At 72.8% G+C, this 55569-nt stretch carries 55 protein-coding genes and 1 pseudogene (2 of these 56 cut by a window edge); 29 read left to right on the forward strand and 27 right to left on the reverse strand.

All coding sequences use genetic code 11. The features are described from left to right. Window positions 1–891, reverse strand: partial view of an AfsR/SARP family transcriptional regulator gene (locus QSK10_RS23445; RefSeq protein WP_285665090.1) — the 5' end (the start) only. It extends 2202 nt beyond the left edge of the window; 891 of the gene's 3093 nt are visible here — the first part of the coding sequence; its start codon is at window positions 889–891; its stop codon lies off the left edge, out of view. A 173-nt stretch (window positions 892–1064) separates the two neighbouring features. Between QSK10_RS23445 and QSK10_RS23450 the strand changes: the two genes are divergently transcribed. The 4 genes from QSK10_RS23450 (at window position 1065) to QSK10_RS23465 (ending at window position 7914) form a co-directional block, all read left to right on the forward strand. Next, entirely contained in the window at window positions 1065–2246 is a 1182-nt protein-coding gene (locus tag QSK10_RS23450) for an MFS transporter (protein ID WP_285665091.1), read from the forward strand. A gap of 22 nt (window positions 2247–2268) precedes the next feature. Further along, entirely contained in the window at window positions 2269–2703 is a 435-nt protein-coding gene (locus QSK10_RS23455) for a nuclear transport factor 2 family protein (protein ID WP_285665092.1), read from the forward strand. A 442-nt stretch (window positions 2704–3145) separates the two neighbouring features. Then, window positions 3146–7435 (forward strand): SpaA isopeptide-forming pilin-related protein, encoded by a 4290-nt coding sequence (locus tag QSK10_RS23460; RefSeq protein WP_285665093.1) that lies wholly within the window; start codon window positions 3146–3148, stop codon window positions 7433–7435. Beyond that, window positions 7387–7914 carry a SpaA isopeptide-forming pilin-related protein gene (locus QSK10_RS23465; RefSeq protein ID WP_285665094.1) on the forward strand — a complete coding sequence of 176 codons (528 nt, stop codon included), beginning with the start codon at window positions 7387–7389 and terminating at the stop codon, window positions 7912–7914. The genes QSK10_RS23460 and QSK10_RS23465 overlap by 49 nt, the downstream gene beginning before the upstream one ends. A 51-nt stretch (window positions 7915–7965) precedes the next feature. Here QSK10_RS23465 and QSK10_RS23470 read toward each other — a convergent pair whose 3' ends face one another. Both QSK10_RS23470 and QSK10_RS23475 read right to left on the reverse strand, forming a co-directional pair. After that, complete coding sequence (locus QSK10_RS23470) at window positions 7966–8649, reverse strand: hypothetical protein (protein WP_285665095.1); 684 nt, start codon at window positions 8647–8649, stop codon at window positions 7966–7968. After that, a complete protein-coding gene (locus tag QSK10_RS23475; RefSeq protein WP_285665096.1) occupies window positions 8646–9830 on the reverse strand; it encodes a right-handed parallel beta-helix repeat-containing protein in 1185 nt (394 codons plus the stop codon). The genes QSK10_RS23470 and QSK10_RS23475 overlap by 4 nt, the downstream gene beginning before the upstream one ends. A 43-nt stretch (window positions 9831–9873) precedes the next feature. Here QSK10_RS23475 and QSK10_RS23480 point away from each other — a divergent pair, with 43 nt between their 5' ends. From QSK10_RS23480 to QSK10_RS23490, 3 genes are all read left to right on the forward strand, one after another. Beyond that, window positions 9874–10782, forward strand: a complete 909-nt coding sequence (locus tag QSK10_RS23480; protein WP_285665097.1) for a Dyp-type peroxidase — start codon at window positions 9874–9876, stop codon at window positions 10780–10782. 120 nt (window positions 10783–10902) lie between these two features. Then, the gene (locus tag QSK10_RS23485; protein ID WP_285665098.1) at window positions 10903–11331 is read left to right on the forward strand and encodes an iron chaperone; all 429 of its coding nucleotides are present in this window, start codon (window positions 10903–10905) and stop codon (window positions 11329–11331) included. Window positions 11332–11452: 121 nt separating this feature from the next. Next, a complete protein-coding gene (locus tag QSK10_RS23490) occupies window positions 11453–12739 on the forward strand; it encodes a hypothetical protein (RefSeq protein WP_285665099.1) in 1287 nt (428 codons plus the stop codon). Window positions 12740–12742: 3 nt separating this feature from the next. Here the strand turns inward: QSK10_RS23490 and QSK10_RS23495 are convergent, their stop codons facing one another. From QSK10_RS23495 to QSK10_RS23505, 3 genes are read right to left on the reverse strand one after another with little or no spacing between them, the layout of a single operon-like run. After that, window positions 12743–13225: an NUDIX domain-containing protein gene (locus QSK10_RS23495; protein WP_285665100.1), complete on the reverse strand. Its 483-nt coding sequence runs from the start codon at window positions 13223–13225 to the stop codon at window positions 12743–12745. 26 nt (window positions 13226–13251) lie between these two features. Further along, the gene (locus tag QSK10_RS23500; RefSeq protein ID WP_285665101.1) at window positions 13252–14124 is read right to left on the reverse strand and encodes an ABC transporter permease; all 873 of its coding nucleotides are present in this window, start codon (window positions 14122–14124) and stop codon (window positions 13252–13254) included. Then, complete coding sequence (locus QSK10_RS23505; protein ID WP_285665102.1) at window positions 14121–15029, reverse strand: ABC transporter ATP-binding protein; 909 nt, start codon at window positions 15027–15029, stop codon at window positions 14121–14123. The genes QSK10_RS23500 and QSK10_RS23505 overlap by 4 nt, the downstream gene beginning before the upstream one ends. A gap of 123 nt (window positions 15030–15152) precedes the next feature. Here QSK10_RS23505 and QSK10_RS23510 point away from each other — a divergent pair, with 123 nt between their 5' ends. The 4 genes from QSK10_RS23510 to QSK10_RS23525 all read left to right on the forward strand — a co-directional run bounded on the left by QSK10_RS23510 (window position 15153) and on the right by QSK10_RS23525 (window position 18129). Continuing rightward, window positions 15153–16253, forward strand: a complete 1101-nt coding sequence (locus QSK10_RS23510) for a sensor histidine kinase (RefSeq protein WP_285665103.1) — start codon at window positions 15153–15155, stop codon at window positions 16251–16253. 7 nt (window positions 16254–16260) lie between these two features. Further along, on the forward strand, window positions 16261–16905 hold the full coding sequence (locus QSK10_RS23515) for a response regulator (RefSeq protein ID WP_285665104.1): 645 nt from the start codon (window positions 16261–16263) through the stop codon (window positions 16903–16905). Between the two features lie 76 nt (window positions 16906–16981). Next, window positions 16982–17524 carry an EF-hand domain-containing protein gene (locus QSK10_RS23520; protein ID WP_285665105.1) on the forward strand — a complete coding sequence of 181 codons (543 nt, stop codon included), beginning with the start codon at window positions 16982–16984 and terminating at the stop codon, window positions 17522–17524. Window positions 17525–17601: 77 nt separating this feature from the next. Next, a complete protein-coding gene (locus QSK10_RS23525; protein ID WP_285665106.1) occupies window positions 17602–18129 on the forward strand; it encodes an EF-hand domain-containing protein in 528 nt (175 codons plus the stop codon). On the opposite strand, the gene QSK10_RS23530 is transcribed toward QSK10_RS23525, so the two are convergent. Then, entirely contained in the window at window positions 18111–19946 is a 1836-nt protein-coding gene (locus tag QSK10_RS23530) for an ABC transporter ATP-binding protein (RefSeq protein ID WP_285665107.1), read from the reverse strand. The two genes, QSK10_RS23525 and QSK10_RS23530, sit on opposite strands and share 19 nt — an antisense overlap. Window positions 19947–20119: 173 nt before the next feature. Between QSK10_RS23530 and QSK10_RS23535 the strand changes: the two genes are divergently transcribed. Both QSK10_RS23535 and QSK10_RS23540 read left to right on the forward strand, forming a co-directional pair. After that, a complete protein-coding gene (locus tag QSK10_RS23535) occupies window positions 20120–20920 on the forward strand; it encodes an AAA family ATPase (protein ID WP_285665108.1) in 801 nt (266 codons plus the stop codon). Window positions 20921–20930: 10 nt separating this feature from the next. Further along, complete coding sequence (locus tag QSK10_RS23540) at window positions 20931–21986, forward strand: hypothetical protein (protein ID WP_285665109.1); 1056 nt, start codon at window positions 20931–20933, stop codon at window positions 21984–21986. A 14-nt stretch (window positions 21987–22000) separates the two neighbouring features. On the opposite strand, the gene QSK10_RS23545 is transcribed toward QSK10_RS23540, so the two are convergent. Genes QSK10_RS23545 through QSK10_RS23565 form a run of 5 tightly spaced genes read right to left on the reverse strand, consistent with a single transcriptional unit; the run spans window position 22001 to window position 25478 of the window. Next, the gene (locus tag QSK10_RS23545) at window positions 22001–22465 is read right to left on the reverse strand and encodes a hypothetical protein (protein WP_285665110.1); all 465 of its coding nucleotides are present in this window, start codon (window positions 22463–22465) and stop codon (window positions 22001–22003) included. 37 nt (window positions 22466–22502) lie between these two features. Then, window positions 22503–23534, reverse strand: a complete 1032-nt coding sequence (locus QSK10_RS23550) for an ABC transporter ATP-binding protein (RefSeq protein WP_285665111.1) — start codon at window positions 23532–23534, stop codon at window positions 22503–22505. After that, window positions 23531–24292 carry an ABC transporter permease gene (locus tag QSK10_RS23555; RefSeq protein WP_285665112.1) on the reverse strand — a complete coding sequence of 254 codons (762 nt, stop codon included), beginning with the start codon at window positions 24290–24292 and terminating at the stop codon, window positions 23531–23533. The genes QSK10_RS23550 and QSK10_RS23555 overlap by 4 nt, the downstream gene beginning before the upstream one ends. Window positions 24293–24312: 20 nt before the next feature. Beyond that, window positions 24313–25065, reverse strand: coding sequence for a molybdate ABC transporter substrate-binding protein (modA, locus tag QSK10_RS23560; RefSeq protein WP_285665414.1), 753 nt, complete (start codon window positions 25063–25065; stop codon window positions 24313–24315). 17 nt (window positions 25066–25082) lie between these two features. Further along, the gene (locus QSK10_RS23565) at window positions 25083–25478 is read right to left on the reverse strand and encodes a TOBE domain-containing protein (RefSeq protein WP_285665113.1); all 396 of its coding nucleotides are present in this window, start codon (window positions 25476–25478) and stop codon (window positions 25083–25085) included. Between the two features lie 482 nt (window positions 25479–25960). Here QSK10_RS23565 and QSK10_RS23570 point away from each other — a divergent pair, with 482 nt between their 5' ends. The 4 genes from QSK10_RS23570 (at window position 25961) to QSK10_RS23585 (ending at window position 29204) form a co-directional block, all read left to right on the forward strand. Beyond that, window positions 25961–27298 carry a bifunctional transcriptional activator/DNA repair enzyme AdaA gene (locus QSK10_RS23570; protein WP_432705365.1) on the forward strand — a complete coding sequence of 446 codons (1338 nt, stop codon included), beginning with the start codon at window positions 25961–25963 and terminating at the stop codon, window positions 27296–27298. Window positions 27299–27360: 62 nt separating this feature from the next. Then, a complete protein-coding gene (locus QSK10_RS23575) occupies window positions 27361–27849 on the forward strand; it encodes a methylated-DNA--[protein]-cysteine S-methyltransferase (RefSeq protein WP_285665115.1) in 489 nt (162 codons plus the stop codon). Window positions 27850–27861: 12 nt separating this feature from the next. Beyond that, on the forward strand, window positions 27862–28542 hold the full coding sequence (locus QSK10_RS23580) for a 2OG-Fe(II) oxygenase (RefSeq protein ID WP_285665116.1): 681 nt from the start codon (window positions 27862–27864) through the stop codon (window positions 28540–28542). After that, window positions 28539–29204 carry an Ada metal-binding domain-containing protein gene (locus tag QSK10_RS23585; RefSeq protein WP_285665117.1) on the forward strand — a complete coding sequence of 222 codons (666 nt, stop codon included), beginning with the start codon at window positions 28539–28541 and terminating at the stop codon, window positions 29202–29204. Before QSK10_RS23580 ends, QSK10_RS23585 begins: the two co-directional genes overlap by 4 nt. Before the next feature lie 4 nt (window positions 29205–29208). Here QSK10_RS23585 and QSK10_RS23590 read toward each other — a convergent pair whose 3' ends face one another. From QSK10_RS23590 to QSK10_RS23605, 4 genes are all read right to left on the reverse strand, one after another. Further along, window positions 29209–30360 carry an alpha/beta hydrolase gene (locus QSK10_RS23590; RefSeq protein ID WP_285665118.1) on the reverse strand — a complete coding sequence of 384 codons (1152 nt, stop codon included), beginning with the start codon at window positions 30358–30360 and terminating at the stop codon, window positions 29209–29211. Window positions 30361–30422: 62 nt separating this feature from the next. Further along, window positions 30423–31916 (reverse strand): alpha/beta fold hydrolase, encoded by a 1494-nt coding sequence (locus tag QSK10_RS23595; protein WP_285665119.1) that lies wholly within the window; start codon window positions 31914–31916, stop codon window positions 30423–30425. A gap of 124 nt (window positions 31917–32040) precedes the next feature. Continuing rightward, window positions 32041–33543 carry an alpha/beta fold hydrolase gene (locus QSK10_RS23600; RefSeq protein WP_285665120.1) on the reverse strand — a complete coding sequence of 501 codons (1503 nt, stop codon included), beginning with the start codon at window positions 33541–33543 and terminating at the stop codon, window positions 32041–32043. Window positions 33544–33666: 123 nt separating this feature from the next. Continuing rightward, window positions 33667–35346 carry an alpha/beta fold hydrolase gene (locus QSK10_RS23605; protein ID WP_285665121.1) on the reverse strand — a complete coding sequence of 560 codons (1680 nt, stop codon included), beginning with the start codon at window positions 35344–35346 and terminating at the stop codon, window positions 33667–33669. A gap of 146 nt (window positions 35347–35492) precedes the next feature. Here QSK10_RS23605 and QSK10_RS23610 point away from each other — a divergent pair, with 146 nt between their 5' ends. The 3 genes from QSK10_RS23610 (at window position 35493) to QSK10_RS23620 (ending at window position 38036) form a co-directional block, all read left to right on the forward strand. Continuing rightward, complete coding sequence (locus QSK10_RS23610) at window positions 35493–36806, forward strand: sensor histidine kinase (protein WP_285665122.1); 1314 nt, start codon at window positions 35493–35495, stop codon at window positions 36804–36806. Continuing rightward, complete coding sequence (locus tag QSK10_RS23615) at window positions 36803–37447, forward strand: response regulator (RefSeq protein WP_285665123.1); 645 nt, start codon at window positions 36803–36805, stop codon at window positions 37445–37447. Before QSK10_RS23610 ends, QSK10_RS23615 begins: the two co-directional genes overlap by 4 nt. 136 nt (window positions 37448–37583) lie before the next feature. Continuing rightward, window positions 37584–38036 (forward strand): P-loop nucleotide/nucleoside kinase family protein, encoded by a 453-nt coding sequence (locus tag QSK10_RS23620; protein ID WP_285665124.1) that lies wholly within the window; start codon window positions 37584–37586, stop codon window positions 38034–38036. Window positions 38037–38043: 7 nt separating this feature from the next. On the opposite strand, the gene QSK10_RS23625 is transcribed toward QSK10_RS23620, so the two are convergent. Further along, entirely contained in the window at window positions 38044–38688 is a 645-nt protein-coding gene (locus QSK10_RS23625; protein WP_285665125.1) for a response regulator, read from the reverse strand. After that, a complete protein-coding gene (locus QSK10_RS23630; protein WP_285665126.1) occupies window positions 38685–39827 on the reverse strand; it encodes a sensor histidine kinase in 1143 nt (380 codons plus the stop codon). Before QSK10_RS23630 ends, QSK10_RS23625 begins: the two co-directional genes overlap by 4 nt. A 129-nt stretch (window positions 39828–39956) precedes the next feature. Here QSK10_RS23630 and QSK10_RS23635 point away from each other — a divergent pair, with 129 nt between their 5' ends. After that, entirely contained in the window at window positions 39957–41084 is a 1128-nt protein-coding gene (locus QSK10_RS23635; RefSeq protein ID WP_285665127.1) for a hypothetical protein, read from the forward strand. Window positions 41085–42109: 1025 nt separating this feature from the next. After that, window positions 42110–42268, forward strand: a complete 159-nt coding sequence (locus tag QSK10_RS23640; RefSeq protein ID WP_285665128.1) for a hypothetical protein — start codon at window positions 42110–42112, stop codon at window positions 42266–42268. A 552-nt stretch (window positions 42269–42820) separates the two neighbouring features. On the opposite strand, the gene QSK10_RS23645 is transcribed toward QSK10_RS23640, so the two are convergent. From QSK10_RS23645 to QSK10_RS23655, 4 genes and pseudogenes are all read right to left on the reverse strand, one after another. Then, entirely contained in the window at window positions 42821–43165 is a 345-nt protein-coding gene (locus QSK10_RS23645; protein ID WP_285665129.1) for a fluoride efflux transporter FluC, read from the reverse strand. Next, window positions 43162–43554, reverse strand: a complete 393-nt coding sequence (locus tag QSK10_RS23650; RefSeq protein WP_285665130.1) for a fluoride efflux transporter FluC — start codon at window positions 43552–43554, stop codon at window positions 43162–43164. The genes QSK10_RS23645 and QSK10_RS23650 overlap by 4 nt, the downstream gene beginning before the upstream one ends. 163 nt (window positions 43555–43717) lie before the next feature. Next, window positions 43718–44158 (reverse strand): annotated as a pseudogene (locus QSK10_RS34210) (GNAT family N-acetyltransferase); the annotation flags it as partial. Window positions 44159–44190: 32 nt separating this feature from the next. Continuing rightward, the gene (locus QSK10_RS23655) at window positions 44191–44793 is read right to left on the reverse strand and encodes a TetR/AcrR family transcriptional regulator (RefSeq protein WP_285665131.1); all 603 of its coding nucleotides are present in this window, start codon (window positions 44791–44793) and stop codon (window positions 44191–44193) included. Between the two features lie 29 nt (window positions 44794–44822). On the opposite strand from QSK10_RS23655, the gene QSK10_RS23660 reads away from it, so the two are divergent. From QSK10_RS23660 to QSK10_RS23670, 3 genes are all read left to right on the forward strand, one after another. Then, a complete protein-coding gene (locus QSK10_RS23660) occupies window positions 44823–45146 on the forward strand; it encodes a rhodanese-like domain-containing protein (RefSeq protein WP_285665132.1) in 324 nt (107 codons plus the stop codon). A 136-nt stretch (window positions 45147–45282) separates the two neighbouring features. Further along, the gene (locus QSK10_RS23665; protein WP_285665133.1) at window positions 45283–45864 is read left to right on the forward strand and encodes a TetR/AcrR family transcriptional regulator; all 582 of its coding nucleotides are present in this window, start codon (window positions 45283–45285) and stop codon (window positions 45862–45864) included. Then, window positions 45861–46664, forward strand: a complete 804-nt coding sequence (locus QSK10_RS23670) for an alpha/beta fold hydrolase (protein ID WP_285665134.1) — start codon at window positions 45861–45863, stop codon at window positions 46662–46664. Before QSK10_RS23665 ends, QSK10_RS23670 begins: the two co-directional genes overlap by 4 nt. Here QSK10_RS23670 and QSK10_RS23675 read toward each other — a convergent pair. After that, window positions 46654–47448, reverse strand: a complete 795-nt coding sequence (locus QSK10_RS23675) for a polyprenol monophosphomannose synthase (protein WP_285665135.1) — start codon at window positions 47446–47448, stop codon at window positions 46654–46656. The two genes, QSK10_RS23670 and QSK10_RS23675, sit on opposite strands and share 11 nt — an antisense overlap. A 101-nt stretch (window positions 47449–47549) precedes the next feature. Further along, window positions 47550–48635, reverse strand: a complete 1086-nt coding sequence (locus tag QSK10_RS23680) for a WG repeat-containing protein (RefSeq protein ID WP_285665136.1) — start codon at window positions 48633–48635, stop codon at window positions 47550–47552. Between the two features lie 234 nt (window positions 48636–48869). On the opposite strand from QSK10_RS23680, the gene QSK10_RS23685 reads away from it, so the two are divergent. From QSK10_RS23685 to QSK10_RS23700, 4 genes are all read left to right on the forward strand, one after another. Next, window positions 48870–49682: an ABC transporter permease gene (locus QSK10_RS23685; protein ID WP_285665137.1), complete on the forward strand. Its 813-nt coding sequence runs from the start codon at window positions 48870–48872 to the stop codon at window positions 49680–49682. Beyond that, window positions 49675–50493 carry an ABC transporter permease gene (locus tag QSK10_RS23690; RefSeq protein WP_285665138.1) on the forward strand — a complete coding sequence of 273 codons (819 nt, stop codon included), beginning with the start codon at window positions 49675–49677 and terminating at the stop codon, window positions 50491–50493. Before QSK10_RS23685 ends, QSK10_RS23690 begins: the two co-directional genes overlap by 8 nt. Beyond that, window positions 50490–51443 (forward strand): ABC transporter ATP-binding protein, encoded by a 954-nt coding sequence (locus QSK10_RS23695; RefSeq protein ID WP_285665139.1) that lies wholly within the window; start codon window positions 50490–50492, stop codon window positions 51441–51443. The genes QSK10_RS23690 and QSK10_RS23695 overlap by 4 nt, the downstream gene beginning before the upstream one ends. Before the next feature lie 90 nt (window positions 51444–51533). Continuing rightward, window positions 51534–52490: a helix-turn-helix transcriptional regulator gene (locus QSK10_RS23700; protein WP_285665140.1), complete on the forward strand. Its 957-nt coding sequence runs from the start codon at window positions 51534–51536 to the stop codon at window positions 52488–52490. Here the strand turns inward: QSK10_RS23700 and QSK10_RS23705 are convergent. From QSK10_RS23705 to nadA, 3 genes are all read right to left on the reverse strand, one after another. Beyond that, entirely contained in the window at window positions 52468–53115 is a 648-nt protein-coding gene (locus QSK10_RS23705; protein WP_285665141.1) for a DUF3043 domain-containing protein, read from the reverse strand. The genes QSK10_RS23700 and QSK10_RS23705 overlap by 23 nt on opposite strands. Window positions 53116–53320: 205 nt before the next feature. Then, on the reverse strand, window positions 53321–54652 hold the full coding sequence (murA, locus tag QSK10_RS23710) for a UDP-N-acetylglucosamine 1-carboxyvinyltransferase (RefSeq protein WP_285665142.1): 1332 nt from the start codon (window positions 54650–54652) through the stop codon (window positions 53321–53323). A 68-nt stretch (window positions 54653–54720) separates the two neighbouring features. Further along, window positions 54721–55569, reverse strand: the 3' portion of a protein-coding gene (nadA, locus tag QSK10_RS23715; protein WP_285665143.1) for a quinolinate synthase NadA. Its footprint extends 321 nt past the window's final position; only the last 849 of its 1170 coding nucleotides appear in the window; the start codon falls outside the window, past its right edge; the stop codon is at window positions 54721–54723.

The following is a 55569-nucleotide window of genomic DNA, read 5'->3' on the forward strand; positions in this document are numbered from 1 at the left end:
CTCCGCCTCCTCGGCGGAGCGGGCCACGGCGTGCGCGACCCGGCTCTTGCCGATGCCGCCGGGACCGGTGACGGTCACCACCCGCGAGGCCCGCAGCGCCGCCAGCACGCCCGCGACGTCCTTGTCGCGGCCCAGCAACGGGCTCGCCTCGTGCGGGACGCCGTGCCGGACGGCGGGCTCACCGGACCGCAGCAGCCGCCGGTGCGCCTCGCGCGCGGCCGGTCCCGGGTCGGCGCCGAGCCGCTCGCGCAGGTCCCGGCGGTGGGCGTCGTAGCGGACCAGGGCCGCTTCGAGGCCGGAGGTGGCGGCCTCGGCGCGCATCAGCTCGGCCAGTACTTCCTCGTCGCCGGGCCGCTCGGCCCAGATCGCGGCGAGGGGAGCGGCGGCCTCGGCCAGGCGGCCCAGCCGCGCCAGCGACAGCGCCCGCAGCTTCCGGGCCTTCTCGAAGGACGGGCGCCGCGACACCCGCAGCTCGGTGACCGGTCCCTCGCCGTCGCCCACCGTGCCGTTCCACAGCGACAGCGCCGCCTCGGCCCGCTCCAGCGCGGCCGCGTGGTCCCCGGCCAGGGCGTGCCGCCCGGCCGCGGCGGCGCGCTCCTCCAGCGCCCAGGCGTCGACGCGCTCGGGCGGCAGCGTCAGCCGGTACCCGCCGGGTGTGCTCACGATCAGCCCCGGCGCCGTCTCGGCGCGGGTCCGCGAGATGAGCACCTGGAGCGCCTTGCCCGGGTTCTCCGGCGGATCCTCCGGCCACAGCTCGCCGATGAGGCGTCCCGTGCCCACCGCCGCGCCGGGATCGCTTGCCAGCAACGCGAGCAGCGACCGGCGCCGCGGCCCGGCGATCTCCCTCCCGCCCAGAGCCACGGTCGGCAGCAAGATCAGCTCGACGCTCATTGCCAACACCGTAGCCGTGAAAGCCGGTGAAACCGGGGTGAGGGTCGGGCGCAAGCCAAGATCATTAGGCTCTCGCGGGACATCGAACACGGCGGATACGGCCGTCGGCCGAGGTGCCCACCGCCCCCCGCCCAAGGCGTCGGGCCCGTACAACCCCTCGAAAGGCACCACCCATGACCACCCACGTCTCGGCACCGCCCGCGCCCACCGTCCCGGCGCGCAGGTGGCTCGCCCTCATCGCCGTCGCCGTCGGCACCTTCACCATGGTCACCGTCGAGCAGCTACCGATGGGCCTGCTCACCGGTATCGGCGGTTCGCTGAACGTGACCACCGGAGCCGCCGGGCTCATGGTCACCGTCCCCGGCATCGTGGCGTGCCTGGCGGCCCCCCTGCTGCCGGTCGCCATCGGCCGCGTCGACCGGCGGATCGTGCTGATCGCGCTGCTGGCCCTCATGGTCGGCGCGAACGTGCTCACCTCGGTCGCGCCGAACTTCACCGTGATGCTGGTCTCGCGCTTCCTCGTCGGCATCGGCATCGGCGGCTTCTGGGCCCTGGCCGCCGGTCTCGCCGTGCGCATGGTGCCCCCGGCGTTCGTGGGGCAGGCCAGCGCGATCACCTTCGGCGGCGCCACCGCGGCCAACGTCCTGGGCGTCCCGGTGGGCACCATGATCGGCGAGTTCACCAGCTGGCGGACCGCCTTCGCGGTCCTGGGCGGCCTCGCCGTCCTGGTCATCGTCGCCCTCGTCACGCTGCTCCCGGCGCTGCCCGCCGACGAGCCGGTCCGGCTCTCCGCGCTGGCCGGGCAGTTCCGCAAACCGTCGATGCGGGTCGGCGTCTCGATCACGTTCTTCCTGATCACCGCCCACTACGCGACCTTCACCTTCGTCAGCCCCCTGCTGACCGAGGTGGCCGGGATCTCGCAGGACCTCGTCGGCCCGCTGCTGCTGGCCTTCGGCGTCGCCGGGCTCATCGGCAACTTCACCGCCGGACGCCTCGTCGGCCGCGACGTGCGCAAGTTCATCATCGCCGTCGGCGTCCTGCTCGCCGCCGTGCTGGCGCTGTTCCCCATGATCGGCGCCACCCCCGTCACCGGCATCGCGCTGCTGATCGCGTGGGGCCTGGTCTTCGGCTCGGTCCCGGTGAGCGTGCAGACCTGGATCTTCAAGGCCGCCGGCGATCAGACGGAGGCCGCCACCGCCCTGAACTCCTCGGTGTTCAACCTCGCCATCGCCCTCGGGGCGGCCGTCGGCGGCGTCATGGTCAACGCCGTGTCGATCGACGGCGCCCTCTGGGTGGGCGGCGCGGTGGCCGTCCTCACCTCCCTCGTGGTGTGGCGCTCGTCCGCACCCCGCTGAAAAACCACCGAAAGGAACCGTCATGACCACCCCACCGACCGCGCTCCCGGACACCGCCGAGGTCATCGCCCGCTTCAACGCCGTCTTCACCGAGCACGACGCCTCGGGCCTGAACGCGCTGATCGGCGAGGACTGCGTGATGGAGACCGTGGAGCCCGCCCCCGAGGGCGTGCGCTACATCGGCCGCGCCGCCTGCGTCGCCTTCTGGCGCGCCCTCGCCGAGGACCGCGCGGTCGCCTTCCGGCCCGAGCAGGTCATCGTGGCCGGCGAGTGGGCCACCGTCCGCTGGCGCTTCCGCTTCGGCGAGGGCCCCTCCGACTACGTGACCGGCGTGAACGTCACCCGGGTCCGCGACGGGCTCATCGTCGAGTCCGTCGGCTACAGCAAGACCGCCACGGCCGGATCGGACGCCCTCACCGAACTCATCGACGAGGGCAGCGTCGCCTGGAACGCCTGAGCGGCACGGATGGAAAGACGCGCCCGCCCGCCACTGCACACCGCGGCGGCCCACCGGCGCGGGGAGTGGCCCGCGCGTGAGCGGCGATGACGGCCCTCCTCGATCGGAGGGCCGTCTCGCGTTCCCCGCGCGAAAGCCTTCTCACGTCACCGATCCCGCCGGAAACCGTTTGCCGGTCCCGGCGGCGCGCCGGACCCGGGCTCCACTGTCGATCATGCCCTCGCCGCACTCCACAGTGAACTACTGTGTGCATCGTCTCGATTACTCTTAGTTTCCCTCCTGTCGGTTCCTGAGCCTGCTCCGCCCGCGCGTCCTCACCGCCGGGGTGACCTGCCCCGGATCCACGGCGGGTGGAGAAGGACGATCAATGGTGGGTGGGTCTTCCCGATGGCGGCCGTTCGCCGTCGCCGCGGCCGTCGCGCTGGTCGTGGGGGGTGCGCCGATGGTCACATCGGACCCCGCGGTCGCCGCGGCCGGGGACGGCACGGTGACGGTCCGGGTCGTGCGCGAGGTCAACGCGAACGGGTCATGGGACCAGGTGCTGGAGCCGGGCATGTCCGGCGTCACGGTGAACCTGACCGATGACGCGGGCACGACGATCAGCGGCGTCACCGGCTCCGACGGGCGCGTGACGCTCAGTCCGGCCGGCAGCGCGCTGACCGGCGGCAAATACCGGGTGCAGGTCATCAACCCCAAACCGGGTGTCCTGTACTCCGCCTTCGCCGCGCGCGAGGGCCTGACGCAGGCGCCCAACCGCCTGAGCAGCACCGAGGAGTTCGTCGACGTGTCCGGCGGCAAGACCGTCGCCTACACCACCGCTTTGTGGAACCCGGCCGACTACTGCCAGAAGAACGCCACACTGGTCACCGCCTGCATCCGCGGCGACGTCTCCCCGGCCGAACCGGGCACCGCCCGCACGCTGGTGTCGTTCCCGTACAACGCGCGGGGCGTGGACAACCAGACCACCAACATGGCGACCAAGGCCCAGACGGGCGCGCTGTACGGCATCGGGTACTCCAAGCAGAAGAAATGGATCTTCTCCGGCGCCCACGCGCACCGGGCCTCGGGCTACGGTCCCGGCGGCGCGGGCGCGATCTACCTGAGCCAGGGCACGCCCACGAAGCCGCCGGTCTTCGGGCCGCCCGCCCTCTTCACGACCGTCCCGAACGTCGGCATCACGGCGCACAACTTCACCTCGGACATGGACCTGCCCTTCGCCCCGGCGGTCGGCAAGGAGTCCCTGGGCGACGTCGAGGTCTCCGAGGACGGCAAGGACCTCTACGCGGTCAACCTCTTCGACCGCAGGCTCTACCGCTACGACGCCACCCAGGCCGTGGCGGCCGCGCCCAAGGCGTCCTACGACATCCCGCAGCCCGACACCGCCTGCGCCGCCGATGACGACTGGCGGCCCTACGGCCTGGGCGTGCAGGACGGCGTGGTCTACGTCGGCGGGGTGTGCTCGGCCGAGTCCACCCAGGACGCCGCCGACCTGCGCGCCATCGTGCGCACCTTCGACCCGGCCGCCGGGACGTTCGGCGCGGTGATCATGGACGAGCGGCTCGACTTCCCGCGCCCGATCAGCTTCGAGAGCGCCTCGGTGTGCAAGGGCGCGGGCTGGTACCCGTGGTCCGACACCATCCCGAACTCGCTGAACGGGAAGAACTGCCCGGCCGGTTACTACGCCTACCCCGAGCCGGAGCTCGCCGACATCATCGTCGACACCGACGGCGCGCTGATCCTCGGCTTCCGCGACCGGCTCACCGACCAGGTCGGCCAGCTCCAGCGCATCCGGCCCGGCGGCGGGCTCTACCAGCCCGCGTCCGGTGGTGGCGTGGCGCGCGCCTGCGCGTCCGGTGCGGTGTTCGTGATGGCGGAGAACGGCGGCTGCGGCAAGACCGGTCGCGGCAACCAGTACTACTACAACCGCACGTACTGGGAGCACGCCAACGGCATGTTCGCCGGTCAGGCGCTGTCCAAGGTCGAGGACACCATCGCCAGCTCCGCCCTCGACCCGATCGGCGAGATCTTCTCCGGCGGCACCGCCTTCGTCAACCGGGACGGCTCGGAGTCGCCCCGAAACTCCAGCCACGGCAACCGGCTCACCACGGCCTTCGGCAAGGGCGGCTCGATGGCCGACCTGGAGGTCCTCTGCGACGAGGCGCCACTCCAGATCGGCAACCGGGTCTGGTACGACGTGGACAAGGACGGCATCCAGGATCCCGGCGAGAAGCCGGTCGTGGGCGCCACCGTGCGGCTCTACGACCAGGCCGGGACCGTGGTCGGCACGATGCTGACGACCTCGCGCGGCGAGTACTACTTCGACGACTCGAACGTGACCGGCGGCCTCCAGCCGAACACGACCTACACCATCAAGATCGACAATCCGGCCGACTACGCCTCCGGCGGCCCGCTCTACCAGTGGGTGGTCACCCAGGACAACGCCGGGGACAACGACTTCATCGACAGCGACGGCAAGGTCCCGCCGGGCGGCACCTATCCCGAGCACACCATCACCACCGGCGGACCGGGCCAGGACAACCACACCTACGACTTCGGCTACAACCAGCCCACCGGCGAGGTGAAGGTCGTCAAGCAGGACTCCTCCGGCAAACCGCTGGCGGGCGCGGTCTTCCAGCTGTGGAACGAGACCAACGGCACCGCCGGTCTCCAGACCGACGGGGCCACTCCCGACACGAAGGTCGGTGCCACCTGCACCACCGACGCGGCCGGAGTGTGCAAGAGCACCGTCCCGCTCGGCACGTACTACTGGCAGGAGACACAGGCCCCGGACGGCTACCTTCTGCCGAGCCCGGCGGTCTTCGGGCCGCTCACCATCACCCTGGCCAACTACTCCAGCGGCGCCTCCACCACCGCGACCAACGAGCTGGCCACCGGCGAGGTGCGGGTCCTGAAGACCGACCAGGACGGCAAGCCGCTGGCCGGGGCGGTCTTCCAGCTGTGGAAGGAGACCAACGGCACGAGCGGGCTCCAGACCACCGGCGCCACGCCCGACACGGTGACCGGTTCGCCGTGCACGACCCCGGCGTCCGGCAAGTGCGCCCAGACCGTCCCGCTGGGCACCTACTACTGGCAGGAGACCAGGGCCCCGGACGGCTACCTGCTCCCGGACCCGGCGGTCTTCGGGCCGCTCACGCTGACGATGGACAACCGCACCGCCGGTACCGAGGTCAGCGCCACCAACGAGCTGGCCACCGGTGAGGTCCGGCTGCTCAAGAGGGACGACAAGGGCGCGATCCTGAAGGACGCCGAGTTCCAGCTCTGGCGCGAGACCAACGGCGTCGACGGGCTCCAGGTGGACGGCGCCACGCCCGACACGAAGGTCGGCGGCCGCTGCACGACGCCCGCCTCGGGCAAGTGCGCGACCACCGTCCCGCTGGGCACCTACTACTGGGAGGAGACGAAGGCCCCGGACGGCCACCTGCTCCCGGACCCGGCGGTCTTCGGCCCGCTGACCCTGACCATGGACAACCGCACCGCCGGTACCGAGATCACCGCCACCAACGCGATCGCGATGGGCGAGGTCCGGGTGATCAAGCACGACGAGGACGGCAAGGCCCTGGCCGGGGCGGTCTTCCAGCTGTGGCGCGAGACCAACGGCACCTCTGGCCTCCAGACCGGTGAGGACACCGCCGAGGGCAACCCGTGCACGACCCCGGCGTCCGGCGTCTGCGAGGCGACCGTCCCGCTGGGCACGTACTACTGGCAGGAGACCTCGGCCCCCGACGGTTACCTCCTGCCGAGCCCGGCGGTCTTCGGGCCGCTCACGCTGACCATGGCCAACCGCACCGACGGCGTCGAGGTCACCGCGGTCAACGTGCCGGCCACCGGTGAGGTCCGGGTCGTCAAGCAGGACCCGGACGGCAACCCGCTGGCCGGGGCCGAGTTCCAGCTGTGGCGCGAGACGAACGGCACCGACGGGCTCCAGACCGCCTCCGACACGAAGGTCGGCGACGTCTGCACCACCCCGGCCTCCGGTAGGTGCGCCCAGACCGTGCCGCTCGGCACCTACTACTGGCAGGAGACCAAGGCCCCGGACGGCTACCAGCTGCCGAGCCCGGCGGTCTTCGGGCCGCTCACGCTGACCATGGCCAACCGCACCGCCGGTGTGGACGTCACGGCGGTGAACACGCCGAGCCCGGGCGAGGTCCGGATCCGCAAGACCGACCCCTTCGACCGGCCGCTGGCCGGTGCGGTGTTCCAGCTGTGGCGTGAGACCAATGGCGTCGACGGGCTCCAGACGGACGCCGACACCAAGGCCGGCGCCACCTGCACCACCGGCGCCGACGGCTTCTGCCGGAGCACGGTCGCCCTCGGCACGTACTACTGGGAGGAGACGAAGGCTCCGCAGGGCTTCGAGATGCCCAGCCCGGCGGTCTTCGGGCCGCTCGTGCTCACCCGCGACAACTACGCGGCGGGTGTGGAGGTCACCGCGGTCAACAGGCCCAAGCCGGTGTCGCTGCCCATGCGCATCCAGATCCGCAAGGTCGACGAGGGCGGCAAGCCACTGGCGGGCGCGGTGTTCCAGCTGTGGCGCGAGACCAACGGCACCGACGGGCTCCAGACCGCCTCCGACACGAAGGTCGGCGACCCGTCACCACTCCGGCCGACGGGCTGTGCTTCGCCAGGGTCCCGCGCGGGACGTACTACTGGCAGGAGGTGTCCGTGCCCAAGGGCTACGTCCTGCCCGACCCGGCCGTCTTCGGTCCGGTGACGGTGGAGCCCGGAGCCACCTCCGACGACCTGTCGTTGACGGCGACGAACAAGCTGAAGCCCGGTGTCGTGCGGCTGCTCAAGAAGAGCACCGACGGGAAGGTCCTGGCGGGCGCGGTCTTCCGGCTGTGGCGCGAGACCAACGGCCGCTCCGGGCTCCAGATGGACGCCGACACCCCCGTCGGCGAGGAATGCGTCACCGACGCCCAGGGCCGCTGCGACTTCGGTTCGGTGTCGGCCGGGACGTACTACCTGGAAGAGGTCGCCGCGCCGGACGGGTACCTGACACCCGACCCGGGGGTCAGCGGGCCCTACGAGGTCGGCGGCGTCCACGGCGACGTCGAGGTCACCCGCACCAACCAGCGCAGGCCGGAGCTGCCGCCGACCGGGCCGGGGATGCCGGTCCTCTCGCTGCTGGCGATCGGGCTGACCCTCGTCGGCGGAGGCCTCGTCCTGCGCCGGGCCAGGCGCCGGTCCTAGCGAACAGCCGCTGTTAGAGAACGAGAGAGGGGGCCGCGAGGCCCCCTCTCTTCATGCCCAGGGCGTGTCCGGCGGCGACCAGGACGCCGTCTCGTCCAGCCCGACGGTGAGCGTCCCCCCGTCCGGCAGGCGCATCGTGGCCCGCCGCATCCGCCCGTCGGCGTCGACCCAGTAGGCGAGGGGCGATTCGCCGCCCCGGCGGCCCGTGCGGGGACGCGGGCCGGAGAACACGTCGCACTCGCGCCCGCCGACGGCCTCCCGGCGCAGCCACCGCGCCTCCTGCCCCGCCAGGACCTGCGCGTTGTCCGGCCGGTCCTGGCCCAGCAGCACCGACAGCCGCAGCGCGGTGTCGAGCGGATCGTCGGTGTAGGCGCGCGGCGACCAGTCCGGAGTGGACGCCACCGACTCCGGCAGGCCGCCGCCCCGGCCGGGCGCCACCCGCAGGCCCTCGGCGTCCCACGCGATCAGTCCCGAACCCAGCGGCGCGCGGTACTCCCCGACGGCGTGATGCGAGCGGTAGTCGATGACGCCGTCGACCACGACCGTCCCCTCGGCCATCGGCGCCTCCACGCGCACCCGCAGCGGGCTGGCGGTGAAGGCGGTGTACCGGCTCAGCGCCAGCCGCCCGGCCTCGTCGATGGTGATGGGACGCGGCCCGCCGGACGGCCACAGCGCGAAGGCCGCCACGCCCGCCGCGACGGCACCGCCGCCCAGCAGGAACCAGCGGCGGTTCACGCCGACGGCAGGGGGTAGGCGCCGGCGTCCACGTCGCCGGGCAGGCCGGTCGCCGGACGCGCGGGCGCGCCGCCGGGGTCGGCCATGCCCGGCTGCCGGGGCGGCGCGGGCAGCGTCCGGAAGTCCACCCCGGCCGGGACGGCGACGTGCGCGGCGGAGGCCACCGTCACCACCGGCAGCGCGTTGCTGCCCGCGATCGCGCTCACCACGTCGGCGCCGTTACCGCCGACCGCGTTGCCGGTGACGTCGTTGCCCGTGGCGTGGTAGCCCTCGGCGTCGGCGACCACGATCCCGGCGGCGGCGTTGTCGCGCACCAGGTTGCGGGTCACGGTGTTGTCGCTGCCGCCGCCGATGCCCAGGCCCACCCCGAAGCCCCCGTCGGCCTGGGCGGGGCTGCGCGCGTCGTTGTTGCCGCTGATCGTGTTGCCCGCGATGACCGCCGAGCGCTGCGGCGCCAGGGCCTCGAAGTCGTTGGAGCTGACGGTGAGCCCGACCCGGTTCTCCGTCACCCGGTTGCCCAGGATCCACAGGTTCCGCGAGGCGTTGGTGACCTCGATCCCGACCGCGTTGTGTTCGACGAGGTTGCGGTGCACGAGGGTGTCGCACGGGTCGCACTGCCCGACGTAGATGCCGGAGTCGGCGTGCCCGGACGCGTAGGAGTCCTCGATGATCCCCTCGCGCGCGTCGAAGGCGTAGATCCCGTACAGCGCGTTGTTGTACGCCGTCACCCGCGAGGCCCGAAAACCCCGCACCGGCGGGAACTCGCGCGTGTCCAGCGGGTCGTAACCGGTGCCACCGGCCGCCGCCTGCAACGCGGCGTCGGTGACGCCGGTGAACAGCACGCCGTTGCCCAGGAACCCCCGCACCGTCAGGTTCTCCACCACCGAGCCGCCGCCGGTGACCACGATCCCGTTGGCGCGCTTGAACTCGCCGTCCACGACCACGCCCTCGCGGTCGAGGCCGCGCAGCACCACCCGCTCCCCGGTGAGGGTGACGCTCTCGCGGTAGACGCCGGGGGAGACCAGGACGAGATCGCCGGGCCCGGCCTCGTCCACCGCCTCCTGGATCGTCGCGGCCTGCGCGGGGACGGCGATGACGCGCGGGCCCTCGGCCGCGCACCCGGGTACGGCGGCGAGGAGGACGCCCGCCACGAAGAGGCGAATGCCCCATTTGCTATACATGGTGGCAAAATACCGGACTCGGGCCGAAGGGGATCGGGTGAGCGTGACGGGGCCGACCCGGCGGTCGCTGCTGTGCGCGGCGGCGGCGCTGCCCCTGGCCTCCTGCGCGGCCGAAACGGCGTCCGTCTCCCCGCCGCCGATCCTCCCGCACCTGCTGCTGACCGCCTTCGACGGCGACGCCTCCGCACCGGCCCAACTGGACGCCTGGCGCGCCAGCGTCCCGCCCGGCGTCGCGGTCACCGTCGGCTACGGGCCGCGCCTGAGCGCGCTGCTCGGGCTCGCCGACTTCACCGACGCCCCCGCATTTCCCGGCGACCGCCTCGACCCGGCGCGCTGCGGCGGCGACGTCGTGGTCGAGCTCCGCGGCGCCGACCCGGGCGTCCTGGCCGCGGCCGCCGAGGCGGTGCCCCTGGCGCCGCGGTGGCGGCAGCGCGGGTTCCTGCGGGTGCCCGCCGACGGGAGCACTCCCCGCAACCTCTTCGGGTTCAAGGACGGCACCGCCAACCCCGCCCCGGAGCAGGTCCTGACACCCGGTGGCGGGACGTTCATGGTGGTGCGGCGGATCCGCATGGACGCCGACGGCTTCCTCGCGCTGCCTCAGGCGGCGCGGGAGGCGGTCATCGGCCGGTACCGCGACAGCGGCGCGCCGCTGGGCGCGTCCGGCGAGTTCGACGAGGTGGCGCTGCTGGCGAAGCGTCCCGACGGTTCGTACGTGATCCCCGCCGGCGCGCACGTCCGGCTCGCCCATCCCCGGCTCGACCGGGGCGCGCGGATGCTGCGGCGCGGCTACTCCTACGACGACGGGCCCGGCGACCGCGGGCTGGTGTTCGTGGCGTTCATGGCCGACCCGGCGCTGTTCACGCGCGTCCAGCGGCGCCTGTCGTCCGCCGACGCCCTGAACGCCTTCACCCGGCACACCGGCGGAACCGTCTGCTACGTGCCACCGGCATAGCCACCGGTTCGCGGCTCCGTGGTCTTCTCCGTGGCCAACACGGATGTGCGCGGCCCGCCGTTTCGAGATGCTCTATGTGTAGCCGCGAGAGGCGCGGGGACGAGACAGAAGGAGACGGCGATGGCCACGCAGGAGCAGAAGTACGACGGTTTCACCGCCGACGAGCGCGCGGCGATGAAGGACCGCGCCAAGGAGATCAAGTCGCGCGGCAAGAAGGTCGACACCGAGGCCGAGCTGCTGGCCAAGATCGCCGAGTTCACCGAGGGCGACAAGGCCGACGCCGAGCGCGTCCACGCCCTGGTCAAGGAGAACGCGCCGCACCTTCAGCCCAAGCTCTGGTACGGCATGCCCGCCTACTACCGCGACGGCAAGCTTGTCTGCCACTTCTCCCCGGCGGCGAAGTTCAAGACGCGCTACTCGACCTTCAACTTCAGCGACAACGCCGCCATCGACGACGGCGACTGCTGGCCGATCGGCTTCGCGCTGGGCAACCTGACCCCGGCGGTGGAGGCGAAGCTCGCCGAGCTGATCAAGCAGGCCGCGTCCTAGAGCGTGTGACGGGGGCGGGAGGCCACGGCCTCCGCCCCGGACCGTCCGGGCGGCGCGCATCGCCCGAAAGGGTGGCATATGCGGGCAATAACGCAGGTGGCACCCGGGGGACAGTGGGCTCATGAGGTCGCGCGCCGAGGGGACGGCGGCCCTCGGTGGGGACCAGGGGGCCACCCGTGGCGTGGCCGCGCACGCGCTGCTGCGGTTGCAGCGCGCGGCGGGCAACCGGGCCACGGGGCTGCTGCTGTCGGTGCAGCGCGACGCGATGACGCAGTACGAGGACAAGGACTGGCACGCGGCCGCGTGGGTCCTGAAGGACTTCCCGCACGACAAGGCCATCGCCCGGGTCAAGGGGCTGAGTGCGAGCCGCCGCAACCGCCTGGCCGAAGGCGCGATGCACAGCCCGGCGTGGCGGGAGACCGTGCTGGGACTGGTGGAGGCGGTCGACCGGAATGCGGCGCTGATCGGGCGGGCCCGGTACCACCTGTGGAAGGACGAGTTCGCGATCGCCGCGCCCATGCTGGTCAAGCTCGACGACGCCACGATCCGCACGGTCCTGAGGCAGCGCTACGGCAAGATCTCCTTCGAGCAGGCCACCGAGATGACCGAGGTGGCCGGGAGCAAGGAGGACGCCAAGAGGCTGCGCTACCTGCTCCTGAGCGGCCCCGAGCTGCCGCACCGGCCGCAGGTGACCTTCCTGCCGAAGGACTCCCACGACCTGCTGGCCGGGTACGCGGCGGGCAGCCCGTTGCTGCGGGGATACGCGGCGGCGAAGTGGGGCGCGAAGGGCCCGCCGCGGATGCGGATGATCGAGGACGCGGCCTGGGTCGAGTTCGCCGCCGGGCAGTGCGCCGGGAGGGAGAACCCGAAGACCGGGAAGCCGATGACGCCCGAGGAGCTGCGCCGCGAGGTGGCGAACTGGGGCGGTTTCACCGACTCCGCCAGCGGGCTGATGTACATGCGGCACTCCGACTACATCGCCGGTGCGGCCATCCACGAGCTGGTGCACGCGCTGGCCGGGGCGGGCTTCCTGCACACCATCGGGTTCGACGCGAACGAGGGCGCCACCGAGTACTTCGCGCGGCGCGCCGCCGGTGAGCTGAAGGTGGCCCCGAGCGACTCCTACCCGAAGCAGCACGAGGTGATCGCCTCACTCGCCGGGTACGTGGGCGAGGAGCTCGTCACGGCCGCCTTCTTCGGCGGTGGGAACACCTCGGCGATCGCGAGCGAGGTGAACGCGAAGCACGCGCCACCGGCGGTTCGGGGGCCGGGCCCGGTGACCACCGCCTGGATCGCGTGGCTGAACCTCGTCGAGGGCCCGGGACAGGACCTGGTGGAGGCGGCCGCCTTCTTCGGGACCCGTGGCATCGAGCCACCGGTGCTCCCGCCGACCGAGTCCCGGGAGTGACCCTCACCCCGCCCGGAAGACCCCGTCCCGCCGCCACCCCGCGTGCATCTCCAGCACCACCCGTGTCGGCGGATGCAGGTCACCGGGCAGCCCGCCGCGCGGGAAGAAGGCGACCTCCTCCACCTCGCCGGGCTGTGGTCGCAGTGCGCCCGTCCAGGTACGGGCCTCGAAGCAGAGCGCGAAGCAGTGGGTGACGTCGCCGTTGGGGTAGGTCAGGGTGTGGACGCCGGGGTCGGACAGCGAGGCGAACGCGGTCAGGTCGGCCTCGGTGGTGAGCAGCCCGGTCTCCTCGCGCAGCTCGGCCACGGCGGCGGCCGCGAAGCCCTGCCCGGGTTCGCAGGCTCCGGCGGGGAGACCCCAGCGGCCGGTGTCGGTGGCGCGCTGAAGCAGGACGCGGTCCCCGCCGTCGAGGGCGAGGACCTGCGCGCCGGGGACCAGGAGGAGCCGGTCGCCGACGAGGCGGCGGAGCTCGGAGAGGTGCGACATGGACTCACTGTCGCACCCTCCGGGGCTCACGGGTCGCGGCGTACCACCAGCACTCCGACCACGATCGCGGCCACGACCCAGACCGCGTAGACCATCCAGGCGCCGCCCACGGTCAGCTCCGCGGGCCGGAACCAGGACGAGCCGTCGGGGTCGATGTTGCTGAGCCGGCGCCAGGCGCTGATCGGGAACAGGTTCTGGACGCGGATGACCCAGTCCCGCTGGGAGTTCATCAGCACCGGCGCCAGGAGGGTCACGCCGATGGTGGTGACGATGGACGCCGCCAGGCCCCGCAGGATCGCCGCGATCGCCATGCCCGCGATGACCGACACGGGGGCCAGCATCGCCGAGCCGAGGACGAGGCGGAGGGCGCCGGGGTAGTCGATGTCGATGCCGACGCCGCGTCCGTCGAGGATCGCCTGCGAGGAGAAGAACGCCACCACCGCCACGACCGCGCCCCACACGGTGAACAGGGCGGTGACCACGGTGAGCTTGGCGGCCATCAGCTGCCGCCGCCGGGGGACGGCGGCGTAGTTGGCGCGGATCATGCCCGAGGAGTACTCACCGGCCACGATCACCGCCCCGATCGAGCCCAGCAGCAGGAGCATCACCCACGCCGAGCCGTCGCTGAAGGCGTCATTGGACGACCAGCTCGGGAAGAAGTTCTCCTTGATCCCGTCGGGGTACTCGGGGAAGTTCACGTAGTCGGTCACCGCCGCCAGGACGCTCATCAGCGGGATCAGCACGGCCCCGCCGATGATCGCCCACGCCGTCGAGCGCAGGGTCCACAGCTTGTGCCACTCGGCGGCCAGGAGGTCGCCGAAACGGGCGCGCGGCTCGTTCCTCACGGGCCCGGCGTTCATGGGCGCCTTCTTCGCGGGCTGCGCCATCAGGTCTGTCATCGCTTCGCTCCGGCCTTGTACTCGACGCTGTCGGCGGTCAGTTCCATGAACGCCGCCTCCAGCGACGCCTTGTGCGTGGACAACTCCCGCAGGAGCACCCGGTGCTCGAAGGCCAGCTCACCGACCCGGTCGCCGCTGAGGCCGGTGACGGTGAGGGTCTCCCCGGCGGCCTCCACGCCACCGCCCGCGCCGGTCAGCAGCGTCGCGAGGCGCTCGGCCTCGGGGGTGCGGACGCGCACGTGCCCGCCGTCGCCGCGCCCGGCGAACGCCGCCAGGCTCTCGTCGGCGATCAGACGGCCCCGGCCGATGACCACCAGATGCTCGGCGGTGTTCTCCATCTCGCTCATCAGGTGGCTGGAGACGAACACCGTGCGGCCCTCGGCGGCCAGGCTCTTGAACAGCTCCCGGACCCACAGGACGCCCTCGGGGTCCAGCCCGTTGAACGGCTCGTCGAACAGCAGCACCGGCGGGTCGCCCAGCAGCGCGGCGGCGATGCCGAGCCGCTGGCGCATGCCCAGCGAGAAACCGCTGATGCGGCGCCCGGCGGCCGCGCCGATCCCGGCCAGGTCCAGGACCTCCTCGACGCGGTCCCGGGGGATCCGGTTGGACGCGGCCAGCACCCGCAGGTGGCCCCGGGCGGTGCGCCCGCCCTGGACGTCCCCGGCGTCCAGCAGCGCGCCGGCGTGCCGCAGGCCGCGCGGGTGGGTGGCGAAGGGCACGCCGTCGACGGTCACCGTCCCCGCGCTCGGGGCGTTCAGGCCGAGGATCATCCGCAGCGTGGTGGACTTGCCGGCGCCGTTGGGGCCGAGGAAGCCCGTGACCCGCCCGGGCCGCACGGTCACGCTCAGGTCGTCCACGGCGAGCTTGCCGCCGTAGGCCTTGGTCAGGTTCGTCAGTTCGATCACGGCGGCAACATTGCCGGGAGGAGGGGCCCCTCCGCGTCTGCCCGGCGGCCGGACCTGATCGGCCCGCGGGCGTACGCCCTGCGGCAGACGTCACCGTCAAGATCACGCTCTAGGCTTCGGGCCATGTCCTTCGCCCGTCGCGTCCCGCCGCTGGTCAAGTGGTGCCTGTACGTCCTGCTCCCCGCGGGCTTCCTGCTCCTCCTCTCCAGGAACCCCGACAACACCCACCTGGTGCTGCGCCTGGCGACCTTCCTGCTGCCGGCCGGGCTGCTGCGCCGGTGGCCGCTGCCGGCGCTGGCACTGATGATCGCGACCGCGTTCGCGTGGGGCCGCAGCGGCGACTGGACCGCCCCGTTCCTGTACCTGCTGATCATCCAGATCTGCGTCGGGTACGTCGCCGCCACCCGGCGGCCCCTGGTCTCGCTGAGCGCGGCGGGCGGCGTCCTGCTCATCGAGGTGCTGGCCGGGCTCGGGATGCTCGCGCCGAACTCCAAGGCGATGGGCGAGCCGTTCGCGCTGCTGTTCGTGCCGCTGCTGAGCGTGACCGCGTGGATCATCGGCTCCGCCGTCCGCCAGCGCCGCGCCCTCACCGCGACCCTGCGGGACAAGGCCGTCACCGACGAGCGCCTGCGCATCGCCCGCGAACTGCACGACATGATCTCCCACAGCATCGGCGTCATCGCCATCCAGGCCGGGGTCGGCGGCCGCGTCATCGACACCCAGCCCGAAGAGGCCCGCAAGTCCCTCGCCACCATCGAGACCACCAGCCGCGAGACCCTCGCCCAGCTGCGCCGCACCCTCGGCTCGCTGCGCCGCGGCGACGCCCGGCCCGCCGAGTTCGCCCCCGCCCCCGGCCTGGGCGACCTGCCGCGCCTGGCCGAGTCCACCGCCGCCGCCGGGGTGACGGTCGGCATCGATGTGCGCGGCGAGCGCGGCGAGGTCCCCGAGGACATCGACCTGTCCGCCTACCGCATCGTCCAGGAGTCGCTGACCAACGTCGTCAAACACGCCCGCGTCGATGCCTGCCGCGTCACCGTCGAGTACACCCCCACCGCCCTCACGCTGGAGATCACCGACGAGGGACGCGGCGGCGGCCTCGGCGAGGAGGGCTACGGCCTGACCGGGATGCGCGAGCGCGTGACGATGCTCGGCGGCGAGTTCAGCGCCGGTCCCCGGCCCGAATCCGGGTTCGGCGTGCGGGCCGTCCTGCCCCTGCCCGCATGATGTCCCCATGACCATTCGCGTCCTGCTCGCCGACGACCAGCCGCTGATCCGCGCGGGCCTGCGGGTCCTCATCGACGGCACCGAGGGCATGTCCGTCGTCGGTGAGGCCGGTGACGGCGACGAGGCGGTGGCCATGGCGACCTCGCTGCGGCCCGACGTGGTGGTGATGGACATCCGCATGCCCGGCACCGACGGCATCACCGCCGCCGCCCGGCTCACCTCGTCCACCGACGTGCGGGTGCTGATGCTGACCACCTTCGACGACGACGAGTACGTCTACGGCGCCCTGCGCGCCGGGGCCAGCGGATTCCTCGTCAAGGACATGGCCCTCGACGACATCCTCGCCGCCATCCGCGTCATCGCCGGCGGGGACGCCCTCATCGCCCCCGGCGTCACCCGCCGCCTCATCGGCGCCTTCGCCCAGAGCGGCTCCCGCCGCAAGGCCAAGAAGAGCCTCGACGGCCTCACCGAACGCGAGGTGCAGGTCCTCGCGCTGGTCGGCGAGGGCCTCACCAACGCCGAGATCGGCGAGCGCCTCTACATCAGCGTCGGCACCGCCAAGACCCACGTGGCGCGGCTGCTGGCGAAACTGGACGCGCGCGACCGGGTGCAGCTGGTGATCAGGGCGTACGAGGCGGGGCTGGCCGGTTAGCTCTTCCCCGAACCACCTGCGCGCCCCTCCCCGCCCGCCTACCGTGGTCCACGGTCGCCAACCATGGGGGGTAACAGTGAGCGACGGCTACCAGAACAGACTCGCCGCCCGGTTCGACGCGCTCGACCGGGACGGGGACGGCGCCATCACGCAGGCGGATTTCGAGGCGATGGCACGGGAGATCCTCGCCTCGGCGGGCGAACCGTCCACCTCGGCGCGGGCGCGGCGGCTCATCGAGGCCGCACGGACCTTCTTCGAGGGCCTGTCGGTGCACACCGACATCAACATGGACGGCCGCATCGTCAAGGACGAGTTCCTCGACGCCGCCGACATCAGCCTGCGCGGCAATCCGCGCGGCTTCCACCAGATCGCCCAGCCCTGGGCCGAGGCGGTCATCGAGATCGCCGACCGCGACCAGGACGGCCTGGTCACCCACGACGAGTGGGCCATCACGCTGCTGGCGGTAGGCGTCGACGAGGAGCTCGCCGAGCGGCTGCCCGGGCTCATCGACGCCGACGGGGACGGCTACATCACCGCCAAGGAGATCCTGAACCTCGCCGTCGACTTCTACACCGAGGACCAGGCGCTGCGCCCGGAATTCGAACGCGCCGGGGTCTGAACCGAACGCCACCCGCCGCGGCGCGACCGCGGCGGGTGTTACGTTCCGTCCGAAAGCGACACCCGACGGGGAGAACCATGAGCGACGAATACCAGTCCCGCCTCACCGCCCGCTTCGACGCCCTCGACCGCGACGGCGACGGCGCGGTCACCTTCGAGGACTTCGCCGCGCTGGCCTCGGCCGTCCTGGACGCCGTCGGCGAACCCGTCGGCACCGACCGCGCCCGCGCGCTGTCCAAGGCCGCCTGGTCCTTCTACAAGGGACTCGCCCTCAACACCGACGTCGACCGGGACGGCCAGATCACCCGCGAGGAGTTCCTCCTCGCCGCCGACGTCAGCCTGCGCGGCAACCCCGAGGGCTTCGAACGCGTCGTGCGGCCCTGGGCCGAGGCCGTGGTCGCCGTCGCCGACCGGGACGGCGACGGGCGCGTCAGCCGCGCCGAATGGGTCGCCGTGCTGGCCGCGATGTGGCTGGGCGGACCGGCCGGGGAGGACCTCCCCGGCCTCGACGCCGACGAGGACGGGCGCATCACCGCCCGCGAACTCCTCGACGCCGCCGTCCGCTTCTACACCGACCCGCGCGCCGTCTACGCCGCGCCGGTCTGATCGGCCTCCACACCCAGGAACCCGCCCGACTGGCGCTTCCACAGGCCCGTGTACACCCCGCCGCGCTCCAGCAGCGCGGCGTGCGTGCCCTCCTCCACGACCCGGCCCTCGTCCAGGACCACGATCCGGTCCATGCTCGCGATCGTCGACAGCCGATGCGCGATCGCGATGACCGTCCGCCCCCGCATCACCTCCGCCAAAGACTCCTGGATCACCGCCTCCACCTCCGAGTCCAGCGCCGAGGTCGCCTCGTCCAGCACCAGGATCGGCGCGTCCTTGTGGAACGCGCGCATCAGCGCCACCCGCTGCCGCTGCCCGCCCGACAGGCGGACGCCGCGCTCGCCGACGTGGGCGTCGAGGCCGGTGCGCCCGTCGCGGTCGCGCAGGCCGGGGACGAACCCGTCGGCGGCGGCGCGGCGGGCGGCCTCGCCGAGGTCCTCGTCGCCGTAGGTGATGTTCTCGCGGACCGAGCGGTGCAGCAGGACCGCCTCCTGGGCGACCATCGCGATGTGGCGGCGCAGGCTCTCCCGGGTGACCCCGGCGATGTCCTGCCCGTCGACGGTGATGGCGCCCGACTCGGCGGCGTGGAACCGCAGCAGCAGGTTGACCAGGGTCGACTTGCCCGCCCCGGAGCGGCCCACGACGCCGACCTTCTCCCCGGCGGCGACCGTCAGGTCCAGGCCGTTGAGGCCGCCGCTGCCGCCGCCGTAGCGGTGGTGGACGTCGTGGAAGGCGATCGCGCCGCCGGTCACGGTCAGCTCGGTGGCGTCCGGCCGGTCGGGGACGGCGATGGGCTGCGCGATGGTCTGGAGGGACCGGCGCAGCGCGCCGAACGCGCCGAACAGCGCCGAGACCGAGTCGAGCAGCCACTCGGCCATGGTCGTGGTGCGGAAGCTCAGGGCGACCGACGCGCCGATCAGCCCCAGCGGGGCGGCGCCGGAGCGCCACAGCAGCAGGCCGTAGCCGATGAGCCCCGCCATGAGGATCCCGGACAGGACGGTCATGACGGTGTTCATGCCGACCTCCAGGCGCTGGACGCCGATCTGCGCGTTGCGGGCGGCGGTGAAGACCGCGCGGTCGCGGCGGTCCTCGGCGTCCCCGTCGGCCATCAGCGCGATGGTGTCCACATTGGCGTAGGAGTCGACGAGCAGCCCGGTCAGTTCCGAGGCCGTCTCCTGCTTGCGCTCGGAGGCGCGGCGGTAGCGGGGCACGATCCAGCGCGCGAAGACCACGTACAGGACCAGCCACAGCCCCAGCGGCAGCATCAGCCGCGCGTCCATCGAGGCCGTCATCACGAAGGCCCCGGCGATGTAGACGAGCACGTAGGACAGGCCGTGGACGACGATGTAGGCCGCGTCGCCGGCGGCGGCGCCACCGTCGCGGACCCACGTCGCCACGCCCCCGGCGAGGCGGTCGCGGAACCAGCCCACCGACTGGCGCGAGACGTGCCGGTGCGCCCGCCACGTCGCCAGCATCGTGGCGTTGGGGCGGAAGGCGATGTCGTCGAGGGCCTCGCTGAGGAAGTGGACGCCGGGCCGCAGCAGCAGGACCACGGCGGCCATGCCGAGCAGCTCGCCGCCGCGATCGGCCCACAGGCGCTCGGGCGTGGTGGACCCCAGGGCGTCCACGAGCCGCCCGGCGTAGGCGATGAGCCACACGTCGATCGACGCGTTGACGATGGTGGTCAGCAGGCTGAGGGCCGCGATGAAGCGCAGGGGCCGCAGCTCACGGAAGAGGAAGGCCCACACGCCCGGCGGCGGGGCCTGCGACGTGCGCGACCGGAACGGGTCGACGGTGTCGGCCAGGATCTTGAACACGGAAGGTCTCCGAGACGAGGACGGCGTTCAGCACGAGACGGGCCGGGTGGCGTGTCTCGGTTCTGGGGCCTCTCGTCAGGCGGACATGCGGCGGAGTCTAGGGACGCCGGTGGTGGCGCGCACGCGAATAAAACCGGAGGCGCGCCCCGGCGCCCGCTCGTAGCCTCCCCGGTATGTCGTTCCCCGTTCTGTGGCTCTACGGGCCCTCCGGCGTCGGAAAGACGACGACGGCGCGGGCCATCTACACCAGACTGTCCGAAGAGGACGTACCGGTCGCCTGCGTCGACCTCGACCAGATCGCGCTGATGTACCCGGCACCGCGCTGGGTGCGCCCGGCGCATGTGGCCGGGGTCGCGGCGGTGTTCCGCGCGGCCGGGGCCGGCTGCCTGATCGTGTCCGGCATCGGCGAGGACTCCGCGATCGTCACCGAGTGCGCCGCGGGGATCCCCGGTGCCTCGCTCACCGTGGCCCGCCTGCGGGTCGAGCCGGGGGTGCTGCGGGAGCGGTTCCTGGCGCGCGGCTGGCGTCCCGACCTGCTGGAGGACGCGCTGTCGGACGCCGCCGCCTACGACGAGGCCGGTTTCGGCGACCTGCTCGTGGACGGCGACGCGCCCCTGGAGGAGGTCGCGCGCAAGTCCTCGGTGGGCTGGCCCGGGATCGTGGCGGGCACCGGGCCCGTCCCGGCGGAGTCCGAAGTGGACTCCGGACGGGCCGGGATCCCGGTGACGTGGTTCACCAAGGACGGCCCGGACCTGGCGCCCGGCGGCTGGACGCTGTTCGAAGGCGTCCGGGCGAAGGAACCGGCCGCCTATGTGGACCTCACGCAGGTCGGACGCTGCTCGGCCGGTGACCCGGCCTGGATCCTGCGCCGCAACCTCGGCGTCCTGCGCGCCGGCTACGCCCGCGCCGGGGCCGCCCGCCTGGTGGTCGCGGGCACCGCCGAGGAGATCGCGACTGTCGGGGGTGGACAGTAATGTCCGCAGCGTGAACGTGACCATGCGCTACTGCGAGGGCTGGGACTGGGCGGCGGGCCGCGCCATCGGCTGGCTGACCGGCGCCGACGCCTTCGCCGCCGACTGCGCCGGGCGGCCCTACACCGTCCTGGTGGCCCCGGCCGACGGCCCGGCCGTCGTCATCGACGTCGCGTGGGAGGCCGACTACCTCGCGGTGTCCAGAATGGACGGTGAGGGACGGCTGGCCGCGCGGACGGTGTACCGCCGCATGCGCGAGGGCGAGCTGTTCCCCGTCCGCGACGAGGAATGGCGCTTCGGGCCCGGCGAGCGCACCGGCGACCCGGGCGTGTGGCACGAGAAGGTCGAGCGTGAACCCGGCGGGCGGACGCGCGTCAGCACCGGACGCGGCGCGCACGGCAGTGGCGTCACGGTGGACACCGTGGCGGTGGACGCGTTGTGGCGCACGGTGCCCCGCTTCGGCGAGTGGCATCCGTTCACGCCGTTCCCGCCGGGTGGTTTCGCGGCGGTGCTGGAGCCGACCGGCGGCTCGCAGATCACCGGGAGCGCGCCCTGGCGGCCCCTTTCGGCCGGGCCGGAGCGGTACCTGGACGCCCTCGTCGCGCGCGAGGTCGAGGGCGAAGAGATCGGGACCCTGCGCCTGTCCAGCGGGCGGGTCGCCGTGGGAGATCCGGCGCGGGTGGGCGCCGTGGCCGCGCCCGTCGTGACGGTGACGCCGGGGGAGTACCGGGTGGAGCAGGTGGCGGTGTCGGGTGTCCCGGTCGCGGCGATCGTGTGGTTCACCGGGGCCGAGGTCGCCACGTGGGAGAGCGCGGGCGAGCGCGAGGGGGCCATGGGGTGTTTCGTGGACGCCGCCGACGCCGCCGCGCTGGGCGAGGCGATCGAGGCCAGCGAGGGCGTGCTGGACGGTGTCCACGACGGGGCGCACGAGATCTGGATCGACGGCGAGGAGGTCAGTCTCGTCGCCTTCGCCGCCCCGGGCGGCCACCGGGTCTGGATCGGCCGTGACGCCGGTGGCCGGGCCGTGTGCTGCCTGTCGGACCTGCGGGTGGCGCCACCCCACGGGTAGCGCCACCGTGCGTCCTACCGGTGCGAGGTCGTCACCCAGTTCAGCTTCCAGGTCGCGCCCTCGTCGTAGGAGAACGACTGCTCCCAGCGGGGCTTCCCCTCGGCGATGCCGGTCCACTGGAAGCGGACCCGCGTCATGCGGCCGTTCAGTTCCTCGTCGGTGACGAAGGTCCCGACGCCGTCGGTGAAGACCCCCTCGTTCGGGACGCCCATCTGCCCGGGGAACTTGCTGGAGGCCCACCAGATCCGCCAGACCCCGGCGGCCGGGTCGAACAGGCGGATGGACATCCCGTAGAAGTCCTCCTCGCCGTAGTTCACCGACTTCTCGATGTTGCCGAGGCCGCCCAGGATCGGCTGGACGTCGTTGCTGCCGTCGAACTCGATCCACTCCTCACAGTCGGGGTCGAGGACGTCGCGGAGCTTGCGGGTGTGCAGTTTCCACTGCCCGAAGTACGGGTCGAAATCATGGCTGTCGCTCATGCGCAGTACCGTAAGCCGCCATACCTGACAACTTGTGTCAGTAACGGTAGGCGCGAACCTGCGCGGCCTTCACCGCCGCCCAGACCTCCTGGCCGGGGGACAGCCGCAGGTGCGCGGCGGCGGCCGGGGTGACGTCGGCGGCCAGCTCGACGGGACCGTCCAGCCGCACCCGCAGATTGTCGCCGTGCCGCTGGACGCCGGCCACGCGCGCGGGCCACGCGTTGCGCGCCGAGCCGTCGGGACGCGCCGGGTGCAGCGTGACCGCCGAGGGCGGGAACGCCGCGTAGGACTCGCCCGACACCTCGTCGGCGACGTGCAGGACGAGATCGCCCACGGCGACCGTGCGCCCGTCCCCGCGGCCCCGGTACAGGTTCAGCCCGACGAGGCGGGCGATGTAGTCGGTGCGGGGACGCGCGGTGACCTCGGCGGCGTCGCCCTCCTGGACGATGCGGCCGTCCTCGACGATGACCAGCCGGTCGGCGAGCATCAGCGCGTCCAGCGGGTCGTGGGTGATCAGCAGCGTCGCCCCGGTGTGCTTCGCGAGGTGCTCGTGGAGTTCGGCGCGGGTGTCCAGGCGCGTGCGGGCGTCCAGCGCGGCGAGAGGCTCGTCGAGCAACAGCAGTTCGGGTTCCACGGCCAGCGCGCGGGCCAGGGCCACGCGCTGCTGCTGCCCGCCGGACAGCTTGCGCGGCTTGCGCTCGGCGAACGCGGCCAGCCCGACCCGGTCCAGCCACGCGGCGGCGATCCCGCGGGCCTCGGCGCGGGTGCGGCCCCGGCGGCGCGGCCCGAAGGCCACGTTGTCCAGCGCCGACAGGTGCGAGAACAGCAGGTAGTCCTGGAAGACCACGCCCACGCCGCGCTTCTCCGGCGGCACGCGCGTCAGGTCCCGCCCGGACAGCCGCACATGCCCGCCGGACAGCGGCTCCAGTCCCGCCAGGGCCCGCAGCGCGGTGGTCTTGCCCGCGCCGTTGGGACCCAGCAGCGCCACCACCTCGCCGGGTTCGGCGCGCAACGCCACGTCCAGCGTGAACGCCGCGCGGGACACCACGAGATGCGCGTCGAGGCTCACCCGCTCACCCACTTGTCGCGCAGGGCCGCCAGGATCGTCACCGACACCGCCAGCAGCAGCAACGACAGCACGATCGCGGCCTGCACGTCGGTCTCCAGCGCCAGGTACACCGCCAGCGGCATGGTCTGGGTGCGGCCGGGGAAGTTCCCGGCGAAGGTGATGGTGGCGCCGAACTCGCCGAGGGCGCGCGCCCAGCACAGGACGCCACCGGCGGCCACGCCGGGCGCGACCAGCGGCAGCGTGACGCGCGTGAACGTCGTCCAGCGGCCCGCGCCCAGCGTCGCGGCGGCCTCCTCGTAGCGGGTGTCGGCGCCGCGCAGGGCGCCCTCGACGGCGATGACCAGGAACGGCATCGCCACGAACGCCTCGGCCAGCACCACACCGGCGGTGGTGAACGGGAGCGTGATCCCGAAGGCCGAATCCAGCCACTCGCCGATGAGGCCGCGCCGCCCGAAGACCAGCAGCAGCGCCACACCACCGACCACGGGCGGCAGGACGAGGGGGACGGTGACCAGCGCGCGGACCACCCGGCGCCCGGGGAAGTCCGCGCGGGCCAGCAGCCACGCCAGGGGCACGCCCAGGACGAGGCACACGGCGGTGGCCATCGTCGCGGTGCGCACCGACAGCCACAGCGCGTCCAGGACGGCCGGCTCGGCCAGGCGGGCGGGCATGGTCGACCACGGCGCGCGGACGACCAGCCCGACCAGGGGGAGGACGAGGAACAGCAGCCCGGCCAGCGCCGGGACCAGCAGTCCCATCGGTGTCCTCCTCCGGTGCGTCACGGCGCCTGGAAACCGGCCTTGAGCAGGACCGCGCGGCCCGCCTCGGACAGCACGTAGGCGACGAAGGCCCCGGCCCCGGCGGCGTTGGGGCCGTTCTTGAGGGCCGCGATCGGGTACTCGTTGATCGCGCTGGCCGACTCGGGGAACTCCACGGCGTCGACGTCGGGGGAGGACTTCGCGTCGGTGCGGTAGACGAGGGCGGCGTCGACCTCGCCGAGCTTCACCTTCGACAGGGCCGACTTGACGTCCTGCTCAAGGGTGACGGGGGTGATCTTCAGGTCGCCGATGGCCTTCTTCGCGGCCGCGCCGCACGGGACCTGCTCGGCGCACAGGGCGACCTTCACGTCCGGCTTCGCCAGATCGGCCAGGCCCGTGATCCCCTTCGGGTTGCCCTTGGCGACGGCGATGACCAGCTGGTTCTTCACGAACACCTTCGCCCCGCCCTTGGTGTTGCCGGCGTCGGTGACGGTCTGCATGTTCTTCGGCGCGGCCGAGGCGAACACGTCGGCGGGCGCGCCCTCGTTGATCTGGGTCGCCAGCGCCGAGGACCCGGCGAAGTTGAAGGTGACCTTCGTGCCCGGGTGGGCCTTCTCGAAGTCGGCGCCGATCGTGGTGAACGCCTCGGTCAGGGACGCCGCGGCGAAGACCGTCACCGGGCCGGTGACGCCCTTCTCGCCGCTCTGCGGTGCGGGATCGTCCTTCGTGCCGCAGGCGGCGAAGGCGAGGACGGCCGCGAGGGCGACGGCCATCAAGCGGAGGGGCTTCACTAGGGGTTCCTTCCCAGTTCGACGACGACGTTGGTCGACTTCACGACGGCGACGGCCACCGAACCGACCTCCAGGCCCAGCTCGTCCACCGCCTCGCGGCTCATCAGCGACACCACCCGGAACGGCCCGGCCTGGATGTCGACCTGCGCCATCACCGCGTCCTTGGTGACCGCGGTGACGATGCCGCGCATCCGATTGCGGGCCGAGGTCCGGTCCCCGCCACCGGGCACGGCCGACTGCGCGGTCACGAAGGCCGCCAGATCGGACCCGGCGATGACCCGGTGGCCGTGGTCGTCGCGGTCGGCGGAGAGGCGGCCGCCGTCGACCCAACGGCGCACCGTGTCGGGGCTGACACCGAGGAGCTCGGCGGCCTCACTGATCCGGAAACGCGTCACGAAGGCGAGTGTAATGGTGGCGAATGCGAGAGGGAATCGCGGTTCCGGCTCGCAGATGCGGCACGAGCGAGGGCGGTGAGCGGCGGACGGTGGGGTGGGCCGCCCTGCCGCCGCGCGGCCCGGCACGGTGGCCGGAGCCGGGACCGCCCGCGCGCTCGCCGCGGTGCCGCCGGGACGGCGTGCGCCCGGCCGCCGGTGCGGCAGGGCACGGCACAGCCGCCGCCGGTGGACCCGGGTGGGGCCCACCGCACCCCTGCCCAACCGCCCGCGCCGGCCCCCCGCCCACACCCACCGCACGCCCGCGCCCGCCCCTTCCGCCCGCATGCCCGCACCCGCCGCCCCTCCCACCCATCGCGCCCGCACCCCCGCGGCCACCACCCCCGCGCCGGCCCCTCCCGCCCACCCGCGAACGTCACGTCCGAAAACCGCCGGTCATCCCCCCCACCCGGCGGCATCATTGGAGGGTGTTGACCGAGGACGGCATGTACGAGGCGGTGTCCAGCCGCGACGCCCGCTTCGACGGCGAGTTCTTCTTCGCCGTCACCACCACCGGCATCTACTGCCGCCCGAGCTGCCCGGCCACCACGCCCAAACGCGGCAACGTGCGCTTCTACACCACGGCCGCCGCCGCGCAGGGCTCCGGCTTCCGCGCCTGCCGCCGCTGCCGCCCGGACGCCGTCCCCGGCTCGGCCGCCTGGAACGTGCGGGCCGACATCGTGGGACGCGCCATGCGCCTCATCGGCGACGGCGTCGTCGACCGCGAGGGCGTCCCCGGGCTCGCCGCGCGCCTCGCCTACAGCCCCCGCCAAGTGCAGCGGCAGCTCAATGCCGAGGTCGGCGCGGGACCCATCGCGCTCGCCCGCGCCCAGCGCGCCCACACCGCCCGCGTGCTGCTCCAGACCACCGCGATGCCGGCCGGGTCGGTGGCCTTCGCCGCCGGATTCGCCTCGATCCGCCAGTTCAACGACACCGTCAAAGAGGTCTACGGCCTCACCCCCACCGACCTGCGCGCCGCCCGCACCGGGCGCCCCGCCCGCGGCGCCGAGCCCTGCCCGGGCGGCATCGCGCTGCGCATGGCCTACCGCGGCGAATACGACGCCGCCGGGGTCTTCGACCACCTCGCCGCCCGCCTCATCCCCGGCGTCGAGGAGATCACCGGCGAGCGCGGCGCCCGCACCTACCGCCGCACCCTCACGCTCCCCGCCGGGACCGGGCTCGCCGAGGTCGACGAACGCGCCGGACGCGGCTGGCTCGACGCCCGCCTGCGCCTGAGCGACCCGCGCGACCTGACCACCGCCACCTACCGCGTCCGCCGCCTCTTCGACCTCGACGCCGATCCCGCCGCCGTCGCCGACCGCCTCGGCGGCGACCCGCTGCTGGCGCCCCTGGTGGCCGCGCGGCCCGGCGTCCGCTCGCCCGGCGCGGTCGACCCGCACGAGGCGGCCATCGCCGCGGTGGCCGGACGCTCGCTCGCCGGGCTCGTCGCCCGTCACGGCGAACCGCTCGACGAGCCCACCGGCGGTCTCACCCACCGCTTCCCCGCCGCCGGGGCGCTCACCGGCGAGGACGGCGTGGTCGGTGCGCTCGCCACCGCGCTGACCTCCGGGCGGCTGCGCCTCGACCCGGGCGCCGACCGGGCGGAGGCCGAGCGCGAGCTGGCCGCGTTCCCGATCGGCCCGCGCACCGCCGGGTACATCCGGATGCGCGCCCTCGGCGACCCCGACGTCCTGCTGGCCGAGGTCGACGGGGACGCCTGGCGGCCCTGGCGCTCCTATGCGACGCACCTGCTCAACACCGCGTCCGAAAACCGCCAGCACTAGCCCGTCGATCGCGCCAGACTTGGCTTCTCAAGAGGAAGAACGTCTGAGAGGAGCCGGTCGACATGGCCGTCTACACGATCATCGACAGCCCGCTCGGCGAGCTCACGCTCACCGCCACCACCGCCGGGCTGTCCTCGCTGTCCATGCCCGGGCAGAAGAACCCCGTCTCCATCGAGGGCATGACCCGCGACGACGCGGCCTTCACCGAGGCCGTCCGTCAGCTGCGCGAGTACTTCGCCGGTGAGCGCACCACCTTCGAGCTGGCCTACGACGTGTCCGGCAGCGAGTTCCAGACCCGGATCTGGGACGCCCTGGACGCCATCCCGCACGGCACCACCGTCTCCTATGGACGGCTGGCGGCGAGCATCGGCCTGCCGCGCGAGCGCGTCCAGGCCCTCGGCGCGGCGGTCGGCGCGAACCCGCTGCTGCTGGTCCGCCCCTGCCACCGCGTCATCGGCGCCGACGGCGCGATGCGCGGCTACGCCGCCGGGATCCCGCGCAAGGAATGGCTGCTCGGCCACGAGGGCGCCATCCAGCCCACCCTGATCTGAGCCGAGGACACCATGACCTGGACCGACCTCCCGGGCGAACTCGACGCGCACGGACTCGCCGAGACGCCCCGGCTCATCACCGACGAAGAGGGCCGCGAGCTCGCGGCCCTCTTCGGCCGGGACGAGCTGTTCCGCACCACCGTCGACATGGCCCGCCACCGCTTCGGCGAGGGCCGCTACCGCTACTTCACCCACGACCTGCCGCCGCTGGTGGCGAAGCTGCGCGAGGAGCTGTGGCCGCGGCTGCTCCCGATCGCCCGCGACTGGGCGCAGCGGCTGGGACGTCCCGCGCCCTGGCCGGACTCCCTCGCCGAGTGGATCGCGATGTGCCACGCGGCCGGGCAGGACCGCTCCGCGCAGATCCTGCTGCGCTACGAGACCGGCGGCTGGAACGCGCTGCACCGCGACGTCTTCGGGGACCTGGTGTTCCCGATGCAGGTGGTGATCGGCCTCGACGAGTACGGCGCCGACTACACCGGCGGCGAGTTCATGCTGGTCGAGCAGCGCGCCCGCGCCCAGTCGCGCGGCACCGTCCGTCCACTGCGGATGGGGCACGGGCTGGTGTTCACCACCCGCGACCGGCCGGTGCGCTCGGCCCGGGGCTGGTCGGCGGGCGCGGTCCGGCACGGGGTGAGCGTGGTCCGAAGTGGACGCCGCCACGCCCTCGGCCTCGTCTTCCACGACGCGACATGAGTTACGTGCTCATCGGCCCCGACGGCCGTCCCCACCCCAGCCCGGTGCCCGGCCGCCTCGGCGGGCACCGGCGGGGCCGCCTCTACGGGCGCCTCGACTGCCCCTCGGCCCTGCGCGCGATCGCGCGCGGCGGCTACGTCCGCCACCGCGTCTTCTTCGCCGACGAGGCCACCGCCGTGGCGGCCGGGTACCGCCCGTGCGCGGTGTGCCTGCCGGAGGAGTACGCCTCCTGGAAGGACGCCGCGCCCACCCCCGGGGAGGTGGCGGCGATGCGGGACCTGCTGGCCGGCGCCCGCACCATCGCCATCGGCCACGGCCGGGACGCCGCCTCGCTCGCCGCCGTCCGGGCCGTCCTGGGCTTCGGCAAGGAGGTCCTGGCGGTGGTCGACTGGCCCGAGACGGCCGCCTCGTGGCTGCGCCCGGCCAGGCGCCTTACCGCCCAGATCCCCGACGCCTGGGTCATCGCGGGCGAACCGGCGGGCTGGTCGGGAATGGTCGGCAGGCTGTGGAACGACACCCCCTGGAACCCCGCCCGCACCTTCGGCTTCGCCGCGCAGGCCACGGTGGATGGAGTACCGCCGCTCGCCGTGGCCGGGATGCGCGGTGTGACCAGGGGAGGCGGTACCTGGGAGCTGGGCGCGGGCTGGCTGGTGGAGCGGTGAGGCGTCAGTGGAGCCGCCGGGCGAAGAACTCCGCGATCCACTCACGCTGGAGCCGGACCGAGACGCGCGGCTCGATCGTCCCGAGTTGCTCGGCGAAAAGGCCGGGGTTCCCGATCGCCCGGCCGATGTCCGGTAGCAGCCACTGGAGGTCGGCGAGCGACCACACGCCCGCGCCGGGCAGCGCGCGTTCGCGCACCGGGTGATCGCACGCCGCGGTGAACGCCGCCCAGTACGGGTCCTCCTCGGGCACCCGGATCGCCATCAGCGGCTGCCGCAGCCCCGTCTCGTGGAAGGACACGATCGGCTCCCGCCGCTCCTCGCCCCAGCTGAGCCCGACGTCGCCGGTGACGACGGCGCGCACGCGCTCATCGCGGTGGGCGGTCTCCATCGCGCCCAGTCCGCCGCCGGTGAAGGCGCCCAGGACGCCGATCCGCGCGGGATCGATGAGCCGCCCGAGCCCGCGTGGCGGCGGCGCCTCGCCCTCGCCCGGATCCCCGCCGGAGGCCAGGACCTCCATCGCGGTCAGCACGGTGGAGGAGTCGTCGCTCCAGCAGCGCAGTGTCTTGCGCAGCCACGGATACGGATCGGCGGGCATCGTGTCGGCGAGCGGATCGGGGAACCGCCCGTCGGGGAACTCGACCCGGACCTCGTAGGTGTGGTCGACGGTGACGGTGACGAATCCGCGCGAGGCGAGGTCCTGGACGACGCAGCTCCACGCGTCGCGGGTGGTGAAGTGCCCGGGTGTGGCCAGCAGGACCGGACGGCGCCCGAGCGCCGTGAGCGGCGTGGCGTTCATCCGCGCGGGGGTGCCGACGTCGTCCCAGGCCACCGACCCCGGCGGGATGCCCTCGATGCCGCCCTCGCCGTCGAGCCAGTCGCCGAACCTGGGGGAGAAGACCCGGGCGGGTTCACCGCCGCCGTGCCGGGCGGGATAGCAGACGCTGATCATGAGCTCCCGGTACGACCCGGGAAGCCACGGGTCGCGGCGGGTGCGGTCGACCAGGTGGAGGTGGGCGCGCCCGACCGGGAAGGGGCCGGAGAGCGGGGGAGCCGAGGGCCGGAACCGGGCCGCGGCCGCGGAGGCGGGGACGGCTGCGGTCGTGGCGGCGAGGGCCGCGAGTCCGGTGGCGGTGAGCACCGCCCGTCGTGTGGTCATGCCCCGACACTGCCGTGAGTGGACTGTGCCGGGGCTGAGTCATCCTGTGCGGCGGCTGAGAGTCACCCGCAGCTGAGCGCGCCCGGTGAGCCGGTGCGGAAGTAGCGCACCAGCATCGCCGCGCAGCCGGGCTTGTACAGCACCGACACGTGCACGTCGTCCTCGACGGTGACCACCGTCCCGCCGATCGCGTCGCGCATGTCGAGGGTCCACTGGTAGGGCGTGACGGCCTCGTAGCGGTGCCCGGACAGCACCAGCGAGCCCGGTGACCAGCGCTCGGACTGCGGGGCCGGACGCACCCAGCCGGCGCAGTCGCTCACCGGCGGGATCAGCCGTCCCGTCACCGGCTCGGCGGCCACGTGCGCGTTGTACGCCGACCACGTCGAGCCGAAGTCGCGGGGCGCGACGTCGTCGTTGCAGAACACCCCCCGCTGCATCGCCCGGTTCTCCGTCGAGGGCGCGCCCGGCGGCGGTGGCGTGGGGGACGCGAAGATCGACGCGATCGACGGCGGCGCGACGGGCCCGGTGGCGTCGCGCAGTTCCCGCAGCGCGCCGAACATGTACTCCCAGTACGAGGAGTCGCCCGCCGCCACCAGCGACACCACGAACCCCCCGACCGGCGCGGGCACGTTGGTGTACACGCGCGGATGGGCGTCCAGATCGGCCTGGAGCGCCGATAGGGACGCCACGACCTCCGTGCCGGTGTCGCCGAAGCCGCCGTCCTTCCCGGCCGCCCAGTCGGCGAAGCGCAGGAAGTCGGCGTGCCCGGCCTTCGAGCGCAGCGCGTTGAACGCGTCCATCCGGAACGTGGGCGGCATGACGCTGTCCAGCCACATCCGCTCCACCCGGCGCGGGAACAGCGAGCGGTAGGCGGCGCCCAGGCCGGTCCCGCCGGAGACGCCGATGAACGACAGGCGCGACTCGCCCAGGGCGGCGCGGACGGCGTCCATGTCGCGCGCCTCGTTTCCGACGCTGAGGTTGCGGTAGAACTCCCGGTCGGCGTTGAGGCAGGCGGCGTTGGCCGCCACCGTCGCGTCGTAGGCGGCGCGCGTGTCGGCCTCGGTGAACGGCGTGGACACCTGCGGCCGCGTCGGCGGCAGGTCGCACTCGCGGGAGGTGCTGTAGTTGACCCCGCGCGGGTCGATGCCGATGACGTCGTACTCGTCCATCAGCGCGTCGACGTTGCCGGTGAGCGCCAGCTCGTGCGGCATCAGGTAGCCGAAGCCGCCGGGGCCGCCCGGGTTGGTGGCCAGGATCCCGCGCCGGTGCGCGGGATCGGCCGCCCGGACCCGGGTGAACGCGATGGTGATCTTCCGGCCGCGCGGGCGGTCGTAGTCGAGGGGGACCTGGACCGTGCCGCAGTCGGTGCGGGCCATGATCGCCCGGAAGGCGCCCTCACCGCCCGCGGGCACGCCGAGCCAGTGCAGGACGTCGTCGGAGTAGGCCGGGCACGGCGCCCAGGAGACGGTGGGGGAGGAGGCCGCGGCGGGCACCGCGGTGAGGGTGACGGCGAGCAGGGCCGCGCCCAGCGCGGCTGCCGTCCTATGTGGATTCATGCCGGAAGCCTGCCCGGCGGCCCGTGCGCGCGACGTCGAACCGGGGTCGGAAAGATCGCTCAGACCCAGGTCGTAAGCGCGGCCCACCATCCCTTAGGGACGGTGGGCCGCGCTCCCCTAGGGGTCAGCCGCAGGAGCGCCCGCCGGGCGAGCCGGTGGCGAAGTACGCCACGATCAGCGCCGCGCAGGACGGGGTGTAGGCCGCCGAGGTGTGTTCGTCGTCCTCGACGGTCACCAGCGCGCCGCCGATCGCGTCGCGGGTCTCCAGTGCCCACTCATAGGGAGTCTTGTACTCGTAGCGGTGCCCGGACAGCACCAGTGAGCCGCCGGTCCACCACACCGGCTCGGGCCGGGCGGCCAGCGGCCAGCCCGCGCACATCAGGACCGGGTCGCTCAGCCGCCCGGTGACCGGCTCGGAGGCCAGCCGCGCCCGGTAGGCCGACCAGGCCGAGCCGAAGTCGTGCGGCGAGGCGTCCATGTTGCACAGGATCGCCCGCTGGGCCGCGAGGTTGTCGATCACCGGCGTGCCCGGCGGGGCCGGTGCCTCCTCGGCGTAGAAGGCCGACAGGGACGCCGGGGCGTTCGGCCCGGTGGCCGCGCGCAGGTCCCGCAGCGCGCCCGCGCCGAACTCCCACGCGGCCTCGGTGAGCCCGGACAGCCGCGCGGCGGTCATGCCGTCCACGGCGAAGGGCAGGTCGGCGAAGACGCGCGGGTGGGCGTCCAGATCCGCCTGGAGGGCGGCGATCGAGGACGCCACCCGCGCGGTGGTCGTCCCGAAGCCGTAGTCGGCGTCGCGTCCCGCCAGCCAGGCGGCCATCCGCCGGAAGTCGGCGTGGCGGGCGCGCGAGCGGTCGGCGGTGAAATCGGCCGTGCCCAGGACCGGCGGCAGGACGCTGTCCAGCCACATCCGCTCCACCCGGCGCGGGTACATCGTCCGGTACCGCGCGCCCAGGCCCGTCCCCGCCGAGATGCCGTAGAACGACAGGCGCGACTCGCCCAGGGCGGCGCGGACGGCGTCCATGTCGCGGGCCTCGTCGGAGACGGTCACGTGCGCGAAGAACTCCGGGTCCTTTGCCACACACGCCGTGTTGGCCGCCGCGACCGCCGCGTAGGTCGCACGCGCGGAGGCCTCGGTGACCGTGCCCGGCGGGGACGTCGGCGGCAGCGCGCAGTCCAGGGATGTGCTGTAGCCGGTACCGCGCGGGTCGAGGCCGATCACGTCGTAGCGGTCGCCGAGCGCGTTGAGGTTCCCGGTGAGCGCCAGCTCGAAGGGCGTCAGGTAGCCCATGCTGCCCGGCCCGCCCGGATTGGTGGCCAGGACGCCGGCCCGCTCGGCCGGTTTCGCCGCCCGGACCCGGGTCAGCGCCAGGGTGATCGAGCGTCCCCGGGGACGCTCGTGGTCGAGCGGGACCCGGATCGTCCCGCAGTCGGTGCGCGCCAGCAGCGCGCGGAACACCGGCACCTGGTCGGCGCCCAGCCCCAGGTAGGACAGGACCTCGTCGGAGTACTCCGGGCAGGCGCCCCACACGATCGGCGCGGCCCCGGCGTCGGCCGCCGCGGCCGGGGCGGGCACGGCGGCGACGGCGAGAAGGGCCGCGCCCAGCGCGGCCTTCCACTGATGCTTCATACCCGGAAAGCCTGCCGTCCGGGCCCCCTTGAACGCCTCGCTCCCGGGAGCCAGGTTTCCCTACGCCCCAGGGCGCAAGAAAGACGGGCCCGCCCCCTAGGGGACGGGCCCGCGCGAACCGTTCTACCGCAGGGAGAACGACCGCCCCTCCACGAAGGACTGCCCCTCCGAGAAGGACTGCCCCACCGAGAAAGACTCCACGGAGTCCTCGCGCGGCAGCGGCCCCTCGCCCTCACAGGTCCGCCCGCTCAGGCGGCCCCGCTCGAAGTAGGACGCGATGAGCGCCGAGCAGTCGGCCGTCATGGCCGCCGAGCCGTGCACGTCATCGTTGACCGAGACGATCGAGCCGCCCACCTCGGCCCGCATCGCGGGCGTCCACTGGTACGGCGAGACCGCCTCGTAGCGGTGCCCGGACATCACCAGCGACGCGTTCGAGTGCCGCAACCGCACCGGCTGCGGGTCGAGCGTCCAGCCCGCGCAGCCCGGGATCGGCATCGACAGGAAACCCGTCACCGGCTCGTCCACCAGGCGTTTCTGATAAGCCGCCCAGGAGGTCTCGAAGTCGCGCGACCCCATGTCCTCATTGCACATCACGGCCTGGTTCATGGTGCGGTTGTTCATCCGCGGCATGCCCGCCGGAGGCGGCCCCTGCGGGCCACCGCCGCCGCCCCAGACCTCCAGCAGCGACGGCGGGGCGTGCTCGCCGGTGACGTCCCGCAGGTCCCGCAGGACCCGCGAGGCCACCGGCCACACCGGCGCCGGCTGCGTCCCCGAGATCCCGATCACGAAGCCGTCCAGCGGCTCCGGGATCTCCACGAAGTTCCGCGGATGGGCGTCGTAGTCGGCCTTGAGGGCCGCGATCGCGGCGATGACCTCGTCGCGGGTGTCGCCGAAGCCGTACTCGGCGTCGCGCTCGGCCAGCCATTGCGCCATCCGGGTGAAGTCGTCGTAGGTCGCCTTCGAGCGCGTCGCGCCGAACACGTCCAGGCGCATCTCCGGGATCGCGGTGGAGTCCACCCACATGTTCGCCACGCGCTCGGGGAACTCGTTGCGGTACTGGACGCCCAGCCACGTGCCCCACGAGACGCCGAAGAAGTTCATCTTCCGCTCGCCCAGGGCCGCGCGGACCCGGTCGAGGTCGCGGGCGACGTTGGTGGTGGTGAGCTGCCGCAGGAACGACGGGTTGGACTCCGAGCAGGCCTTGTTGGCCGCCTTGAGCTCCTCATAGGCCTGCCGCGCGACGGCCTCGGTGATCGGGCCGCCCCCGGGTCCGCCCGGGCCGTTGTCGGGGCAGTCGTAGCTGGTGGAGTAGCCGACCCCGCGCGGGTCGAAGCCGATCAGGTCGTAGCGCTCGTTCAGGCGCGCCGCCAGGCCGTCCTCGCCGCCGCGCAGGTACATCTCCTGCGGCATCATGTAACCGCTGCCGCCCGGGCCGCCGGGGTTCATGCTGAGCACGCCCTGGCGGTGCTTGCGGTCGCGGGCCTTGAGGCGGGTGATCGCCACGGTGATCTTCTGGCCGCGCGGGTTCTTGTAGTCGAGCGGCACCTGGACGGTCCCGCACTCGGTGCGCGCCCACAGCTGCCGGAACTTCGGGTAGTCCTCCTCCCGCAGGCCCAGGTGGGCCAGCACCTCGTCGGAGTACTGCGGACACGGCGCCCACGCCACACCGCCGGTCCCGTCGGTACCGCTGTTCCCATCTATGGAGTAGCCGTCCGTGGACGGGTCGGCCGCGGCCGCCGGCTGGATCAGGGCGGCGGCGACCAGGACTCCCGTGGCCGCCGCGAGGATACTTCGTCGCATCATGCCGACCACTGTGGACGGTCACCGGCGCTGCGGTCGTCCGTCGCGAGAGGTATCCGGTCTACCTCTCAAGACCCATGCGGCGGCACCGGATTCCCGTCGCGCGGCCGATCCCCGCCCCACCCACGCGCCGATAGGCTCACGACCTCATGAACCTCCTGCGCCGCCCCCTCGTCCAGGACACCGGCCTCGCCCTCGGTCTCCTGATCACCAGCGCCATGGTCACCGGCATGGGCGTGTTCACCGAGCCGCCCGGCGGCGGCGGCGCCGACCTCGGCGTGCTCTGGTGGCTCCTCTCGCTGGCCGCGGGCCTCGCCATCGCCCTCCGCCGCCGCTGGCCCATCCCGCTGCTGATGCTGTCGACGGCCGCCGTGGCCCTGCACATGGCGATGGGCCTCGGGGCCGTCCCCATCGACCTGGCCGTGCCGATCCTGCTCGCCACCGTCGCCGGACGCCACGGGCGCAAGGTCTCCCTCGCCATCCTCGCCGCGCTGATCATCGCCGTCGGCGTCTGGAACGTGACCCTGGTCGTGCGCGACGGCGGCGGCGACGGCGGCAAGTCCGTGGGCGTCCCCGAGGCGATCGGCAAGGTCGTCGCCATCCAGCCCGCGCCCCCGAACCCGCCCTTCGGGCCGCTGCCGCTGCCCAAACCCGAGATCGACGACCAGTTCTACATCAGCGCGAAGGTCGGCGTCCTCTACGGCTCCTGGGGCGGCCTGCCCGTCACCGTCCCCGTCCTCATCGCCGGTTGGGCCTTCGGGTCCCGCGCCCGCGCCCGCCGCGCCCTCATGGACGAGCTCACCGCCCACACCCGCCACCTCGAACGCGAACGCGACCAGCGCGACGCCCTCGCCGTCGCCGGGGAACGCGCCCGCATCGGCCGCGAACTCCACGACGCCGTCGCCCATGGCCTCTCCGTCATGGTCGTGCAGGCCCAGGGTGGCGAGGCGGCCCTGGACGCCCGGCCCGAGGACGCCCGCCGCGCCCTCCAGGCCATCGTGGACGTCGGCCGCCGCTCGCTGGCCGACATGCGCCGCACCCTGAACGCCTACACCGCACCGGATCTGGCCCCCGCCCCCGGCGTGTCGAACCTGGCCGAACTGGCCGCGCGCGTCCGGGACAGCGGCACACCCGTCCGCCTCGTCGTGAAGAATGATCCCGTGGAGCTTCCGGCGAGCGTGGACCTGTCCGCCTACCGCATCGTCCAGGAGGCCCTGACCAACGTCGTCAAACACGCCGGTCCGGGCGCCTCGGCGCTGGTCGACGTGGAGTACACCGGCTCGGCCGTCCTGCTCACCGTCACCGACGACGGCGCCGGCTCCGACGGTGGCGACGGCCGCGGCAACGGCGTGCGCGGCATGCGCGAACGCGCCGCCCTGCTCGGCGGCGCGCTGGAGGCCGGTCCCGGACCCGACGGCGGGTTCCGGGTGACGGCGATGCTGCCCATCAGGGAGGCCGAATGATCCGCGTCCTGCTCGCCGACGACCAGGCCCTCGTGCGCACCGGGTTCCGGATGATCCTGGAGAACGCCGGGGACATGGAGGTCGTCGGCGAGGCCGGGGACGGCGCCGAGGCCGTCGCCATGGCCGAGGCCCTGTCACCCGACGTGGTCCTCATGGACATCCGCATGCCCGTCCTGGACGGCGTGGAGGCCACCCGCCGCGTCACCGGCGCGAAGGTCCTGGTGCTCACCACCTTCGACCTCGACGAGTACGTCTACGCCAGCCTGCGCGCCGGGGCCAGCGGCTTCCTGCTGAAGGACACCCTCGCCCCGGACCTCCTCTCGGCGATCCGGGTGGTGGCCCGCGGCGACGCGGTGGTCGCGCCCTCGGTGACGCGGCGGCTGCTGGAGAAGCACATCGGCACCGGCGAGGGCGCCACCGCCGGGCCGGACCTGGGCTCGCTCACCGACCGCGAGCGCGAGGTCCTGGGCCTGCTCGCGCGCGGCCTGTCCAACGCCGAGATCGCCGGGCGGCTGTTCCTGTCCGAGGGCACCGTCAAGACGCACGTCTCGCGCGTGCTGGCCAAGCTGGGCCTGCGCGACCGCGTCCAGGCCGTCATCGCCGCCTACGAGAGCGGGCTGGTGCGCGCCGGTTCCGGTTAGCGCGCGCCCGAGCCGAGGTGGAGCGTGCCGACCATCCCGACGACGCCCTGCTCACCCCACGGGTGCGGCGAAATCCGCTTCCCCACCGCCGCCGCGCGGGCGATCATCTCTCTCGACGTCCGCCGAGAGGAGGCCCGTGGGCCCGCGACTGATACTGCTGTGCGGTCTGCCCTGCAGCGGCAAGACCACCGAGGCCAGGCGGCTGGAGCGCGAGCTGCCCGCCGTCCGGCTGTGCCCCGACGAGTGGCTCACCGGCCTGGGCCTCGATCCCTTCGACGGCCCCGCCCGCGACCGCGTGGAGGCCGTGCTGTGGCGGCACGCGCAGGCGCTGCTGGCCGCGGGGACGGCCGTCGTCCTGGAGTACGGCTTCTGGGACCGCGGCGAGCGCGACGAGAAGCGCCTGCGCGCCCGCGAGCTGGGCGTCCCGGTCGAGCTGCGGTACCTCACCGCGCCGCTGCCGGAGCTCCAGCGGCGGGCGGAGCTGCGCAACCGCGAGCCGGGCGCCATCGCCCTCACCGCGGCGCAGATGGCCGAGTACGCCGCGATGATCGAGGAGCCCACACCCGAGGAGCTCGCCCTCTACGACTGAGGACCGGCTAGGGGCTGGCGTGCCCGCTCGCCCACGCCCAGGCCGCGATGCCGACCCGGTTGGCCACGTCCAGCTTGCGCTGCACGTTCGCCAGGTGGTTCTTCACCGTCCCGGCGCTGATGAACAGCCCGGCGGCGATCTCGGCGTTGGTGCGGCCCTCGGCGACCAGCCGGACGACCTCCAGTTCGCGCTCACTGAGCGCCTCGCCCTTGGGCGGGGGAGGGGCGGCGGGGATCATCCGCTTCAGCAGCCGGACGGTGATCTGCGGGCTGATGAGGGTGTCCCCGGCCATCGCCGCGCGGATCGCCTCGATCAGCAGCGTCGGCCCCGAGCGTTTCAGCAGGTACCCGCACGCCCCGTCGGCCAGGGCGGTGTGCACGTACTCGTCGAGGTCGAAGGTGGTCACCACGATCACCCGCATCGGGTCGGCGACGCCGGGCCCGGCCAGCCGCCGGGTCAGCTCCAGCCCGTCCAGGCCGGGCATGCGGATGTCGGCCAGGACCACGTCCGGTTTCAGGTGCCGGGCCTGCGACAGCGCGTTCTCCCCGTCGGCGGCCTCGCCGACCACGGTGATGTCGGGCTGGGCGTCCAGGACCATCCGGAAGGCGGCGCGGATGCCTTCCTGGTCGTCGGCTATCAGTACGCGGATCATGAGCCGTCCAATGGGATGCGTGCGGACAGGAGCCAGCCCCGCTGCTCGCGGGGACCGGCGGTGAGCGAGCCGCGCAGGGCCTCGACGCGCTCGGTGAGCCCGGGCAGGCCGAGCCCGGCCGACGCGCGGGCCTGCGCGCGGTGGTCGCCGGCGCCGTCATCGGCGACGGTGACGCGCAGGTCACGGCCGTCCAGCGCCACCGTCACGTCCACAGTCGACGCCGACGGGGCGTGGCGGCGGACGTTGGTGAGGGCCTCGACCACGATCCGGTAGGCCACCGCCGCCGGTTCGCGCGCGACCTCCTCGCCGGTCAGGTCGAGCCGGACGTCGACACCGCCCTGCGAGAAGCGCGAGGCGAGCTCGGGCAGGTCGGCCAGCACACCCACGGGCGTGCGGGCCGCGGCGCCGGTGTCGCGGAGCATGTGGACGGTGCGGTCCATCGACGCCAGCGCGCGCAGCCCGGCGCCCTCGATGCGCCCGAGGACCTCGGCGATGCGCGGGTCGTCCCCGGCCAGCACCATGCGGGCCGCCTGCGCCTGCGCGACGATCTCGCTGACGTCGTGGGCGACGAAGTCGTGCAGGTCGGAGGCCAGGTCCAGGCGCTGCTCACGCCGGGCGGCGATGACCGCCCGGTCCCGTTCGGTGTCCAGGTGCCGCAGGTACCAGCCGATCACCCCGGCGGCCGCGCCCGGGATCGTCCACAGCGTGCTCGCCGCGATCACCGCCCACACCGTGTCCGGCGGCAGGTAGCGCTGCACCGCGATGGCACCGGCCAGCACCCCCGCGCCGCCCGCCACCAGCCCCAGCCGGGGCGGCGCCCACCGCACGGTGAGGTAGACGTAGACCAGGATCACGGCCGGTTCCAGCAGGATCCACGCGCCCTGCGCCCCCGATTCGGTCTCACCGTTCCTGGGCACCGTCAGCAAGGACACCACGGTCACCCCGAGCGACAGCACCGCCACCGCGAGCGTCGCCCACGGCGGCCACGCCCGCGTCCGCGGCCAGAAGGCCAGCAGCACGGCGAGCCCGAGGCACGCCGCGATCGGCGTGACCATGTCGATGAGCGGCGCGGGCAGCAGCAGCGTCCCCGCGACGAGGGCGAGGACACCGCAGACGGCGATCGCCTGTCGGTTGCGCATGATCAGCAGCCTATGCGCCGCGCTTTCACGCCCGCGATGTGCCGAACGGCCTACCCGCCCCGCCCACGGCCACCGGGATGCGCCGGTCGGCACATGGGTTTCCACGCCGCCCGGCACGAGGCTTATGGCATGCGAAAGAACATCGGCTACATCGTCGCGGGTTTCTCGTTCCTGTACGGGATCGCGGGCCTCCTCTGGACCTTCACCGGCAAGGGCTACCCCTTCGGCACGGGCGACCCCTACCTGGACGGCGCGGGCGACGCCGCGTTCGACCTGAACATCCTGGGCCTGACAACGCACGACGGAGCCGCCCCCTACATCGCCGGACTGGGCTTCCTCGGCGCGATCGTCGCCTTCCTCATGGCCCGCGGCGCCGGCCGAGGCGCCACCCGCGGCGTCCTCCTCGCGCTGGGCTGGATCTACGCCGCCGGGCTCACCGTCGTCGTCCAGGACTACCGCCCGCTCATGATGGTCGCCTACACGCCCATCATCGCGGTGGGCAAGGCCTTCTTCGGCTGGCCGGAAGGCGTCGGCTGGAGCCAGGTCGTGCCATGGGCCACGGTCAACCTGCTGCTCCTGATGCTGGCCGGAGCCGGTTTCGCGATCACCGCCATCATGTACCGCCGCCGCACCGGCAACGCGATCAACCTCGTCCGCTTCGGCCGCCCCGCCGTCATCACCGCCATGATCGTCCCCCTCATCTACGCCGCGACCCGCTGGATCTGGGCCCTCGGCTGGGGCCTCGGCCTCGACCCGGAGATGTACCGCCGCGGCCAGGAAGAAGGTCTCTGGCTGGCCGGAGCCTCGCTCGCCTCGATGGGCATCGGCGGCGCGATCCTCACCCTCGGCCTGCTCCGCCCCTGGGGCGAGCGCTTCCCCCGCTGGATGCTCGGCCTCGCCGGAAAACGCGTCCCGATCAACCTCGCCGTCATCCCCGGAGTCCTCGTCGGAGTCCTGACCCTCTCGGCCGGAGTCATGTACATCCGGATGGCCATCAGCCAGGGCATCGGCGACAAGTGGATGACCAACGCACCCGAAACCCTCTGGCCCCTCTGGGGCCTGGGCCTGATCGTGGGCGCCATCGCCTACCGCCAGCGCCGCCTCGCCACCGAAGCCGCGCAAGAGGCGGAAGCCGTGAACGAAGTGAAGGCGGCGAAGCAGGCCCACGCCGCGACCGCCCTGACCAACGCGACCGCCCTGACCAACCCGAACGCGAACACGGCCCAGCCCACCCCGGCCGCGAAAGCCGCCGGATAGGAAGCGGTCTTGCCCGCCCTGAGGCGGCGATGCCACCCCTCCATGATCACCCCGGCACGGGCGTGAGAATCGAGGACCGGCACCGCCGCCTCCGGCACATCCCCAACCGAGCCCGGGCGGGGACGAAAGCTCGTTGCTTTGGAGCCGGGCACACTGACTGGCTCGCTACGGGGTCAAAACCCGGGTGAGAGACAAGCTCGTTGTTTTAGAGCCGGGCAAGGTGACTGGCCTGCTACGGGGTCAGAAGCCGGGTAGGGACGAGAGCCTGTTGTTTTAGAGCCGGGCCCAAGACAAGCCGGGGACGCAAGACAACACGACCCCGAGACCAGATCCGCGGGAGCTCGCCCGGGATAGGAGAGGTGGATCCTCCGTCGGTCGGCCAGACGTGTTCTCAGAACGAGGGTTCTGGGGGTGTCAAGCCGCGTTCTTTGGCTTGACACCCCCAGGTTCCTCGTTCAGCGTCGATATGGCCGGCCAGAGGAGGAGACGCCTCCCGAGAGAGGTCCGGCGTCCAGGGGCCGCACCCCTGGTCGGGTCCTAGGGGTGAAACCCCTGTCCAGAGGCCGATGGGAAAGTACCCGCACCCCCGGGAAAGAAGCAGATCGATCGCCAGGGACGAACGCCCCCTAAGCCCCCGGCCCATCCCCGGAGTCCTCGGAGGCCTGGGGAGCCTGGGGAGCCTCAGGCGCCGAACCCTCCTCCTCATCCAGCTCCGCCAGCAGCCGGTAAAGCGCCTTACGCGCCTCGTCGATGACGATCTTCGCGTTCTCCCGAGCCCGAACGCTCCCACTCCGCGCCACGATCTCGGTGGCCTGCATCAGCCCCCCGAGCGCGGCCCGAAGCTCGTGCGCCTCATCGGCGTGAAACGGAAAGAACCCGGGAGCGGCAGGCGGCGCCGGAGGAGCCGGAGGCGCCTGAAACGGAAACCCGGGGAACCCGGGAAACCCACCCTCGAAGGGAAAACCCCGCCCGTGCCGAGGCCCCCGCCCCCGACGTCCGTGCCCGTGGTGCCCAGGCCCGTGCCCGTGACCGTGGTGTTCGTGGTGCCCGTGCTCGTGATGCCCGTGCTCATGACGGCCGTGCTCGCGTCCGTGCCCGAACCCCTCAAAACCACGCTCGCCGCAAGCCTCGCGACGCCGCGCCCGACGCTCGCGCATCTCGGCCCAGGGGTTCTCGTGGTGTGAATCAGTGTGACTACGCATGATGTGAACCTTTCGAATGCTCCGACAGCTCTGATGCTGTCGTGATGAGTCAACGATATATCGTTACCTTCCGTTTGAGTGATCTTGTGGTGCAGCTCACAAATGAAAAGGTGCATAAGCGCACGGAAAAGCACGAAAGTCACCGCGAAGGTCTTACGAAAACCCGAGAAAACGCCGAGAATCGCCGCCGAGGCCGGAGGCGAGGTGGGGGCTAGGGCGAGGTGGGGGTGAGGCGCGGCCGAGGGCGGGGGTGGGGGTGGCGCCGAGGGCAAGGTGAGGGCTAGGGCGAGGTGGGGCCGGGGCCGAGGGCAAGGCCAGGCCGAGGGCGAGGGGGGTAAGGGCAAGAGCCCCACACCGAAGTCCCAACCCCAGAGCGAAGCCGAGCGCCCCCACCCCAAAAAGCCACCCCCCACCCCACGGCTGGGCCTCGTGGGCCGGGAGGCGGCCTCGGGCGGTGGGAACCACCCCACCCCACCCTCCCCGCCCCCTCCCGGGGGAGAAAGCCCGAACGTCCCCCCACAAGGGAAGATCCCCCTACCCCACCAGCACAGCCCCGAGAAAAGCCACCCCGACCCCCGCCACCACACTCCCGCCCGCGTAAGCCACCGCGACCCCCCTCGCCCCCGTCTCCACCAGCCGCACCGTCTCGTACCCGAACGTCGAGTACGTCGTCAGCGCCCCGCAGAACCCCGTCCCCAGCAGCGTCGAAAGCCCCCCGGAAACCCCGGTCAGCGCCCCCAGCAAGAAACACCCGACGACGTTGACCACGAACGTCCCCAGCGGAAACCGCGTGCTGTGCCACGACTGCACGGCCCGGTCGAGCAAATACCGCAGGGGCGCCCCCACCGCCGCCCCCAGGATCACCAGCAGCGCGCTCACCGCCGCACCACCCGTCCCAGCCGCAGCCCGAGCCAGGTCGCGGCCAGCGCCGCGACCAGCGTCCCGCCCAGGTAGAGGAACCCGTTGAGGAGGGAACCGGAAAGCAGCCCGACCCCCTCCACCGCATAAGCCGAGAACGTCGTGAACCCCCCGAGCACTCCCGTCCCCAGAAACGGCCGGGTCAGCGGACGCGAGAGCGGCCGCGCCAAGAGCACCCCGATCAACCCGCACCCGAGCGTGTTGATCAGCAGCACCGCCCAAGGCGCCGGCCACAGAAGCACGAGCCCCCAGCGGGCGAGCGCGCCGAGCGCGCCGCCGAGGGCGATGACCCCGAGCAGCCGCATCGAAAGGGGCCCCGGGCCGACGTCGGGATCGACGGATTCGCTCACGCGGCCACGATAACCGCGCCGCTAACCGCAACCGCGCCACCAGCCCCCGCCGCGCCTCGGCCCATTCTTCGGCGATGATCGAGTAGACGACGGTGTCGCGGTGCCCGCCGTCGGAGCGCAGGCGGTGCCTGCGCAGAACGCCCTCGCGGACCGCGCCCAGCCGCTCGATGGCCCGCTGGGAGCGCTCGTTGCGGACGTCGGTGTGCCAGGCGACCCGCCGCGCCCCGAGGGTGCCGAAGGCGTGGTCGAGGAGCAGCAGTTTCGCCTCGGTGTTGACGCCGGTGCGCTGCCATTTCGCGCCGATCCAGGTGCCGCCGATGTGCAGGCCGCCGTGCGCGCGTTCGATGTCGTGGAAGGACGTGGTGCCGGCGACCTCACCGGTGACGGCGTCGATCTGGGCCCACGGGACGCGGGTGCCCTGCGCGTGGGCGGCGTCGACGATGGCGCGCATGTCGTCCACGCTCCGGGGCTGCCCGTCGCGCAGCCAGGTCCAGATGCCGGGGTCGGCGGAGGCGGCGAAGAGTCCTTCGGCGTGGCCGGGGGACAGGGGCTCCAGGCGCACGTGGGTGCCGGACAGGACGGGACGGTCGAACCAGTCGCTCACCTGGTGATCTTGGCCGAGGGCGGGCGTCCGGGTCAAGCGGCCGAGCGGAGTGCCCCGGCGCGCAGGCGCTCCTCGCCGATCTCGGGCAGGATCCCGGCGACGTGCTCGGCGCCCAGTTGCGCCAGGAGCGCGTGCGCGGCGTAGCCGGGGTCGCCGGTGCCCGCCTCGGTGTGCAGGAGCTCCAGGTGCCGGTGCCAGAAGCGGTAGGCGCCGATGCGGTAGCGCGCGCCGGGCGAGGCGGTCTCGGAGACGCGGATCAGGTCCAGGTGCGCCAGCAGGTAGTCCAGGTAGGCGGCGACGAACGCGCGGAGGCGTTCGCGGGGTTCGGCGCCGGGTCCCAGTGGCGGCGGGCCGGACAGGACGCGCTCCTGGAGCTCGCTCTCGCGCGCGTCGAGCAGGGCGACGGCGAGTCCGGCCTTGTCGCCGAAGCGCCGGAAGAGCGTGCCCTTGCCGACCCCGGCGGCGGTGGCGATGGCGTCCATGGACACCGCCTCCACGCCGTGTTCGGCGAACAGTCCGGCGGCGGCGGTGAGGATCGCCGCCCGGTTGCGGGCGGCGTCGGCGCGCTCGCGCGGGGGTGGCGTGCGCGACAGTTCCACTGAAACGGACTGCGGTCCGCTATGCTTCGAGGGCATAACCGGACTGTAGTCCATCTGGAGGAATCATGAGCGTCACCATCACCCGCGACGAGCTCCGCGCGGCCATCGACGCCGGAACCGTCACCGTCATCGACGCCCTCGGCGCCGAGTACCACGCGAAGGCGCACCTCCCGGGCGCCCTCCCGCTGGCGCCCGGCGAGGTCGACGAGAAGGCGGCGGGCCTGCTGCCCGACAAGGCCGCCGCGATCGTCACCTACTGCTCCAGCCCGTCCTGCCCCAACAGTGGCCAGGTCGCCGACCGGCTGACCGCGCTGGGTTACACCGACGTGCGCAAGTACGCCGAGGGCATCCAGGACTGGACCGAGGCGGGCCTGCCGATCGAGCCCTGAGCCGGCTGAAGCGGCGGGGCGGCGCGAGTGCGCCGCCCCGCTTTCGTGTCTCCGGACGCAGGACCGCCAATTCGCTTGCGCGTCAAACCTAGGGGCTCTAGGTTTCAACCTAGATCTCCTAGGAAAGGACGCGCCCATGGCACGCGCCGGTCTCAGTACCGAGAAAGTCGTCGCGGCGGCCGCCGACCTGGCCGACGAGGCAGGCTTCGACCACCTCACCGTCAGCGGCCTCGCGAGGCGGCTCGACGTCCGCGACGCCAGCCTCTACTCCCACGTCCGCAACCTCGCCGACCTGCGCGCCCGCGTCGCCGTGCTCGCCATCGGCGAGTTCGCCGACCGCATCGCCGCCGCCGTGGCCGGACGCGCCGGCAAGGACGCGCTGGCCGCCTTCGCCGCCGCCTACCGCTCCTTCGCCGTCGACCACCCCGGCCGCTACGCCGCCACCCGCACGCAGCTGGACCCCGAAATGCTCGCCTCGACCGACGCGCCCGCCCGCACCATCGCGCTCACCCGGGCCCTCCTGCGCGCCTACGGCCTCGACGAGATCGACGAGACCGACGCCGTGCGCCTGCTGCGCGGCTTCTTCCACGGCTTCGCCGACCTGGAGGTCAACGGCGCGTTCCTGCACGGCCGCGACGTCTCGGCCTCCTGGGACCGCGCCGTGGACGCACTGCACTTCACCCTCACCAACTGGCACCTCAGTAAGGAAGAACAATGAGCACCCGCACCACCGTCCACGACGACGTCCTCCACATCGAGGCCGACGGCACCGGCCCCGTCCTGCTGCTGGTCGCCGGGGGCGGCGCCGACGCCGAGGTCTTCGACGGCCTCGTCCCGCACCTCACCGGCGACTTCACGGTGGTGCGCTACGACCCGCGCGGTTTCGTGCGCAGCCCCGCCGAGCCCTTCACGCACTCGCCCGAGGCGCAGGCCGCCGACCTGGTCCGGGTCCTGGACGCCCACTCGCCCGGCGAGCCCGCCTACGTCTTCGCCGGCAGCTCCGGCGCGATCGCCGCGCTGGCGATGCTGGCCGCGCACCCCGGCCGCGTCCGCCGCCTCATCGCCCACGAACCCCCGCTCGTGCGGATGCTGCCCGGAGACGACCCCATGCGCGCACTGTTCCCCCAGGTCCGCGACGCCTTCCTGTCCGACGGCGTCGAAGCCGCGATGACCCGCATGGCCGAGGGACTCGGCGAGCACCGGCCTCCCGGCGGCGAGCCGCCCGCGGAGGTCCCGCCCCGGATGGCGCGCATGATGGCCCAGACCCGAATCTTCCTCGGCGAGATCCTCGTCCCCTACAGCTCGCACGACCTGGACGTGGCCGCCCTCGACACCACCCGCCTCACCCTCGCCGCGGGCGAGGACTCGCGCGGCAAGCCGATCCGCCGCCCGGTGGACGCGCTCGCCGACCGGCTGGGCACCACCGTCCTGGAGTTCCCCGGCGGGCACGTCGGCTACATCCAGGACGTCGCCGGCTCCGCCCGGATCCTGCGCGAGGCGCTGATCGCTACTTCTTAGCGGTCAGCAGCCGCCACGGGACCCACAGGCCCTCAAGCTGGATCTTCATGGTGATCTTGGAGACCCCGGTGAGCCGCTCGTCGAAGTGGATCGGGATCTCCAGGATCTTCACCCCCGCCTTGAACGCGCGGTGGTTCATCTCGATCTGGAAGCTGAACCCGGTGCTGCGGACCTTGTCCAGGTCGATCGACTCCAGCGCCGAGGCGTGCCACAGCTTGAAACCGCCGGTGGTGTCACGGATCCGGGTCCGCAGGATCGCGTTCACGTAGATCGACGCCCCGCGCGACAGCGACCGCCGGTACAGGTTCCAGTTCTCCGAGACCGAACCGCCCGGGATGTAGCGGCTGCCGATCACCAGGCCCGCGCCGGTGGCGCGCATCGTCCCCAGCATCTGCGGGATGATCTCCGGCGGGTGCGACAGGTCCCCGTCCATCTGCACGACGTACTCGTCGCCCCGCGACATCGCCTCGCGCATGCCGGTCATGTGCGCGCGCCCGATGCCGTCCTTCACCTCGCGGTGCACGACGACCATCGCGCCCTCCCGCTCGGCGTTGCGGGCCTCGGCCAGCTCATCGGCCAGCCGCCCGGTGCCGTCGGGCGAGTTGTCGTCGACGATGATCAGCCGCAGGTTCGGCAGCCCCAGCGCGAAGACCCGCTCGACCAGCGTGGGCAGGTTCCCCGACTCGTTGTACGTGGGGACCACGACCGCGATCGGCGTCGCCGCCCAGTCGGCGGGCAGCTCCCGGGCGCTCGCCCGGGGCGACTCCACAAGGGAAGCGGTCACGTCATCGCCTTCCGTCGGCTTCCTCGGCTGGTCCCGGGCAAAAGGGTCGTCACCGGGAGTTGCTCACTATAGCGGCAGCGGCAAACCGGCTCGCGGATCGGTTACAGCGGGCCGTTGTCCACCACGATGAAGGACTCCAGGCGGGACAGCACCTGCTCCTTGCGGTAGCGCTCGGGCAGGATCTCCTGGCCGTCGCGGTCGATGGCGCCCCACTGCCCGTAGGTGGAGCAGACGGCGAACCCGCCCGGGTGGCAGACCACCTGCCGGTAGTGCGGCGGGACGACCAGCCGCCCCGTCCGGTCCACCGCGCCCTTGCCGCCGCGCCGGTCGACGCCGACCACGCCGTCCACGAAACCCTCGACCGAGCGCCCGTCGGGCATCTCGGTGCGCATCTCGTCGTACAGGAACGGCACGACCGTGCGCCCCTCGCGGGTGATGGCCCCCCACAGGCCGTTGCGCTGGACGGTCGCCACGCCGCCGCGGAAGTCGCCGACCCGCTCGAAGGCCGAGACGATCACCGCGCGGCCCTCGGCGTCCTTGAAGCCGTAGCGGCCGGTGTCGCGGTCCCGGAACGGGCGGGGCGCGGGGTGACCGGCGCGTTCGGCCCAGGACCGCGGCCGCGGCCCGAAGCCGTAGGCCCCGGCGCGGCGGTGCGAGGCGTCCAGGGCGTACTCGGCGATCGAGGTGAACCACTCGTCGCCGGAGCTGTCGTCCAGGGCCCGCTCCAGGTGGATGAGCGCCTCGATGAGGCGTCCCTGCGCGATGCAGGACAGGCCCGCGTGCAGCCGCACCGACGCGATCAGCCCGCGCGGCAGCTCACCGGCCTCGGCCATCGCGAAGAGCCGGTCGGCCTCCTCGAACTCCTGCCGCCAGGCGTGGACGCGCGCCAGCCGCGCCCGCGCGGGCGCGATCAGGAGGTCCCGTCCGGTGGACTCGGCCAGTTCCAGGGCCTGCTTCCCGTCGGACATGGCGGCCTCGAAGTCGCCGAGCAGGCGCGAGGCGACCACTTTGAGACCGAGCAGCCGGGCCCGGTCGACGTCCAGGTGCAGCGTCGGGAACCGCGCCGTCATCTCCTCGCGGATGGCCCAGAGGGATTCGGTGTCGTCGACGTACTCCCGCAGCGTGTTCGGGTCGAACCGCATGGTGGCGCGCTGCAGCGCCCTCGCCAAGCCTGCCGTTTCCGTCATCTGGATTCCGTTGTCGACCACTGAACCGTTGGACCCAGCCGACGCCCACCGCGCGTCCGCTGGCGCCTACTTTGCCATGCCGGATCCAGTAGCGAAAGATCTGGTCCCGGGCGATACAGGACTGTGACGGCCGGTGGTGCCGGTGTAGAGTCCTCCCTCCGCGCCCTGGACTCGCGAGCCGCCGTGCCCGCCTGGACTCGTGGACCTCCACCAGAACCCATCCAGGGAGCCCTATTGGCCGACCATGCCCTCCGCACCGGTGCCGCGCTGGCGCGCGCCGGGTTCCGGCGGTTCTCCACCTACCGGCAGGCGACCATCGCCGGTCTCACCACGAACATGGTCTTCGGGCTCCTGCGCTACTACGTCCTGCTGGCCACCACCGTCGGCGCGGCCGGCGCCGTCGCCGGCTACGACCTCGCCCAGCTCAGCTCCTACGTCTGGTTCGGGCAGGGCCTGCTCACCGTGGTCATGCTGTGGGGCTGGACGGAGCTGTCGGACCGCGTCCGCACCGGCGACGTGGTCGCCGACCTGCTCCGCCCCGTCAACCCGCTGTGGACCTACCTGGCCACCGACCTCGGCCGCGCCGGGTACAACTTCCTGGTCCGCATGCTCGTGCCCATCGCCTTCGGCGCGATCTTCTTCCCCTTCTACTTCCCGCACGCCCCCGCGACCTACCCGATCACCCTCGTCAGCACCGCGCTGGCCGTGGTGGTCTGCTTCGGCTGCCGCTACCTGGTGAACCTGACCTCGTTCTGGCTGCTGGACGTGCGCGGCGCGATGACGGTGTGGCTGGCCTGCTCCGGCGTCCTGTCGGGCATGTACTTCCCGATCGCGTTCATGCCCGGCTGGATCGCGGCGGTCCTCCAGTACGCCACGCCGTTCCCGTCGATGATCCAGACCCCCATCGACATCTACGTCGAACGCGGCGGCCTCGGCGGGCAGCTGCTGCGCCTGCTGGTCCAGGCGGCCTGGGCGGTGGCGATCCTCGCGCTGGCGCACCTCGTCCAGACGCGCGCGACCCGGAAGCTGGTGATCCAGGGTGGCTGAGAAAAGGGGAGTGGACGAGGCGCGGCCGTACACCCGCATGCTGACCGCGCAGGTCCGCAGCATCGTCCAGTACCGGACCTCCTTCGCGCTGGACGTGACCAGCCAGACGGTGTTCACCGTCCTCGACATCGTCACCGTCCTGGTGACCTTCCACGTCACGCCCACCCTGGGCGGGTTCAGCCAGCGCCAGGTCCTGCTCATCGGCGCCTTCACCGCCTTCGCCTTCGCGCTGGCCGACCTGACCGTCGGCAACATCGAGCGGCTGTCCTTCTACGTCCGCACCGGCCTGCTGGACGCCGTCCTCACCCGGCCCCTCTCGGCGATGGGGCAGCTGCTGGTCCTGGACTTCGCGCCCCGCCGCATCGGGCGCGTCCTGTTCGCCACCGGCCTGCTGACCACGATGCTCACCGTCAACGACATCGACTGGACCGCCTGGCGCGTCCTGCTGGCGGTGATCACACCGGTGTGCGCCACGGTGTTCTTCTCCTCGGTGTTCGTCATCGGCGCCAGCGTCGCCTTCTGGTGGATCGACGCCGGTCAGTTCGCGCACTCCTTCACCTACGGCGGGCGCGACTTCACCACCTACCCCTCGAACATCTACCAGGGCGCCTTCCGGCGGATCTTCGCCTACGCCCTCGGCTTCGGGTTCGTCTCCTACTACCCCGTCCTCGGGCTCCTCGGCGTGCCCGACCCGCTCGGCCTGCCGCCCTGGTTCGTCTGGGGCGGGCCCGTCGTCGCCACCGCCGCCGCACTCATCGCCGCCGCCATCTGGCGCGTCGGCCTCCGCCACTACAAGGGAGCCGGATCATGAGCACCGTCGTCTCGGCCACCGGCCTGCGCAAGGACTTCACCGTCCGCAAGAAGACCGGCCGCTTCACCCGCGTCAAGACCACCGTCTCGGCCGTCGACGGCGTCGACCTGCGCATCGAGCGCGGCGAGATGATCGGCTACATCGGCCCCAACGGCGCCGGGAAGTCCACCACCCTCAAGATGCTCACCGGCATCCTCACCCCCAGCGCCGGCGAGGTCGAGGTCTGCGGCCTCAAGCCCGTCCCGCAACGCGTCGAACTGACCCGCCGCATCGGCGTCGTCTTCGGGCAGCGCTCGGTCCTGTGGTGGGACCTGCCCCTGCGCGAGTCCTTCGACCTCCTGCGGCACGTCTTCGGCGTCCCCGCCGCCGAACACGCCGCCCGCCTGAAGATGTGCCGCGACATGCTCGACCTCGACGAGTTCGCCGACACCCCCGTACGCCAGCTCTCCCTCGGCCAGCGCATGCGCGGCGAACTCACCGCCGCCCTCCTCCACGGCCCCGAGATCCTCTTCCTCGACGAGCCGACCATCGGCCTCGACGTGGTCAGCAAGCAGGCCGTCCGCGCCTTCCTGGAGGAGACCGGCGAACGCGGCGACACCACCATCGTCCTCACCACCCACGACCTCGCCGACATCGAGCGCCTCTGCAAACGCCTCGTCGTCATCGACCACGGCCGCGTCGTCCACGACGGCACCCTCGAAGAACTCCACGGCCGCCACGGCTCCCACCGCCGCGTCGTGGTCGACTTCGCCGAACCCTGGACCGGCCCCGACGGCGAGATCGACCCCGAGGACCCCCGCCGCGTCACCTTCGCCCTCAAAGGCGAACACGACACCGCCGGAACCCTCATCGCCCGCCTCGCCACCACCGTCGAACTGCGCGACGTGTCCGTCCTCGAACCCGACATCGAGGACGTCATCGCCCGCCTGTACGCGACCACCCCGGCCTGAGACCCGCCGCCGCGCCCGTTGGTGGACGGGCGCGGCGGCGCCGGGCGAAAGCGGCCACATCCCGGCACCATTCCCGCCCAGAATGGCGACATGAACGACGTGCGGCTCCTCCGCCTGCTCTCCCTCCTCCAGACCGGCCGCGCCTGGACCGGGCCCGAGCTCGCCGCCGACCTGGCGGTCTCGCTGCGCACCGTCCGCCGCGACGTGGAGCGCCTGCGCGAGCTCGGCTACCCCGTCGAGGCGAACCTGGGTACGCACGGCGGGTACCGACTGGTCGCGGGCACCGCGATGCCGCCGCTGCTGCTGGACGACGACGAGGCCGTCGCCATCGCCGCCGCGCTGCGTCCCGAGGACGAGGCGTCCCAGCGGGCCCTGGCGAAACTGGCGCAGGTCCTGCCCGCCCGGCTGAGCCGCCGGGTCCGCGCGGTGCGCGACGCCACCGAGGCGCTCGTCGGCATCCGGCGCGGGGGTGCGCCCGAGGCCGTGCACGTCGACCCGGAGGTCATGGCGGAACTGGCCATCGCGGTGCGCGGCGGCGAGCGCGTCCGTTTCGGCTACACCGGCCGGGACGCCGGGCCCGGCGAGCGCCACGCCGAGCCGCACCGGCTGGTGGGGACGGGCTCGCGGTGGTACCTGGTCGCCTACGACCTGGACCGGGACGGGTGGCGCAGCTTCCGCCTCGACCGGGTCGGAGGGGTGTTCCGCACCGGCGCCCGCGTCGATGGACGCGAACCGCCGGTGGACGCCGCGGCCTTCGTCGCCGAGTCGATCCACGGCGCCCGCGCCCGGCACAAGGCGGTGGTCGTGCTGCACGTGAACGTGAAAGACGCCGGTGCCCTCCTCGCGGAGGACACCGGCGTCTTGGCGCCGCTGGGGGAGGAGCGCACGCTGCTCACCACCGGCGGGGACGCGCTGGACTGGCTCGCGGTGCGGCTGGCCCTGCTGGGCGTGCCCTTCGAGGTCCGCGAACCGCCCGAGCTGGCCGCGTTCCTCGAAGAACTCGGGACGCGGCTGCTCGCTGCTTCTAGATCTTGTCGCCCGGCTTGACCAGCGGGCGCGGCATGCGCAGCTTGCGGACCATGATCAGCCGCATGCACACGTACCAGTAGAGGCCCGGCTTCTTCACCGTGCTCTTGGGGACGCGCTCCTTCACCAGCTTGCCGACCTTGCGGCAGGTGAGGGTCGCCTCCAGGATGAAGGCCAGCAGCATGAACACCCACACGCCGGTGGAGACCGTCTTCACGATCGGCAGCATGCCCGGCTGGCTGGTGACCAGCACGATCAGCACGATCAGGAAGAACCACTGGCTGATGGTGCGGCGGCTGTCCACGACGTCGCGGGCCAGGCGCCGCTCGGGGCCCCGGTCGCGCGGCATGTGGTACTTGTCGAAGGCCGGGTCGCCCCGGTCGAGGCCCGCCTGGATCTCGGCGCGCTGGGCGCGCTGCTCGCCCCGTTCCTGCTTCGCCTTCTCCTTGCGGCGGACGGCGGCGTCCTTCCGGTTGGTGGGCGGAGGGACGTACGGGCCGCGTTTGCCGGTGCCGCGTTTGGGCGTGGGCGCGGCCTTGTCCCGGCCGGACCCGCTGGACCTCTTCGCACCTTCGTCGGTGGCGGCGGTCTCGGTCTCGGTCACGGGCTCGTCCTTTTTGTCGGAGCGGCGGAACAGGGAAGACACCCCGGAAGGATAGCCGAGGGCGGTTCCCGGTACCGCACCCACGGGACCGTTGACACAGAGAGATAGGTCGCGTGGACGCCCCGTGCAAAACGCGAGAGGGACGACCCGGGGGCCGTCCCTCTCCTCGCTTCGTGATCTACGGACGCTCTGCCGCTCTGCCGCTCCGCGGCCTACGGCTTAGGCGGCCACCCTGTTTATTTGCGGCCTACGGCCGCTCTGTCCGGGCCCCGAGCGCTTCGAGCTTGCCGTCGAAGTTCTCGTACCCGCGCGAGATGTAGCGGTCCACGCCGTACACCCGCGAGGTGCCCTCGGCGGCCAGGGCCGCGATGAGGTGGCTGAACCCGGCGCGCAGGTCGGGGATCTGGAGGTCGGCCGCGTGCAGCTTGCTCGGGCCGGCGATGACCGCCGAGTGCAGGAAGTTCCGGCGTCCCCAGCGGCACGGCGTGCCGCCCAGGCACTCCGAGTACAGCTGGATGTTGGCGCCCATCTGGTTGAGCTCGGTGGTGTACCCGAAGCGGCGCTCGTAGACCGTCTCGTGCACGATCGACAGCCCGCGCGCCTGGGTCAGCGCCACCACGAGCGGCTGCTGCCAGTCGGTCATCAGCCCGGGGTGGACGTCGGTCTCCAGCGCGACCGGCTGGAGCTCGCCGCCGGGGTGCCAGAAGCGGATGCCGCCGCCGACGGGGGAGTCGTCCACCGAGAACGCGCCGCCCACCGAGCGGTACACGTTCAGGAACGTCATCATGTCGGCCTGCTTGGCGCCGCGCACGAAGATCTCGCCGTGCGTGGCCAGCGCCGCCGCGCCCCAGCTGGCCGCCTCGATGCGGTCCGGGATGGGGCGGTGGGAGTAGCCGGTCAGCCGGTCCACGCCCTGGATCTCGATGACCCGGTCGGTGTGCACCTTGATGATCGCGCCCATCTTCTGCAGGACGCAGATGAGGTCGATGATCTCCGGCTCGACGGCCGCGTTGCGCAGCTCGGTCACGCCGTCGGCGAGCACCGCGGTGAGCAGGACCTGCTCGGTGGAGCCCACCGAGGGGTACTCCAGCTCGTACTTGATGCCGCGCAGCCGCTGCGGCGCCGACAGGTGCAGCCCGTCGGGACGCTTGTCGACCACCGCGCCGAACTCGCGCAGGGCCTGGATGTGGAAGTCGATCGGCCGGTCGCCGATCTTGCAGCCGCCCAGGTCGGGGATGAACGCGTGCCCCAGGCGGTGCAGCAGGGGACCGCAGAACAGGATCGGGATGCGCGAGGAACCGGCGTGGACGTTGATCTCGTCCACCGCGGCGCGCGTCACGTTCGCGGGGTCCATGACCAGCTCGCCCTCCGGCCCGGTGGAGACGCGCACGCCGTGCGCCTCCAGCAGGCCGGTGACGATCTCGACGTCCGAGATGGCCGGGACGTCGTACAGGGTCGAGGCCGTCTCGCCGAGCACGGCGGCGACCATGGCCTTCGAGACCAGGTTCTTCGCGCCGCGGACCCGGATCTCACCGCGAAGCGGGGTCCCGCCGTGCACGACGAGCACGTCTTCCTTCAACACTCGCTCCTTCAGGCATGTGTCCGACAGCGCCAGCAAGCGAGCATAACGGGCAGATATCGAAGCGGTTAGGGCAGCGCCAGCATCTGGTCCAGCGCGACCCTGGCGTAGTGTGCCGTGTCACCGTCCACAGTGATCTGATTCGGGACGCGCCCGGCGACCAGCTCCTCCAGCGTCCAGATCAGGTGCGGGAGGTCGATGCGGTTCATCGTGGAGCAGTAGCAGACCGTGCGGTCGAGGAACATGACGTTCTTGTCGGGATGGGCGTTCGCCAGGCGCCGCACCAGATTCAGCTCGGTGCCGATGGCCCACGAGGAGCCGGGCTCGGCGGCGTCGAGGGCCTTGATGATGTACTCGGTGGAACCGACGTAGTCGGCCGCTTCGACCACTTCGTGCTTGCATTCGGGGTGAACCAGGACATTGACCCCGGGGACGCGCTCGCGCACCTCGGTCACGCAGTCCAGGCTGAACCGCCCGTGCACGGAGCAGTGGCCCTTCCACAGGATGATCTTCGCGTCCCGCAGCTGCTCGTCGGTGAGGCCGCCATTGGGCTTGTGCGGGTTGTACAGGACACAGTCGTCGAGACTGAAGCCCATCTCACGCACGACGGTGTTGCGGCCCAGGTGCTGGTCGGGAAGGAAGAAGACCTTCGAGCCCTTCGCGTAGGACCACTCCAGCGCGCGCTGGGCGTTGGAGGAGGTGCAGACCACGCCACCGTTGCGGCCCACGAAGCCCTTGATGTCGGCCGAGGAGTTCATGTAGGTCACCGGGACGGTGTCGCCGGCGATGCCGAGGTCGGTGAACAGCTCCCACGCCTTCTCGACCTGGGTGAGGACGGCCATGTCCGCCATGGAGCAGCCGGCGGCCAGGTCGGGCAGGATCACCTTCTGGTGGTCCTTGGTGAGGATGTCGGCGGA

Source organism: Actinorhabdospora filicis, from assembly GCF_030269765.1.
Classification (GTDB): domain Bacteria; phylum Actinomycetota; class Actinomycetes; order Mycobacteriales; family Micromonosporaceae; genus Actinorhabdospora; species Actinorhabdospora filicis.

Bases quoted from the DNA above. Each gene is read 5' to 3' on its own strand.
- QSK10_RS23450 (WP_285665091.1), top strand. From the start codon at position 1,065: ATGACCACCCACGTCTCGGCACCGCCCGCGCCCACCGTCCCGGCGCGC.
- QSK10_RS23455 (WP_285665092.1), top strand. From the start codon at position 2,269: ATGACCACCCCACCGACCGCGCTCCCGGACACCGCCGAGGTCATCGCC.
- QSK10_RS23460 (WP_285665093.1), top strand. From the start codon at position 3,146: ATGGTCACATCGGACCCCGCGGTCGCCGCGGCCGGGGACGGCACGGTG.
- QSK10_RS23475 (WP_285665096.1), bottom strand. From the start codon at position 9,830: ATGTATAGCAAATGGGGCATTCGCCTCTTCGTGGCGGGCGTCCTCCTC.
- QSK10_RS23485 (WP_285665098.1), top strand. From the start codon at position 10,903: ATGGCCACGCAGGAGCAGAAGTACGACGGTTTCACCGCCGACGAGCGC.
- QSK10_RS23490 (WP_285665099.1), top strand. From the start codon at position 11,453: ATGAGGTCGCGCGCCGAGGGGACGGCGGCCCTCGGTGGGGACCAGGGG.
- QSK10_RS23495 (WP_285665100.1), bottom strand. From the start codon at position 13,225: ATGTCGCACCTCTCCGAGCTCCGCCGCCTCGTCGGCGACCGGCTCCTC.
- QSK10_RS23500 (WP_285665101.1), bottom strand. From the start codon at position 14,124: ATGACAGACCTGATGGCGCAGCCCGCGAAGAAGGCGCCCATGAACGCC.
- QSK10_RS23510 (WP_285665103.1), top strand. From the start codon at position 15,153: ATGTCCTTCGCCCGTCGCGTCCCGCCGCTGGTCAAGTGGTGCCTGTAC.
- QSK10_RS23515 (WP_285665104.1), top strand. From the start codon at position 16,261: ATGACCATTCGCGTCCTGCTCGCCGACGACCAGCCGCTGATCCGCGCG.
- QSK10_RS23525 (WP_285665106.1), top strand. From the start codon at position 17,602: ATGAGCGACGAATACCAGTCCCGCCTCACCGCCCGCTTCGACGCCCTC.
- QSK10_RS23535 (WP_285665108.1), top strand. From the start codon at position 20,120: ATGTCGTTCCCCGTTCTGTGGCTCTACGGGCCCTCCGGCGTCGGAAAG.
- QSK10_RS23545 (WP_285665110.1), bottom strand. From the start codon at position 22,465: ATGAGCGACAGCCATGATTTCGACCCGTACTTCGGGCAGTGGAAACTG.
- QSK10_RS23555 (WP_285665112.1), bottom strand. From the start codon at position 24,292: ATGGGACTGCTGGTCCCGGCGCTGGCCGGGCTGCTGTTCCTCGTCCTC.
- modA (WP_285665414.1), bottom strand. From the start codon at position 25,065: ATGGCCGTCGCCCTCGCGGCCGTCCTCGCCTTCGCCGCCTGCGGCACG.
- QSK10_RS23570 (WP_432705365.1), top strand. From the start codon at position 25,961: ATGTACGAGGCGGTGTCCAGCCGCGACGCCCGCTTCGACGGCGAGTTC.
- QSK10_RS23575 (WP_285665115.1), top strand. From the start codon at position 27,361: ATGGCCGTCTACACGATCATCGACAGCCCGCTCGGCGAGCTCACGCTC.
- QSK10_RS23580 (WP_285665116.1), top strand. From the start codon at position 27,862: ATGACCTGGACCGACCTCCCGGGCGAACTCGACGCGCACGGACTCGCC.
- QSK10_RS23585 (WP_285665117.1), top strand. From the start codon at position 28,539: ATGAGTTACGTGCTCATCGGCCCCGACGGCCGTCCCCACCCCAGCCCG.
- QSK10_RS23590 (WP_285665118.1), bottom strand. From the start codon at position 30,360: ATGACCACACGACGGGCGGTGCTCACCGCCACCGGACTCGCGGCCCTC.
- QSK10_RS23595 (WP_285665119.1), bottom strand. From the start codon at position 31,916: ATGAATCCACATAGGACGGCAGCCGCGCTGGGCGCGGCCCTGCTCGCC.
- QSK10_RS23600 (WP_285665120.1), bottom strand. From the start codon at position 33,543: ATGAAGCATCAGTGGAAGGCCGCGCTGGGCGCGGCCCTTCTCGCCGTC.
- QSK10_RS23605 (WP_285665121.1), bottom strand. From the start codon at position 35,346: ATGATGCGACGAAGTATCCTCGCGGCGGCCACGGGAGTCCTGGTCGCC.
- QSK10_RS23610 (WP_285665122.1), top strand. From the start codon at position 35,493: ATGAACCTCCTGCGCCGCCCCCTCGTCCAGGACACCGGCCTCGCCCTC.
- QSK10_RS23615 (WP_285665123.1), top strand. From the start codon at position 36,803: ATGATCCGCGTCCTGCTCGCCGACGACCAGGCCCTCGTGCGCACCGGG.
- QSK10_RS23625 (WP_285665125.1), bottom strand. From the start codon at position 38,688: ATGATCCGCGTACTGATAGCCGACGACCAGGAAGGCATCCGCGCCGCC.
- QSK10_RS23630 (WP_285665126.1), bottom strand. From the start codon at position 39,827: ATGCGCAACCGACAGGCGATCGCCGTCTGCGGTGTCCTCGCCCTCGTC.
- QSK10_RS23635 (WP_285665127.1), top strand. From the start codon at position 39,957: ATGCGAAAGAACATCGGCTACATCGTCGCGGGTTTCTCGTTCCTGTAC.
- QSK10_RS23655 (WP_285665131.1), bottom strand. From the start codon at position 44,793: ATGCCCTCGAAGCATAGCGGACCGCAGTCCGTTTCAGTGGAACTGTCG.
- QSK10_RS23660 (WP_285665132.1), top strand. From the start codon at position 44,823: ATGAGCGTCACCATCACCCGCGACGAGCTCCGCGCGGCCATCGACGCC.
- QSK10_RS23665 (WP_285665133.1), top strand. From the start codon at position 45,283: ATGGCACGCGCCGGTCTCAGTACCGAGAAAGTCGTCGCGGCGGCCGCC.
- QSK10_RS23670 (WP_285665134.1), top strand. From the start codon at position 45,861: ATGAGCACCCGCACCACCGTCCACGACGACGTCCTCCACATCGAGGCC.
- QSK10_RS23680 (WP_285665136.1), bottom strand. From the start codon at position 48,635: ATGACGGAAACGGCAGGCTTGGCGAGGGCGCTGCAGCGCGCCACCATG.
- QSK10_RS23695 (WP_285665139.1), top strand. From the start codon at position 50,490: ATGAGCACCGTCGTCTCGGCCACCGGCCTGCGCAAGGACTTCACCGTC.
- QSK10_RS23700 (WP_285665140.1), top strand. From the start codon at position 51,534: ATGAACGACGTGCGGCTCCTCCGCCTGCTCTCCCTCCTCCAGACCGGC.